Consider the following 57,671-nt stretch of genomic DNA (forward strand, 5'->3'; position numbering starts at 1 on the left):
ATGCCGCTTCAGCGATGTCCGCACTGCCGAAGGTGGATCAGCGCAGGATAGCAGCGTGAATCAAACTGCCAAAGTAGTGCTAGTGGCTGTGTCGGTATCGTCCGGGTGTTATGCCAGTAAAGCGGCGGAACATCCGCGTGAAATGCTCTTGATGGGAGAAGCCGCAAGCCAGCGCGATCTCGGCCAGACTCAGGGTCTCGTCGGCAAGCAGCGCCCTGGCGCGCTCTATGCGCAAATTGAGCACGTATTGATAAGGCGAGACGCCGTTGGTCGCCTTGAAAAGCCGCACGAAATACTCGGTGCTGCGGCCGCACAGCTCCGCCAGCTGGTCGAGACGGATATCGCTATCGATATTGGCATCAACGAATTCGCGAATGCGTGCCATCTGCCTGCCACTGAGCAGGTTCGGATGCTTGCCGGCTTCCGTGCTCGGCTTGTGGAAGTTGATCGCCACGAAACGGTTGGCGATCGCTTGCGCGATCGGATCGACGAACAGCGACGAGGCCGGCAGACCACCGGTGATGGTATCACCGATCGCCGAGGCAAGATGCTCCAGCACAGCGTCCTGATCGCCGAGCATCGGCGCGAGGCCGTTGATCACGCCGGACGACCCGTCAGGGCCGGCGAACAGGTCGGAGCGCAGATAGATGTGGGTGGATTCCAGCGGTTCGCGCAGGAGCACGTTGCATGCATGGCCCGCCGGCAGGAAGAAAACGCCACCGCGCGGGATGTGCCGGGCAACCGACTTGCCGTCCATCACATACGTGATGTCGACCGGGCCGCCCCGATGTAACACCATCAGATTGTCGGATAGTGCGTGGAAGTGCCCCTCAAACGGCCGTTCGCGCTGAACCGAGGCAAATGCGGACGACCAGCCGAGCCCTTCGCTCGAGCCGCGGAATTCGGCCTGGAAGCGGTTCAGGACGCCGTGCGTCTCCTGCACCCCAAAATTCGACGTCGCCTGCATCCGACAGACCAAGGGCTCGAGGCTTCGGTGTCGCGGAGTAAATCCCAACGGTCCTCAGTTTTCAATATAATCGACCCTACTTGGTCGAGAGCACCTCCCCGAAGCGCTCCCACTGCTTGCCGGTGAAGCGCATGAATTGCAGCTGCTCGACCGGCAGATGGTCACTCTCGCCGGTATTGACCTTGATGCCGGGCAGTAGCATCGGCAATTCCAGGTCCTTGATCGACAGCGCCTGCCGCAGGATGTTCTCGCGACTGAGGTCGTTGCCGGCGGTCTTGAGCACGTGCTCCAGCACCATGCCGTTGTTGTAACTGTTGACGTAGTTGGAATCGCGGATATCGCCGTCAGGCACGTATTTGGCCATGTAGTCGCGCCACCCCTTCACGCCGGGATCGTCCGCCCATGCCGGATCGAGCGGATCCTTGACATAGGCGCTCGAGATGATGCCTGTGCCGGCGTCGAGCCCGGCGGGCTCCATCACCGAGGACATCCATACCGACACATTGGTCAGGAACATGATCGGACGCCAGTTGATCTCGTAAGTCTTGCGGATCGCCTGCGCAGCGAATTTCGGCGTCGCGGCGATCAAAAGCGCATCCGCGCCGGTCGATTTGAGCTTCACGATCTGCGAATCGACCGTCGGCTCGGTCGTCTCGTAGGTCGCCGCCGTGACTGCCGTCTCGTAACGATCGCCGAGCACGTCCCTGAGCCCGGCGAGGTAGTCGCGACCGAAATCGTCGTTCTGCGCCAGCACCGCGAAAGTCGCGTCGGCCTTCTTCTGCAGCGCATAGCGCGCATACAGGCGGGCCTCGTTGCGGAACGGCGCCATCACCCCCATCAGCGTCAGGGGAAACTGCGCGGGATCACCGAACTTCGTGGCGCCGGAGGCGACGAACAGCTGGGGCACCTTCTTAGCCGCCAGATATTTGGCGATCGCCGTGTTGTGCGCGGTCCCCATCGTCGAGAAGATGAACGAGACGTCGTCGCTCTCGACCAGGCGGCGCGTCTGCTCGACGGTCTTGGGCGGCACGTAGCTGTCGTCGAGCGAGAGCAGGTTGACCTTGCGGCCGTTGATCCCGCCGCGGTCGTTGACCATCTTGAAATAGGCGACCTCGCCCTTGCCGAGGATGCCGAATGCGGACACTGGCCCGCTATATGGCATCGTCTGTCCGATGCGGATCTCGGTGGCGGTGACGCCGGGCGCGTCTTCGGCTACAGCCGGCGCCGCGAGAACGGACCAGACCACGTACAGCCCTGCAGCTGCGATAGCGCTTCGCATCGACACCTCCCTGATAGGCCGCGCTGAGAGCGGCTGTTTGTCCGGAGGATTGCTTCCCCCGATTCTTGCGACGTCTTTCGAATTACTCGGCTGCGAGCGGGCGTCCAATGGAGATGGGCACGGTCCTCGCGCGCCGGATCGAAGTTCTAACCAATGCTCGCAGCCAAGCGCTTGGCCTCCGTCGTCGCTTGCCGGCGCATCGCTTCGAACTGTTGCCGTTTCGGATCGACGTCTCGATCGGTAGGAAACGACTGAAGTATCTCTCCGAACGACTCTGCGACTTCGTCTTTGAATTCGCCGTGCGGAAGAATGTATGGCTGGTTCCCGACGATTCCTTCGACCACCCGTTCGCCTACGGCGAGAGGATCCATCCCGGCTTCCAACGGCGAACCGCCGGCCGCGAACGGGCCGCCCGCCGATTGAGCAGAAGCGGACGTGTTGAGGTGAAGCGTCGTGTCGACGAGATTGCTGCGAACCAGACCGGGACAAAGGAGCGAAACGCCGATGTTGTGCGGTCCGAGCGCCATACGCAACGACTCCGTCAGGCCGCGCACCGCAAATTTGGATGTCGAGTAGATGCCGCCGGGATTTGGAAGCGCGAGGATGCCGGCCATCGAGGAGGTGTTGACGATGTGACCACCTTCTCCATGCGCCCGAATCCGGGGAACGAACGTCGCGACGCCGTTGACGACGCCCCCGACGTTGATGTTCATGACAAAATCCCAATCCGCGAAGCTCGCGTCTTCCATAGCCACTATGCTCGATACGCCTGCATTGTTGCAGAGTATGTGGACCTTGCCGAATACCTTCTCGCTCTCCGTCGCGGCCCGCGCCATTGACTCGCGGTCGGTAACGTCCAGACGGATCAGATGGTAGTTCTTGTTGGAGCGATCGAGGGCGGAAGCCGCCGCATCGAGATGCGATTGACGGACGTCCGCGATAACGACCTTCACCCCATGTTGCAGGAACGCGCGGGCCATTCCGAACCCGATCCCACTCGCGCCTCCCGTGATGAACGCGACCTTGTCTTCGATATCTTTCATTCGATGGTGCTCCTGATTCCTTGCGCACGCCCCTCGACGTCATCGCGCCTTCTCGAGCATGAGCGTCTTTGACAGCGTCCGCGGCCGCCTTCCAGCATTCGACGCCGATTCAAGCGAGCCTCTTTCCGAGGCTCACACCGCCATCAATCGGAATTTGCGCACCGGTAATGTAGCTAGATGCGGGGGACGACAGGAAAAGAGCCAATCCCTTCAGGTCGTCAGCGTCTCCAATGCGGCCGATCGGGATCGTGGCTCCTATTGAATTCTGGACCTCGGGTTGCTTTAGCCACCCACCTCCTATGTTCGTGACGATGAACCCGGGCGCGACTGCGTTCACGCGGATTTTGTGTGGGGCCAGTTCGAGCGCAGCGTTGCGCGCCAGATGTGCTGCTCCCGCCTTCGCGGCCATGTAGGCCGCCCCTATCATGCCCTCATTCAAGTAGGCGGCGATCGATGTCGTGACCACGATGCTCCCGCCTCCTCCGCCTCGTTTCATGTGGCGCGCGGCAGCGCGAATGGTGGCGAAGATGCCATTGAGATTGACCTCAATGTTTCTGTTCCACCGCTCGTCCTCGTAGTTTTCGATAGCACCTGCCTCGGACGGGCTGCCGTCCGGGTTGGAAAAGCCAATTCCGGGATCGATGCCCGCGTTGGCAAAAACCACGTCGAGGCGTCCGTATTCTGCTGCGACTTCTGCGAAGACCTGATCGACCGCCTTGCGATCAGTCACATCAAGTTTGTGACCTCGAACGTCCAAACCTCTTGCGGAGAGCCGGTCCACCTGTTTACCCAGAGAGACCGAGTCCATATCAAGGATCGCGACCCGTGCACCGCTATCGGCCAGTGCTTCGACAAAAGCGAGACCGATGCCGCTGGCGCCGCCCGTGACAATCGCGCCATAGCCCTCGACAGAGAACCTCTCGAACATCATCAGCGCCCCCCTGATCGAACAGCCCGCGCCATCCCCGGGGATGTCTAGCTGTTCGCAAGCCAAAGCGAGGTCGCCTCGCCAGCATTGGACAATGCCATGCGCGTCTCCCCCAAGAATTCCGCGTCGTTCTTGCGCAGCGTTTGTCGAAGCAATTTAGGAGAGGCTGGATACCGCCGCCTGCACAAATCGATCCGGCTTGCAAAAAACTGACACAAACTGCATGTCGCAATGCGCCATCATCGTCGGAGTGCCATTCCCGCCCTACACCGGCTGCGGCAGGTTCAGCCGCTCCGCGAACCTGACGAAGTATTCGAAGCTCGCCGGGTTCGCCATGGAATCCGGGCTCGCCACCCTTTCGGCGGGAGTGCCAAGCAGCAGCTTGCGCACCGGAAGCTCCATCTTCTTGCCGGTCAGGGTGCGTGGGATCTCCTCGACCTGGAAGATCTCGCTCGGCACGTGGCGAGCGGAGCCGTAGGTGCGGATCTGCGTGGCAATCCTCGCCTTTAGTTCGTCCGTGAGCATGAGTCCTGGCTGCAGCACGACGAAGAGCGGCATGTAGGATTCTCGGCCGAGATACTCGAGATCGACAACCAGACTGTCGCGAATTTCTGCGATGTCCTCGACAACGCGGTAGATCTCCGCGGTTCCGATACGGATGCCAAACCGATTGATGGTGGTATCGGAGCGACCGTAGATCTGGCTGGTCCCGGCGGCTGAAAAACGGATCCAGTCGCCCTGTCGCCAGCGGCCGGGAAACTGCTCGAAGTAGCTCTCCCGGTAGCGTCGGCCGCCCTCATCGTTCCAGAAGAAAACCGGCATCGACGGCATCGGCTTGACGATGACGAGCTCGCCGACCTCGTCGATGACCGGTTCACCCGCCTCGTTGAAGGCGAATGCTGCGACGCCGAGTTCACGGCATTGGATTTCTCCGGCATGGACCGGCAGCACAGGACTGCAGCTCACGAAGCCCGAAGCTATGTCGGTACCGCCACTGATCGACGCAAGCCAAAGATCTGATTTGACCGCGTCGTAGACCCACCGATAGGCCTCGGCCGGCAGCGGCGAGCCGGTCGAGCTGATCGACCGCAGCTTCTCCAGCGCGACGAATTCCCGAGGGCGCAAGCCGTCCTTCATGCAGTTGGTGAGAAACGCGGCGCCGCAGCCGAAATGCGTGACGCCGTACGCATCCAGCAGCTTCCAGATCGCCCGATTGTCCGGCCAGGCCGGATTGCCGTCGTACAGTACGATCGAGGCACCCGTCAGCAGCGCGCCGACCTGCAGGTTCCACACGATCCATCCAGTGCTTGCCAGGAACATCAGGCGTTCGCCGGGACGCAGGTCGTGCTGGAGCGACATGGTTTTGAGATGGGTAACGACGATACCGCCGTGGCCGTGTACGATCCCCTTCGGCAAGCCCGTCGTTCCCGAGGAATAGACGATCCAGAGCGGGTGCGAGAACGGCACTCGATCGAACTGCAATTCGGCATCGCCGCTGACGGCATCGCCCCAGCTCATCGCGTTGCGCCATCGGATCGGCCGCTCCGCGGCGAGCGGGCCGGGGACATGGATGATGTGACCGACGCTCGGAAGCCCCTCGCGCAACTCCTCGACGATAGGCGCGCGATCGTGGGTCTTGCCGTTATAGGCGTAGCTGTCGGCGGCAAACAGAACTGTCGGTTCGATCTGGCCGAAACGATCGAGCACCATGGTTCGCCCCATCTCGGGAGAGCAACTGGACCAGATGGCGCCAATGCTGGCGCACGCCAGAAGCGCAACGACCGTCTCCGGACGATTCGGCAGGTAGGAGGCGACGCGGTCACCCCGCTTGATGCCGAGACGACGCAGTGTTGCCGCCAGTGCGGCCGTCTGTTGCCGCAGAGCTTCCCAGCTAACCTCCCGGGCCTCGCCCGTTTCACTGAGCACGACGAGCGCAGGCGATTCGGGCCGAGCAGCGCGGAAGATGTGCTCGGCATAGTTCAGGCGGGTATTCGGAAACCAATCGGCGCCGGGCATCGCGTCCGATTGCAGCACGGGGGTCGGGTCGCCGTCTGCCCGCACGTCGAAATAGTCCCAGATCGATCCCCAGAAGGTGTTCAGGTCGCTCGTCGACCAGCGCCAGAGGTCCTCGTAGTCCTCGAACTCGCGACCCTGGCGCTCATCAAGCCAACTCATGTAATCCCACAAGCGAGACCCGACGATCTTGTCCTCGGACGGGGTCCACAGCAGCTCCAAAGTCGCAGTTGCTTTCATCGTCAGTTCTTTCACTACTTGCGGCGCCCTCCGCTATCCAAGCATCGAGCGAGTAAGCCTATTCGAGCTTCGGCGAGGGGCGCACCGGCGTGCAAGGCTTTCGCTGGCATCGTCGAACACCAGCAAGCTACGACAATCCCGGGATTCCTTTGCCCAGATCCGTAGACGTCCGCCAACTTGGCCGGCTCATGGATGGCCGGTCAGACTTCCGGCCGCTGCTTCACAAGATGCGGCGGCGCGAAAAATCGCATTATGTTGGTCGTGACCTCACATATTCCGAGATCCACCTTTCCAGGAAGGCAGCGATGTCATCGCTGTTCTTTTCTTGCATCATCAGGTGGCCGTTGCCGCGCAGGCCATGGTCTTCGAGCCGCAGATGGACGGCTCGCACGCCTGCCTGAACGAGATAATCGACGGTGCCGTGGTCGTGCATGGACCAGGCCGACGCCTCCGATGTCACGACAGCAACGGGCATCGATGCGAGGTTGGGAAGACGCCTGGCCGGCTCTTTCTGAACGAAGCAGTCCGCCAGCCCCGGCTTCGGCGCCTTGCGGATTTCGCGCCGCAGTTCAGTTGGGCCTTTGACGGGCGGATCGACCGTCATCGGGATCGCAGTGAGTCCGTAAGAGAGGTCGCCCAGCCCCATTGGCAATTGGGCGAAAGGCGGCCCCATTGGCTCAACCGCGACAATGCCTTTCACCAGGTGCGGTCGACTATCGGCCACGAGCCAACCGAAGGGAGCTCCCATGGAATGGGTGAGCAGGATCGCCGGACCGATACGATCCAGCAATTCGGCACCGGCCCGCTGCATCAGCTGTTGGGACTGTGCCAAAAACACAAGGAACGGACCTTGGGTCGCGATGAATTGGTCCAGGGCTGGATCGCCGACGACGCCGGAGCCGGGCCACTGATTGTGCTTTTGCGCGTTGGGCCAGCTGTTCGGCTGCTTGCCGGGCGCGCTAAACAGCGTCATGGCAAATTCGTAGGTCAGCGGAGGTGTCATGGGACCCAGAGCCTCCGGATGCAGGGGTGAGCGACCATGCCCTGGGCGGTCGACGACATAGACCGCGTAACCCTGTTTCAGAAAGTAAGTGGCCCATCCAGGCCGTCCATCGGCAGTACCGAGAAAATCCGTTCCCTGCCCCCCACCTCCATGCACCATCACGATGGGATATGGATGCCGGATGTGCTCCGGGATCTGATATTGTACGAACATCTGGCCCGCAGCGATGGTGCCATTCGGTGTCTGCTGGCGCACCAAGCCGGTCCAAAAGAATCCCTGATCTGCCAGCACCAACGGAGCAGGTTTTGCTTTAGTTTGGGTCACGTCCCCCTCCGACTTTCTTCAGAGATCCAGAAAACCGGTCGGCAGCCCGAGATTGCTGCGACCAATGTACTTCGCGAAGGTCATGTATTGGGAGGACATGTGTCCTCGATACATCTGGGCGTCGCCAAAGTATCGAAGCATCCTTGAGCCCTTCCGCGCCGCGGTCGACCCGGCGGTCTGGAACAGGAGTTCGATGGCTTCACAGGCAAGACGTGCGCCGGTCTGCAGCATTCCCCAGAGCCGCAAGTTTTCTTCCACGGAGGCTTGCAAACCCGTCTTCGCCCACCGCTGGCAGTACTCCATGTGCTTGCGCAAGCCCTGGAGCAGCACGCCTTCGGCTGCATCGGTCAACGCTATGGCGCGGCCATAGTTGACCTGGAAATCAGTCTCGAAGGCGCGCTTGATGAAAGGTGGAACAAATGTGTTTTGCGAGAACAGGATATCGCGATATTCATCGATCGCCGCGCGCGCGGCACCGATGATAGGCGATGTCAGGGACGCGTGATAAGGACCCATGAGAACGCCGAGATACATCGGGTTGCCATGCAATCGCGTTCCGGGTGTACCCTCGGAGAGATCCTGCTTCACACCCAGCGCGTCGAAGAACGCGGTCATGTGCTCGGGCACGAAGACGTTGTCCAGCTTGACGCTGTTCGAGCCGGAGCCGCGCATGCCCAAGGTGCGGTCTCCACCCCAATCGCCCAGAATTGTGTATTGCCCCCGCGGCACAACGAAGTGGAGCATTCGTGGTGGGAACGACGTTTGAAGCAACGTCGCGCCCAGGAAGTGCGTGCTGTGCGGTATTCCCGACGAATATGGCCACACACCATTAATGATATAGCCTCCTTCGACCGGCAGGCACGTACCCCCCGGGGCAGCCCGGTGCGGTGACGCGAAATGTCCGGACGAACCGAAGATTTCGATCTGTGCAGCTTCCGACCAGTGCGAGGCTATGACGGGCGCATGAGATGCGGCCAACGTCAAGCACCACCCTGCGGACGGATGACCGCGCGATATCTCCACCATGACGCGAAAAAATGTTTCGTAATCGAACTCGTAGCCACCAAACATTTTGGGCTGCAAGATCCGATAGAAACCAGCATCGATGAACTTCTGCTGGATTTCGTCCGAATAATGTCCCCGCTCATCGGTCTCGTCTTGCGATTCCCGCAGCAGCATTCTCATCGAGGCGGCGCGGTCGACCAGATCCTGCGGAGTGAGGTGAGGCTCCGGTGCCGGCAGGCTCTTGCGGATGGCCTGAACGTTCATTTCGATCTCCTGATATTTCCGTTGAACGCGGTTGCAGCTAACCGGCGATAGGGATTCATGCCGGCGAACTCACAATCATCCTCTTGTGGCGCTCGAGCACCCGCGGCGCGGTTTCGTCCAGCATCAGGCAAAGCAAGCCTGCACAGATACAAAGCGTAGCGGCGATCCACATCGAGCTGGACGGACCGAACACGTCGGAAGCGATCCCGGCGAGGGCCGGGCCCGCGAAGCCGCCCGCGACCTCGCCCACCCCCATGATGAAGCCAAGCGCAGTAGCAACATGGGTCCGCGGGATCGTCTCGGACGGCACGGTGGCCATGAACAACGAGAAGCTGCCAACGGCGAGATGGCCGACGCCCATGAACAACACCAATAACGGCAACGGACCGTCGAACGTGACGATCGCCACCGGGGCGATCACGCCAACGAAGCCTGACAAGATGAGAATCGGACGGCGGCCAAATCGATCCGACAGCGCCGGTACGATGATCGAAGACGCGACCGTTGCAATGCCGGTCGCGGCCACGGCGACGCTCATCACGCTGGGCGACAGACCGCGGACCTGCACCAGGTAGATCGGAAGGAACGTTATCTGGATCAGGAGCCAAGACACCATCAGGCAGCTCACGATCGCGCAAACCCAGATGTTGCGATGTTTCAGCATCGTCGAAAGCGGGATCGTGTTGCGCGCAGACGCAGCCGATATCGGAGCGGCACCCGACGAAGGTTCACGGATAAATGCGACGATCAGCGCCGCCACCACGAAGCCAGGCACCGCCGCAATGTAGAAAGCACTTCTCCAGCCGTAGATCTGCCCAAGTGCGACGAGCACCAGGGGAGCGGCAAAATTACTCAGAAGCGCGCTGAAGAAATTCTGCAGAACGCCCATGTTGAAGCCGCGACGGTGCTCCGACGATTCCGCAGCCATGATCGATTGCGCGATCGGGAGGACAGGTCCTTCCGCAAATCCCATAACGAGGCGCGCGGCAAGCAACGTCAGAAACGAATTGGCCAGACCGGATCCTACCGAGCAGATCGAGAAGATCACTATCGCGCAGACCAGAAGCGTTTTGCGATTTTGAAAATAGTCCGAAAGAGTGCCGACGGCATAGCCGGCGATTGCCCAGGTCAGCGCCAGGCCACCCGCGAGGGCACCCAGCTGGGTGTTGTTCAGATGGAGCTCAGGCACCAGAAATGGTGCTAGAAAATTCAGCGCCAGACGGTCGAAAAATACGAAGCCAAACGCCGCTCCCATCAACACGACAACGAGATTTTCATAACTAAAGATGCGATTCTTGCTCATGACCCCTCCCTAGTGTTTCCCGTTCTGCTTGTTTACGGCCGCGTTCTATGCGCATTGCGCCGACGCGGCTTCTGATGTTTGAGGCGCGAGCCCATTGCGCCGGCTCTCATATAGCCGCCGCATTCTCGCGAACTCGACGACCTGCTCGGCCACGAATGCGAGCTGTTGCGCTATGATTGGATCACTGCACGCACCATCTGCGGAAAATGGCCTCTGCGCGGCGTTAATCACCGCTGAGAATGGAGTCGGCCAACCGCGCAGCGCGTGAACAATCGTCCGCAGAGTCCCCAGCGTCGCTCCCATGGCTTGGGCTCCGCCCGCGCATACGATTGCGCCGACGGCGCGTCCGGCAAGATAGCTGCGCGCATCGGCACGGAGATCCTCAGTGTAGTCTATTGCGTTCTTCACCAGGCCGGAGATCGAGCCATGATAGCTTGGGGTGGCTATGATGACGCCGTCTGCGGTGCGCAGCGCTTCGACCAGCGACATCGCACGCTCCGTACGTTCAATGGCGTCGTAGTGAGGGAGATTCAACGATTGCCCGGCGAAGATCTGCGTTTTCGCACCGAGCCGTGCGGCTTCCGTCAAAGCCAGGCGGAGCGCCCTCTCCGAGGTTGATCCGTCGCGCAACGTGCCGCCGATCCCGACGACGAGCGGAGACCAGTCCTTCATCGCAGCGGCCCACTTTCCTGCGCAACATGACCACCCGAGGTGCAAGGCGCCTCAAGCGAATGCTGGCCAATTTGGATATGCGAGCACCCTCGCCCGGCATCGAACAATGCCATGCGCGTCTCTCCCCATCATCGGCGCCGTGATTGCGTCTGGCGCCTCTTCGTGAGGTGAAAGTAGGACATGCCGGGTGGCCAAGCCTGCACAAACCGGACCGGTTTGCAGGAAACTGACACAAACTGCCCGCTTCGTTTACGGGAAACGAGCCAGCGTTCAGATCGGAAAGGCAGATCGTGGAGTTCTTAATTCATTGCCCGTCGATAAGCGCCCGGCGACAAGCCCGTCATCCGACGGAACGTGTTCGTGAAATGTTGCTGGTGCGCAAACCCGCATTGCCGCGCGACATCCGCAAGGCCAATGTTTGTGTCCGTCAGGAGTCGTTTCGCATGATGAATTCGCACCCCCACAACGTAGCGGTGAGGAGACACGCCCAGCGAAGACTTGAACACCCGTATGAAATACTCGGGACTTACGCCGCAGATCGCAGCCAAATCGTCCAGCTTGATGCAATCCGCGATATTAGCTTCGACAAAATCACGAATCGAGCGGACGCTACGTGTACTCAGCTGGCGTTCCACAGCACCCGGCGCTTTCCGCTCCCGTGCATTGAGCACGACAAGGCGATTGGCTAATGCATGCGCAATCGAATCGGCCAGGAGGGAGCACGAGTTATCACCCTCGCGCACCATTTCCTCCACCACTGCCAGGAGATTGCTGGTGAGGGGCTCCGGCTCACCCAACACAGGCAAGAGGCCAAAATCGGAGTTCTGCACTTTACCTTCAGAGCCGGAAAACAGTTCAGGACGCAGGTACACATGGATCGAGTTCAACGGCGTATTTAGCGTCACCTCACAGTCGCGGCGCGGCGGTAGGAAAAAGATCCCCTTCTCCTGCAAGTGCCTGGATACGACACGTCCATCGATCCGATAGGTAACATCGACTGGCCCACTAGCCGCAGTCACCAGCAGGGCGTTGGCATTGGCTTCGAAGCGGCCCCTGAACGGCTCTTCCCGCTGAACCGATGCGAACATAGTCGACCAGCCCAGCCCCGCACTGGATGCCTCGCCTTTCACGGCGAACTGTTGCAGCACGGAATGGACCTCGCCTCCGTCAAAAGGCCGCACGGTATGCTCGTTTTGCGCTGCGGCTGGCGATGGTAGATCGGAGCGTTTCTGCATTGGCCCTGGCTGCTTGTTCAGTTGACGCTGCGACGGTATCGACCGGGCGTTTGACCCGTCAGCCTGCGGAAGGCACGCGTCAAGTGTTCCTGATGGGAGAAGCCACAGCGCAGTGCTATCTCAGCGAGGCCTTCCTGGTCTTGCTCGATCAATCGCTTGGCCCGTTCGACACGTGCCGCGATCACATATTGGTATGGTGACTTGCCGGTCGTTGCCGCAAAAGCCCGAACGAACGACTTCGTGCCGATGCCGCACGCGCTTGCCATCGCAGCAAGAGTGATCTCACCCTCGAGATTTGCCTCGATGAAATCCTTGACGCGCCGGAGTTCGTTGTCCGGCAGCCCAGCGGTCTGAACCCGCCACGGTTCGCTACTCCTGCTGATCGCGGAGACCCTATTCGCAAGTGCCCGCGCGATCGGATCGATGAAGAGATCTGAATTCGAGACGTTCTCGCAAACCGCCTGCTCAACCGCCTGCGCCAGATGCTGTATAACCACATCCCGTTCGACCAGCAGCGGCGTAACATTGTGGACAGGAATTAAGTTTGCGCGGAGATAAATATGGAGAGTATCCAGCGCTCCATGCAATCCCACCTCGCACGCTTGACCTGCCGGCAAGAAAAAGATGCTTCCTTTCGGAATGCAACGTGAAGTGACGTGCCCGCCGGATGCAAAGGTCGTCTGCACGGGGCCGCTGCGGTGCAACACAATAAGGTCGTCAGCAATCGCGTCGAACCGCCCCTCGAAGGGATTCTCCCGTTGGATCGACGCGTAAATCGAAGACCATCCATGCCCCTCACTCGTTGCACGGATGTCCGCACCAAACCGCTGCAGAACACCGTGGGTATCGGAGCCTCTAAACTCGCGCTTGGCTTCCATCTCGTGCTCCGCGTGTAGTCAACTGACGGGGCCCGCTGCAGCGCAATATGCGCCTCGTGGTGATGAACGATAGTTCCTTATAACCACGATGCTGTAAGCACGCCAGCGCCTTCCTTCGTCTGACCGAGCCTCCGCAAGGGAGAGGTAAGGGGCTGGAGCTAATCAGTTCTGTCGCCAAGATATTCGACAGGTCGCCGATAAGGATGATGCGCTGACTTAGCGCATGGGATCTTTGGTAACGCCGATATCGAAGGTCACGACGAGATTGTTCCATGGATCAAAGCGAAAGATCTTTCCATAGACTGGCTAGATCAGTTTCATTCGGGCCAAAACAGGATCGAGCACGAGTAAATCAGACGGGCTGGCGCAGAAACACCGAGCTTTGGCGCACACGGCGAATGCACTGTCGCAAGTTCGTGATAGACGCGCACGGACATAGGGGTTCGGCATAAATCTCCTGGTGACACAAATACGTATCGACGAATGGAAAGAACACTGCGTTGACATCAGCGAATGCGCCATCGCAGTTTTCGAGACGACGGAAGTGAAGATTACGCCAAAGGGATTTTCTGACGCGTCATTCCTTGCACTGACGCTGCTAGCTAGGACCGCATCGAACCTGAGGGCCGCTCTGATCTTGCTCGATGCCAAACAGATTGTAGAGGCTCGCACTATTGCGCGCTGCTGTCTGGAAAACCTTTATTGGATTGTTGGCCTAGCTGAAGACGGCGATGAACGAACTCAGTCACAAGCGAGCCATAGGACAGGCAATCTTTGCAGGTGACTACACGCTCGACCAGCAGATCGAGCAGCCGTTGCGCAACCAAATGCGAGATCTAAACCGCCGCGGCTCTATAATGAGAACGCTGAATCCCCAAGGCTGTGGCTGGTATTCGCGATGACTTCAAGCAAACCTACATCTTCTGCTCCCAGCTTTCCTCGGACTCTGCCCACCCGTCCGTTTCGGCGCTCAATCGCTATGTCGTGAGCAACCACCCCGAGGGGCCAGGCTTCGATACCAACCCTTTGGTTCGGCCTGCAGAGATCGAGGAAACCTTCGAATATCTTTCGATGGCCGCTCTGGGTGTCTGTATAGGGCCAATCAAATAGTCGTCGGCACTTCGGCCAGTGAGCGTGCCAAGCGGCGTGTGGAGCCCATCTTTCGAGAATGGCAGTGGATGGCACCGAGCCAACAGCGGAAGGCCCACGGAAGGAGCCGCCTAGTCGCTTGGTAAAAGGAGATTGGGAACAATTGGTAGCGGGGGTCCGATACATCGCGAAACCCACTACTGTGGAAGCGCTATTTTCTTACCGGCGGGCAGCTTAGCTTGCTCAAAACGACTTTATCGGCAAGCCGCCAGTGCTGTTGACGTGCTGTTGGCTGGCCAGCGGGCAGCTCTCGCCGTTCTGATTGTGAATCGGCGCTGAAGCATAAGCAAACGCTTGGGGCTCGCGGTTGCACAATTCGCTTGCGAAAACCTTTAGGTTGAGACATCATATCGGCAGAAACTATGCCTATTTCAAAATGCAGGGTGCACCTGTTCCTGCGGTGCAACAATACAAAATTCTGCCTTCCGTTCCGTGCCCCTCGGCAAAGCGCGGATTAGTGCGGTCTGGCAGGGCCTGCCACGCGATGTTTGACTACCCCTAGCGACGTGAGGGTCCGCTATGGACACCACTAGATACGCCCCGCTGATTGTAAATTCCAAGCTCGCGCGAGACCTTCACGGCATCCAGACGGCGTCAATTCGGGATGAAGCTGCCCGTCAAAAACTTGGAGCGTTGTTGCAGAGTGCCTTGCAACTCGAATTTGCAACGATACCGACATATCTCTCGGCGGCGTTTAGTCTGACCGGAAACAGCGAGATCTATGAACTGATCCTGCGGACCGCGATCGAAGAGATGCTTCACTTCACTGCGGTGGCCAACCTCATGAACGCCATCGGTATAGCTCCCGATATCGTGGCTGCGGTGCCCCAATATCCCTGCAAGCTCGACGTCATCGATCCTCCGCTAACGCTCGACCTTCGTTCGTTTTCATTCGATCTCATCGAAAAGCTCTTTATGGCCGTTGAAGCGCCGGAGCGACACGTCGAATTCCCGACTGTGGCGATGGTAGAGGCACCGCCTCGCACGATCGGCCAGTTTTATGCGGGAATCATCGACATCATCAAACAAGACAAAATCCCCGGCCTCTTCGAAAACGCCGCGCGCGACGCCTACAAACAACGCGAGGCCAAGCCCAATTTTCATGAGATTGCTTACGTCAATGATCAGGACAGCAGCAAGTATCCACTCAAACAGGAAATAAATTTCAAGATCACCGACAAGGACACCGCCGCCGCGCATTTGCGCTGGGTGGTGAGCGAGGGCGAAGGCGAGGCGCCCTACAATCCACTCGATGCGGAAGGCCTGCCCGGTCATCATTATCGCTTTCAGTCCATTCTCAAGTCGCGATATCTCGTTCCAAACAAGAATGTTGAGTTGAAGTATTCCTTTTCCGGAGGGAGCCTTCCTTTCGATCAATCGGGCGTGCATGAATTCGACCGCAACGCGAAGGCCGGCGACTATCAAGCGTTTCCCGCAGTCGCGGCCCAGATGAAGGCTTTCAATGAGAAGTACAGCAAAATGATCAATCTGCTTCACAGCGCCTTCAACTGCCCAAGCCCAGCGCAGCAGGACGGGGCTGTGGCTGCTTACCAAGACGCGCTGCGCATCATGCGGAGCATAGGCAATGCGGCCAGTCTCATCGTTCAAGAGGCTGACAACAACCACATAAAGGCCGGCGTGCCTTTCGAATATGCCGGACCAGACATCGCTTGATCGCAATCATCGACATGCACCAGCAACCGGAGGGCTCGACCCATGGCGTTCCCGAACGATCTCACAAACGTGGCGGTCTTCAAGATCCATCCGGCAATTGGATGCGCACGCCTTGCCAACAACGACGATTACTATGAATTTTTCGAATACGAAGAGAAGCGCAAGGCAGAACAAGGGGAAAGCCTGAAATTCATGTCCGTGCGCAACGGCAAGCACCGGATGATGCGGCAGGCCGTGCGGTTCAGAATATTCGCCTACGGCGCCAACGGCAGCGAGATCGGAGAACTGACCGCGGCGATCATGGGCCAACTCGGAATCACGCCGACCTGGACCGCCAGCGTGGCGAACCGAAAGCTTAATGTGTGGTCACAAGGAAACACACCGGTGGTCGAAGCGCAGGCCTCGGCCACGGGAGGTGAAACAAAGCGATTGGAAGGCAACAATCCCTGGCATGCGGACAAGAAAGTCTGGCTCGGCGAAATCGCCGGCAATGGCCTTTTCGTGCCTCCGAAGGGAGGCGTTTATCGGAAGACTGAAAACACCCCGATTCCGGGCTACGAGGACCACGACAAGGACAACGGCATTTTGGATACGACCTGCGATGGCTCAATAAGTGTCAGCCTGGCGGGCGCCGGAAACCTGGCTGTCGTTCCTGCCAGCGTCATCGTCGCTCCACAGGACCACTCGCCCGACGTGGGACCTGGACAGCTCAATCCGCAGGATAGCGACGCAGATCACAACAAGGATTTTATCAAACGGACACGGAAATTACTGAATATTCCTGCGAATGCGATTTTGACCGGAGCAGGGTACGCAATGGATGTTGCAATGATGAATACCCTGAACGCCGATTATAATCCCGGGATGGAAATATGCCTGAGAAAAAACGGTACTGCGCTGCCCAATCCCGCCAGCGCGTTCTATCCACGAGGGCAACAGAACATCGACGCCAGCGAAATCCGGCCCAGCTACGAGGCTGGCCGTGCAAAACCGGGCCAGTTGACAGGCGGGCTGTGCTCAGCCTGGCAAACGGATCTGAGCGCATGCCTAGATTATTGGACCTCGACCTATCCGGATTCGGTCACCTTCAGCCAGGATCCCAAACAACGGTCACTCGCGCGAAAGAAGTTCGCGTCGAACGGGCCAGTGGTGTACGAACCGGAATGGCTGAATGCCTACATCGACATGATGGAGGTCGGACGCGACCTCGAAGGTAGTCCCCGATCCCTGGATGGGACCGAGCGAGACGGCAACGATGATGTTGGCGATGCTCCCACCGCTCCGTTTCCGCTGGAGCCATCGTAGCGACAATGCTCGACACCGGCGAGGAGCACGATCGGCACAGGCATACGCGGCCGCGCTCGGCAGCGTTCCATCGCTTCGACAGCGCGGCCGGGCATTTTGCCCTGGATGTCGAGAGTGGGAGGATTCACCACCTAGCCGCCATGCGCGCCAACACTCTGGACGCGATATTACGGTTGGGCGATGTGGGCCGCGCCGAGATGACAGCTCTGGCATTTGGAATCGCGACACCGTGCGCAGAGGCAGCCGCGCCGCCGCGTAGCGTTCCTGTCAAAGCGATATCGCTTGCCGTCGCGCAGTCATGCAATCTCGGCTGCACCTATTGCTATGCGCAGCAGGGAACGTTCGGCGAGAAGGAAGACAACATGGCTCCGGCTGTGGCAAAAGCCGCGATCGACCAACTCATTGAAGCCGCTCAGCCTGGCGAAGCTCTCACCTTGGCGTTCATGGGCGGAGAGCCACTCGTCAATCGCAAGACGCTGCATGCCTCGACTCGATATGCCGCGGGCAAGGCGACCGCACGCGGTATCCGAATCGGCTTCTCCATGACGACCAACGCCACCTTGCTGCGCGACGAGGACTTCGCGCTTTTCCAGGAATACGACTTTACGCTGACAATCAGCCTTGACGGCCTGCATGCAACGCATGACCGGCTGAGACCATATCGGTCGGGCAGCGGCAGCTTCGAAAAGGTGGCGAAGAATGTGCGTGCTCTCCTGGCGGCCGACGATCGGCGTTACCGAGTCCTCGCGCGCGTTACAGTGACGCCGAAAAACCTCGACCTTCCAGAGATCATGACGGGCGTGTTAGGCATGGGTTTCGACGCCGTCATGTTTTCACCCATGCTCAGCGCACCGTCCGGCAAGGACGAGATGCTCGCGCCCGATCTGGACCGGTTGCTCGATCAGCTGATCAGGTGCGGAGAGAGCTTTCGCGAGGCGTTGCGGCAGGGCCGTATCCTGCCGCTCTCGAATGTCATCAAGACTCTGCAGCGTATTCATCACTACCAGCGGGAGAACTACCCTTGCGGTGCCGGGGGCGGTTACATGGGCGTGGCGGCGGACGGTGGATTGTATGCCTGTCACCGTTTCGTCAACGATGACGAAGGACTCATGGGTGACGTCTTCGGCGGCGTCGACCCGGACAGGCAATCGAGCTGGCTTGATCGTCGTCATCTTGAGAAACAGGCTCCCTGCGGCGGTTGCTGGGCGCGCTACCTCTGCTCCGGAGGTTGCCACTACGAAGCGATCAAGCGCGGCCGCCCGGCCTGCGACTACATCCGTGGGTGGACGGCGTATTGCCTTGGCCTCTACACCGAACTGATGCACACACAGCCTGACGCTTTGCAAAAGATTCTCATTAGCCATTGATTTCCTCGCTGCGGACAAGGACATGGAATTTGCCACCGAGCATGATGTCGTCGTCCTCGGTGCAGGACCGGGAGGAAGCTCGGCCGCGATCCGATTGTCCCAACTGGGGCTGAACGTCGGCGTCGTCGAACGGCGCCGGTTTCCGCGCAGCCACGTCGGCATTTGCGTGTCGGATCACACGATCCCGTTGATCGAATACCTCGGCCTTGGCCATGAATTCGGCCGCGCACAATTCTGGCGGCGCCATCTCACGGCCGTCAGGTGGGGAGACTCGGAGACAAGGCTCGTCCCGCAGGCAGGATATCATGTGGATCGGGGGGTCTTCGACCAACTCATGTTGCGCGGATCGCGCTCGGCGGGAGCGAAAATCTGCCAGCCAGCCGAGGTGATCGAGGTCAAACGCCTGGAGGGGCCGGGCTGGGCGATAACGATCGCTGCCGAAGAACGGCGCCAACTATTGAAGACGCGGTTTATCATCGATGCCGCCGGGAGGCGTCCGGCGATTGGAGGAGCGCGCATCAAGGATGGGCCCCCGCTGATATCGGTCCATGCGAATTGGGCGCTCAAGCAAGCGGCCGAGTTCGACGGTCTGATCGAGGCCGGGGAGGACGCTTGGCTATGGTATGCCCAGACTGCGCGCGACCGCGCCGTCGTCTCGGTCTTCTGTGACCCGCGCCGCCTCAGAGTGGGCGAGAAGGGCGGCATGCAGGCGAAATACTCGGGGCTGCTTTGCCAATTCCGGACGCTCGACCTGGGGCGAATGGGGCGGCAATGTTCCGATCCGGAGGTATGCGATGCCAGCAGTCATCACGCTGAGCATCCCATGGGAGACGATTACATTCGACTTGGGGATTCCTGTTTCAGCGTGGATCCGCTGTCCTCGCAGGGCGTGCACTTAGCACTGCAATCCGGCCTGCAAGGCGCAATTGTCGTCAACACCATGCTGAGAAAGCCGGAAAACAGAAAAGCCGCACAGCAGTTCTTTCGAATGCGCGTCGCTGAACGGATCGATCGCTATGCTGGCAGGACCAGTCAAGAGTATTGGCGTATGTCGACCGCATGCTCGAACGCATTTTGGCGCGAGCGCGGAAGCGACACCTCTGAGTCCGCAAGCGACGTGCCGCATCCCCGCGCGGAATCGTCGCTGACTCACCCAACGGATCAAGTCGCCTTATCGCCAAGGCTCACGTTCGAACTGACGCCAGCGATCAATGGAGCCTTCGTGGACGTTCGTTGCGCTCTCAGACATCCCAACATCGACGGTGCCATTGCATATGTTGACGGCGTGGATTTGGTTCAACTGGTTCGTGCTCTTCCAAACAAATTCGCCTATCGCGACGCTCCGAAGATATGGGAAGGTCATGTCCCGTTGGCTGCCGGCACCAACATAGCCTCATGGCTATGGACCAGAGGCATCTTGGTGCCGGCGACGTGAGAATTGGCGTATGCTGCCCGTGGCTTGCCGAGCCGAAGCTCGCGTGCCCGGAGGGCCGCTTCGCCTTCGCCATTCTCGATGACAGTGCCATCAAGCAACCAGCAAAAGGCAAATTGCAGTCTGCGGCGTGCCTCATTCTGAGCCATGATCGGCATGTTTGAGACTGCCGCTTGCATCTCTTGCGATCTAAACTTTTTGTCTTCAGGCGTCGGGTCGACGACACGCCCAATTCATTGGGCTCTTGTACATCATGCTCATAACCTGTTTCCACAGCGGCACATGCCTTGGAAGCTCGCGCACCAGCAAAAGTCAAACCCGAAACAAACCGGCTGCTGTTGCTCAATCTCTTCCTCAGCACCTGCCTGCGTCAGCTAAACCAAAAACGTCGACGGACCGCTCATGCGTCAACCGCGCGGGCAACCGAACAGGTTGTTTTGCCTGTTGCAATCAAACAACAGTAGAGAAGGAAGCGCAGCTAGCTTAGGTTGAGGAGCTGGCGTCGTGTAACTTATCGGCATTTGATCAACGTGTTTCTGAGTGCCTGCTGTGTTATTGTGTTGATTTTTCGGAGTTGCCATGCGTACCTCCCGGATTGTTGTGCCCATTTTGGGCGGTGTTTTCCTTAGTGCCTGTGGCACGTATGTCCCGGATACGCAGGACTTTCCGGGCAATCAGAACGATCAGCAGCTGCTGGTGAGCGCGGTCGTTCAAAGCATCCACTGCGAAGTTGGGAATGCAATTTCGGATTTATACGAAAAAGCGAAGCAGTACCCGGACATGCTTCCGATGACTAAGGCCCTAGAGACCTGGGGGATGCAGTTAACGCTATCTCTTAAGACAGAAGAAAAGGGGGCACTCAGTCCAGCGGTGGTGTGGACACCCCCGTCACCCGCAACAGCGTTGTTTTCGTTGAGTGGCGGATTGACGGCTAGCGCTGACGCGATAAGGACCGACAAAATTTACTTCTACTACTTGATAAAAGATCTCAAGCAATATCGCTGTCCGACAGGGGTTCAACCAAGAGGGCCTGTGTCGTCACCGCTCATACAGAACAGCTTAAAATTCCACGACTATCTTTTTGACGTGCTGCTACCTGTCGGCAATGGTGAAATTAACCTGCCTACAAATCCTGCCGAGGCTCTCAGTACGAATGTGCTCTATTACGAGGTGAGCTTTGAGATCATCAATTCTGGAAATCTAACGCCAGCATGGACATTCACTCGAGTAGTAGTAAATCCTGCAGGGACAACGTTTGCATCCGCCTTAAGGGATAGAACGCACGACCTTCAAATAACTATGGGGCCGGGCAACACCATAGGTTTGACCGGCCCGGCACAGACCGCGCAATTGTCAGGGGACATTGGATTGTCAGTTGCAAATAGCGTCAGGACGCTAACGGGGCGCTAGGCGGTTGAGAGGGAAACGTAGATGGCGAAAGCAAAGAAGGCGAAAAAGGCAGCGAAAGCAAAAAAGACAGTAAAAAAAGCTGCTGCGTCATTTGAATTGGCAGCCAATCATCCGGAAAAGCGATACCCGGGAAGTGACGGCATTCACGACATACTGTGCCGATGGACACCTGGCCAGGGAACGGTGTGCAAGCAAGTGCCTAAAGGTGGAAGCTGGAATGATGCTTAGACGTAACTCATCACCTTCAGCGCGACCTTCCAACTACCGGCGTACCGAGGCTATTTTCGTTGAGCAAACGGTCAACACCGTCTTGGTGACGAATGGGAGCTTTGCGGCTCCTTGCTCGACCGGAAAGACGGTCTGGATACCCGTCTGACGTGCCACCAACTTTCATCCAGCAGCGATTTAGCGCCTCACGGCATTGGTAGTTTGAGCAATCGGCTGGCCGAAGCGCCAGGCTACGAAGATGCGCGAGTGACATGGCGAGACCGCGACAATACACAACTAGCTTAATGATAGGCTATTGCGATGAGAAATCTGCTTTTCTTGCTGATCGCGTTCGCTGGAGCGACTTCACCTGTCTTCGCAGGGATGCCTAACCCACATGTCGAGAACTGGGCTGATCGTCGGCACATGATAGTCGGCTCTGACCTAGAGCCTCAGCATTACGCGACGGCAGACATTTCGACACCGGACAGCAATGGCGTGGTCAACGTATTGATCACATGCGAAAACGGCACGCCGGGCTCCAGTTGGAACGGATATTTCAGCGTTCTTTTCCGCAAAGGAGAAAATGTGCTGGCCTCCGCCGTCGAGCGCTGCCAAATCACCAGGAGCCCCTTCGAACCACATAAAAAGTACCGCAAGATGGTCCCGGTAGACCTTTCCAAAGTCATTTGCCGCGTCGATAACGTTCGAACGAGCATCACTGCGAGTCCTCTTGCAATCAAACCATCCCCCAAAGACGCGCCTTTGTGCGAAGCGAGCGCAAGTCTCGGTCAGAGGATGACTTTGATGCAGAACCACGAGAAATAAACTGTGCTTCAGGGCGGTGGTAGCACGCCCGGCGCGCGAGGCATTCCACTACCGACGTCGGACCACTGACACGTCGCGAATTCCTTGAAGTGGTCTTCGGCGCTCCTGACCATCATCATTTGGACGCGCTCCGCCGTCGCCTTCGGCCCACCAGAACGCGCGAATTGCCAATATAAAGCCGCAAGGCCGGCAATATGTGGACAGGCCATACTGGTTCCGCTCAAGACAGCCAATTCCTCGTTGATGCCCGCGGAGATCACGTCAACGCCAGGGCCTACCAAGGTGGGCTCCGTATTCGAGAACCGTGCGACCGCGAGAGCCGCGTTGACAGCGCCGACGGCGACCACGCTATCGGCCGCCGATGGACTGGCTTTTCCCACCACGAAGGTGGGACGGCCGCTTTCGTTCCCTGTGGCCGCGACGATGAGCGGATCGGCCCCCTCCTTCTCCTTCCTTCTCGCCCTCAACTCATTCATCCAGGCGTCAAATATCCGTATGTTGTCGCGAAACGCATTCAGCGCCATCGAGGTAGCCGCGTCCGGATGCGTGCTCGCGGCGTCCAAGGACGCCCGATATCCGACGAAATCGAAGCCAAGCGACATCGAAATGACGTCGGCCCGTATCGTATAAGCGGCCCAGTTTAGAGCGTCGAGCAAGGCAGCGGCACCGCGCGTTCCGCCGATCGCCTTGGCGACGAACAACCGTTCGATGTTCGGCGCGACGCCGATCCGAACCCCATCTACGATACCGCCGCAGATCGTTCCCGCACAATGCGTTCCGTGGCCGTCGTCATCGAAGGCGACCCCTTCGCCGAAGTTGCCCCCCGGCTTCGAGGTGAAATCGGCTTCATCTATGGCGCCCTTCAATTGGGCAAACGCCGGATGATCTCGCTTTATTCCCGTGTCGATGATCGCGACCTTCACGCCTTTGCCATTGTAGCGTTTCGGGTCCACGCCCAAAGAAATCAGGCCCCACGCGGCGCCAGCGGCCTTGGAACCGCGTAGTATCGCGTCTGCCATCTTGGCTTCGACCTCGATCGGCTTGATCAGGGACACGGGCATCGGCCCAGCAGCCATTCCGATCTCTTTCGGGTTCGGAAGCGCGTCTCGGGTTGGCGCGTGCTCGAGAGCTACCCGACTCGAGACTTCGGGCGGTGCCGCAGTGGATGCAGTCTTCGCGTAGGGCGCCGCACCTCTTCGATCGCTGAGGGCAGGCTGAACGCGTCTAACAACCAGCCATTCCTTCATCGTCGTTATTGTCCTATATATCAACCAGGGGTCGTGGGCGCATATTACCCGAAATCATGTTTTAGAAAATGGACACGATTAAAATCGACAGAGCAATGGGAATCATCGAGGTCAAGCGCCGCGATCCTATCGATCCGAAGTCGTTTGAGCATTGCGGCATGGGAATCCTGATATCGCCCCGCGTGGCTATCACCTGTGCGCACGTGGTCAACGCGGCGGTCCCTCGGATGGTCGAAGTGGCGGAGGCTCCAGACGAGCATACGCGCATCACCGTTCTTTTTCCGATGGTGGAAGGGCAGCAGACACGTCAGTGCCGCGTCACGAAATGGCGGAAAATGGGAAAGAGCCCCCTCGACGACATCGCCATCTTGGAGTTGGACCAGCCGGCCCCTACCGCGGCTGGCGTCAACGTGCTCGCCGAGATCGTGCAGCAGCGCGACGAAACTGGGGATCTAAGCCTGTTCGGCGTCCGTGGCGATCGGGAGCTCGGCGAGCATGTGTCGGCGAGGTTGCTCGGACAATCCAGTCCGGCCTGGCGACAGATCGTGTCCGACCACGAAGAGGGCATAGAGCCCGGATTCAGCGGTGCCGGCGTATGGGACGAGACACACCAAGCCACGATCGGCATGGCGGTACGCGGCTACGATAGCAAGGTGGCTTTCTTTCTGCCAGCCAAGGCGCTTATCCGTTTCGCTGAAGATATACCGTACGAGCGGCGAGACTTGTCAGCGGTCTTTTCCCGCAACTTCACAGTTCTAGGTACGGCGTTCTTCTTCGCAGCTCTCTTTCATCTCCTCGCGGACCGCATCAGAGAGTTTCCAAAATTTTTATCCCTCGGACTGGGCAACGAGATCTTGGCCGCCTTCTGGGGATTACATCTCATCGTGGTGTTCATGCCCTTCCTACTACGGATGCTTCTTTCGTTCGCGAAGGCATACCGCGAACATCCTTGGTGGATGCGGATTCCGCAGTTCGGCTACCTAGGTGATCCTGCCCGACCGGCCGCCAGCCGCTTCGCGGCGATCGCCACGCTGGTCCTCCTCGTCGCAGGCCCGCTCTATCTAAGCGGCCATTTCATGCGTCGACTGCACAGCAACGAGATGAAGGTATATATCGACGCCAAAGCGTTCGGATACGATCCCTCGAAGCTCGTAGCCGCGGGCCAGAGTTGCGGACCCGGGCTTTCGGCGGGGTACTGTACACACCCGTGCGCGACTCTTTATTCATTGGTTCCGCCGGCGGAGCCAGGAAAGAGCGGTTACGTCAACAACTACTATCAAATCGGCGGTCTCGATCGGCACGTTCCGGAATCGGTAACTTTCTATCCTATCGTTCAACCGATCGCCCTGTGGGTGCTGACGGCGGCCTGCTTTATCCTTTCGGCTCTGCTCGTTTGGCGCGTCGCGAAGCCGGCGCGCAGACTGCTCGACGCGCCGGCGCCAAACGACTATTTGCTGCAGTAGACCTTGATCTGCTTGGCGGCCGCATCGCGAAGCTTGTCCTTTAGATTGGCGATCTGAATTCCGGTCTGATTCTCGAACTTTCCCGCCGAAACATCCGCATCGAGAGCCTCGCAAGTGTCGCGATTCGCCGACACGCTCGCAGTCAAGTCATCCTCAAGGTCGGCCGAGATCAAGGCCTGGTCGGATGTGGCGCACCGGACGTGTACCGTGATGGTGGCGGCGACGACCGGACCCGTCTCGCACAGAGAGAACGAGCGCAATTCGAGCGCCTTTGTCTTGTCAATGCCGAACGGGCCTTTTTTCAAGCCCGCACATGCGTCGTCGCGATGATCCGCGACTGCCTTTTCCGCGGCCTTTTTGGCGATCCGCGTGAGAGCAGTATTGCAGTTCTCCTCCGTCTGCGCCGTCGCCGGCGACCCCAAAAGGGTGGCGACGATGATCGTTAGGATCCTTGGCCACCCCGTGCTTCGAGGACCAGCCTCGAAGGCAATCGCGACGGCCCGGGAAAATACACAATAAGTCATTGGTCGCCAACAGCTGATCGGTCTTGAAATCGTCCACCACGAACGCTTTGCCAGCTGCTCTGCAAACAAGATTGTTCTGCTTGCAGTAAACCGGCCCCTCGATCTTGGATACGCTCCACGCGGTCGCTCTCATGATCTCCGCGGCGCCGGTGTAGTCGGCGCGGAATTCCGGGCTAAAACATCACCATGGCGCTTTCTTGCCGCCCTGAGTCACGCCTGGCGTACCGAGATTCGCGGCCGAGATTTGGTATGCGATTTGGGTGATATTATACGCGTCCAGCGCCATGCACTGGACTAGCCAGGTGCTGAACGTATCCGGGCCGTTGGCCGCTGAGTTGCCGCAAAACCAACCGTTCGTTAGCACCGCGTTCCAATCCGCGACCGTAAGATTCGTGAGCGGCGCCAGGCGGCCTGTTGCGTCCGACCCGTCAATCTTCATCGCAGCGATATTGGCGCGCGCGGTGTCTGCGTTCCCGATGCCGGAGAGATTGCCGGCCTTCGACAAATAGTTCGACAAGTTGACAGACCCGGCCGAAGCTGCGGCCGCTGCCGCGCTTGCAGCAGCGTTCGTAGCGCTCGTACCTGCGGCGCTTGCGCTCCCGCTCGCTGCCGCCGCTGCGGCCTGCGCAACAGCAATCGCCGCTGCCACGGCGTCACCATTCGTCGGATCGAACGTGAGCTGAAGCGACTTCGACAAGCTATCGTAAGTGACAACATTGTTCTTCAGCGCGCCATCTGATCGCCGGACATCTTCGATCGCTGCCGCGTGACCGGTGATCGCTTCCGAGATGTTGGCGAACTCCGCGTCAATCTTCGTCGCTGGCAGCGGCGTAGCCGGGTTGCTCGCCTGAAAGCCGCTGAAGTTATAACCAGGTGTGTAATCGGTTGGGTCTGCCACTGCGGCATTCAAGCGTAAGGGTCGATGGTTTCCCCGTAAGTCAGGAGCGGCGAAGCAACGGCCGAAAAGCGCTCGCGCGGCGCTATCGGCCACGGTTGACCGCCTCTCCTGGCGTTTCGAGCAACTGTCGCAATACCGCGTCACCAATCGGCGTCTCGGCGGCTCTGGTTGTCAGGCCACGCATCTGCTCAACGCTGTCGGGCGCGAGGAACATGTCCGCGAGTCGCCCGGTACCGCGACCCAGCCAAGCCCGCCGCATGCGGTCGCGCACACCAGTCGAGATCGACAGGCCGCCCGACTTCACCGCGGCCGCTGCCTCGGCGCTAAGCGGCGCCATCTCCAAATCGTGGGTGATCTGTTGGTTGAACGCCGTCGCGCTGCCCTGCGGCTTGCGCATGCCGGTCGCGCGCAGCACGTCTACGAGATCCTGCATGGACGACGGCGGTGGTCCGCCTGGCTGCCAGGGCCCGACACTAAGCGCGTCGATAACGGCGTTCAGGTTCGTCTCAGTCTGCGGCGTGCCAGCAACCTCTTTCGCGAAACGAGCTCCCCCGTATTGATTCTCTCCGCCCACAAGGCGGCCAGCGCTCGTGTCGTACTGATCAGCCAGGCGCTGGCGCACCAAGGCTCCGCCGAGCCCCGGGTCCTGGCGCTCGATACGGGTGATCGCGTCGACGATCTCGCCCTCGCCACCCGACAAGGGCTTCGCCGGCAACACGGCGTTCGCCGCCGCCCGCGTATCGGTGGTCGCAGCAAGGCGGCCTAGCGGCCCTTGCTCGAGCGGCTGAAGATTCTGGCGCCTGGCCTGCTCCTGCAAAGCCCCTACCCGCCCGGAAGCTATCGGACGCTGATGCGGCAGCGCTGAAAGCCAATTCGGAGGGGTGATCACCCCCTACCTTGAGGGTGCTTCGGCTCGGCTGTGCATATTTTTCCCGGGTTGTGGATACATACGCGCGCAAGCTATTGATCTCGCGCGCTGGTTGTTGTTTGATATGCCTACTTTTTAGGCTTGGGGGCTGTTTCACATGCGTAAAATTGCGATTGCGGCGCTTTGCGTCGCCTTAGGCGGCTGTGCCGCCGCGCCGAAAATGGGATGGGTCCGCGTCGACGGTCAGTCCTCCCGCGACAACCCGGTTCTGCAAACCCAGTTCGAAGTGGACAGGACTGCCTGTCTCGGCGAGCGCAACAAGGCGGCCCTGTCAGGCGTGACTGTTGCAGGCGGCGGACTGGCGGCCGCTATGGCTGCTCAAGATCGGTCCAATGCTGCTGATACAGTCGCTCAAGGATGCATGGCGGAGAAGGGTTATTTGCTCGTCCGAGAGGAAGAAGCCGATGCAAAGCGCGCCGAGTTGGCGAGGGTCGCCGAGCTGAAAAAGCAACAGGAGGCTGCGGCTGCCGCGCCTGCTCCGAAGCAAAAGAAGCCGACATCTAAACCCACAATCGCGCCGGGTACGTGAATGAAATCTATTAGATCCGTCGCAATCATACTTACATTCGGCGTTCTGACCTCTCCTTGCGACGTGCAGGCTCGCGAATTTGGCGGCTACGAGTGCTCCGATGATTGTTCGGGTCATGCCGCTGGGTATCGGTGGGCGGAAGCGCACAATGTAACTTCCGACTCGGGTTGTCCGCTGCGAGGCAACGCAATCTCTTTCTACGAGGGGTGCTTAGCGTATGTCGAGGATCCCAATCGGGGAGCCGACGAAGACGACGACGGCGACGATATCGATTGATGAGGTCGAGCCCGGCATTTGCTTCGCGTGGGTCGAGGCCCGGCCAATCTTCAAAATAAACGCGTGAGCTACTGAGACCAAGGAGGAAGAAGATGAAGGCGCTGATGATCGTTGCGGGGCTGCTGGTGACATTTAGCTGCAGTGAGGCGTTGGCTCGTGGCGGCGGTCGCGTTAGTTACGGCGGCGGACATCACACGAGCAGCCACGGTGGAAGCTTTGCTGGGGGCTCTGGTTCGTCTCACCGTGGCGGGACGTACGTGAATTCGAACACCGGCAATCGGTACGGCACCCACCAATAGGAGCGCGTGAAATGGCAAAGTCGACTCGAAATACCGGCAAGCAGTGGACGCCAGGCGAAGTGAGCCAGCTCAAACAACTCGTGAAAGGCAATACGCCAACGCGAGTGATCGGTCTGAAGCTGGGCCGGACCGAGAACGCGATCTATAATAAAGCATCAGAGGAAGGTATTTCGCTAGCTCCGACCAACCAGCGACCCTACGGCACAAAGAAGTAGGACTGCGCGCGATGGGGCTGTTTTCGCGCAAGGAGCAGTGGGAACGCACATTCCGACTCAAAAGTCACCATGGCATCGCAAGGGGCTTCCTTGTCGTGCTTTTTTGGTTCTGGGGTGGTGTCGGCCTGCTGTTCAACGCGGGAACGCTATTCGGTCTCACCGGCAGCATCGGCGTCGGGACGTCCGCCTATCTGACAGCAACGTGCCTTGTATGGATCGGCGGCATGGTGCTGTTCGGCATCGGCGCCTACTCGCTCACACGGATTTTGATGGTGAACGGCCGATGCCGCTAGGCGCCGGCGACGTCAGGATCACGGAATAACGCAGCCCTTCCTCTGTCACTGAAAACTGCAACAACCGAAGAAACGGTGGAATATGCGACTGAAATCATTCCGAGTAAGGGAATTCCAGAGTGTTCGAGATTCCGGTGTGATCGAGGTCGATGATATCGCCTGTCTCGTTGGAAAAAACGAGGCCGGGAAGAGCGCACTACTGAAAGCGCTGTATCGATTGAATCCGGTCGTACCCGCTGAAGGAAAATTTAGCGTAACCATCGATTACCCGCGCATGGACGTCGAGGACTACCGCCACGCGGTTGAGGCGAACAAGCGCGATAAAGCAATGCCCATCTGGGCGCAGTACACGTTAGAGGAAAACGAAGTTGCCGACATCGAGGACATGTTCGGTCCTGATTGTCTCGTCGCGAAAACGATGTCGCTGTATAAGCACTATGACGATGATAGATGTTTCACATTGGAGGTAAACCAAGACAAGGCGCTCCAATACCTATTTGCAAATGCGGATCTTCCGGAGCCTACCCGCGGCGCCATTGCCGCAGCCGGATCAAAGCCTGCAGATATTCTGACCGCATTGAATGGTCAGGAACAAACAACCGAAACGAAGCGGCTGGCTGGCATAATCGCGCCAATCGCAAAGGATAGCCTTCGGAAGTTTATTTACAATCACTTCCTCGTTAAGGTTGTGCCTAAGTTTCTGTACTTCGACGAGTACTACCAATTGTCTGGACATGAAAATATCCAGGCCCTGATCGATCGATCTAACTCGGAGACCTTGAAGCCCTCCGACCACCCAATGCTTGGCTTGATCAGGCTTGCTCGGCTCAGCCTCAAGGAGATGGTCGAGGCGAAAAGCACGATCGATCTCAAGGGGAAGCTTGAGGGTGCGAGCAATTATCTATCGAAGCAAATATTAAAATATTGGTCTCAGAACAAACATCTCCGCATGACGTTTGACGTCCGACCTGGTCTGCCTGAAGATCCGCCGGGCATGCAGTCCGGCACTAACATATGGGGTGGCGTCTTCGACAGCCGACACCTAGTAACAACCGAACTCGGCAGCAGATCAAGAGGATTCGTTTGGTTCTTCTCGTTCCTGGCATGGTATTCCGACGTAAAGCGCAATGATGATAGGGTCATCCTGTTGCTCGATGAGCCAGGATTGACGCTTCACGCAAAAGCACAGGAAGATTTGCTTCGCTATTTTGAGACGGAATTAAAGGGCGAGCACCAGCTAGTTTACTCCACACATTCACCGTTCATGATCGACCCACGTCATTTCGAGCGCGTCCGCATTGTCCAAGATCTCAGCATCGAGAAGGACGGCGATTCAGATGGTGAAAAATCCGCAGCAGGAACCACCGTCCTACCCGACGTCTTCGCTGCGAGCGACGACAGCCTATTCCCTTTGCAGGGCGCACTTGGTTACGAAATTCACCAGACCTTATTCGTCGGCCCATATTCCATTGTCGTCGAAGGTGCGGCAGACCTCCTCTTCATGCAAGCAATTTCGGGCATACTGGAAGCGTCTGGACGAACAGGGCTCGATCCGAGATGGACGATAACGCCTGTCGGCGGCGCGTCCAAAGTACCGACGTTCGTTGCCCTGCTCGGGGCCCAGCGCGGAATGAATATAGTCACTCTGCTGGATACCCAGAAGGCAGATGAAGCATCGATCGAAGCGATTTACAAAGAAAAGCTACTGAAGAAGTCCAACGTTCTGACGTTCGCTGACTTCCTTGAAGGCGCATCTGAGGCTGACATCGAGGACATGTTTGGACTCGATTTCTATTTGCAACTGGTAAACGCCGAGTTTGCGAAGCAGTTGGACACTCCGATAAAGCCAACGGCTATAAAATCGAAGCACCCCCGCGTCCTAAGGCGACTCGAGGATCATTTCGAAAATCATCCACTAAAGAGCGGCAAGTTCGGTCATTTCAGACCTGCCCGTTACTTTGCGGAACATGCGTCGTCTCTAGTCAAGTCGATACCGAAGGAAGCACTTGATCGGTTTGAGAAGGCCTTCATCGCGATTAACAAGCTTATTGATTGAACTCCAGCATCGCCTATCCAGCATGATGGTGTGGACCCTGCGGACCACACCACGCCGCCACCCGCCCCTCCACACGTACTACGCTGCCCCTCACCCCAACACCCGTCTCGCCTTCGCATCTTTCACCGCAGCCACAACGCGCATTGGCAATTCCGCGTTCTGCCGCGTCATCGCGGCCTTAATCAATGCAATCGTCTTCTCGCTAGCGTCGCCCTGGATAACGACCGACCCACCGTGAACAGTGACACCTCCACCTCCTACCCCACCACCGCGCAGAACATCATTAGGAATGATCTGAGCGCCCCGCGGGACGTTCATAATCTCTGGGCCGTTTTCGCCGACCAGGGACAGACCGCCCGGCGCAGAATCAGTACCGGACGCGAATTGCCCAACGAGTGGGGCACCACCAACCGACGTCGGGCCGACAGCGCCAGCAATAGAGCCGTTCGCGTTGATGCCGCCACCGCCGATGCCAAGCAGGCCGAGGAGCCCGCCTCCACCTGAGCCGCCGAACGCCGACGACCAGAGATTATCCGCAGCCATCTGCGCCAGCTTGTCAGCAATTTTGCCCAGCGCGTTAAGCCCGGCCTCCTTGAGCGCGTCCATTGCGGACGCGCCGTTGCGGATCTTGGTCTCGAAGTGTACCAAGAATCCGCTGTTTATCTGCTGCCCGAGGTTGGCAAGCTCTTTGATAGTGGCGTTGAAGCGGAGGCCAGCGGCCTCGCTGCTGGCCAGAGCAGCTGGGATATCGTTCCCATAAATGCCCCTCAGTTGTTGGGCAATTGCCAAATCCTGCGGCGTCAGAAATGCAGACTTGGCGCCGAATTGGATATCAGACGCAACTTTAGCCTTTGCCAATGCATCAGCGGCAAGACCTGCGTCCTGCGCGAGGTCTTGAATTTGGTCCACAGCTTTTCGGTGATTGGAATGTCGGCCAACTGCGCAGCGTTCAGAAGCTGCGCTTCCGCCTTGGCTTCCTCTGTCGCGGCAGCGCCCTTGCCCTGCGTTTCCGCTAATGCGTTGGTCGTGACGACATATTTGTTTAGGGATTCCGTGACGCGATCGTATGCGTCAGCCGCCTCTTCGCCATCCTTGCGCTTAGGTAGTTTGGCTGCGTTCGGGTCCGCGTGATTAGCAGATGCAGGGCGTGCTGCAGGCGTCGGTACGCCCCGGGGGAATTCTACCTTGGACTGCTGCTCAGCAGCCGCAGCCGCCTTCAGCATGTCCCGAGCGAGGTGCGCCTTAGCGCGGCTAAGTTCTAGGCCGGCCGCGATTTGCATATTCTCTGGCTTGCCAGAGGCCTGCAAATTCTCAATCGCGCGGGTAACCTGGTCAACGTCCTGAGGCAGACCGCGCAAGTCCTTCTGCAGGATGTCCGCCGCATCGGCCCACCTGTTGAATGTTTCCTGCCCGCTGCCAGTTTGAATGTTCTGTGAGGCAAGCGCGGTCTTCACCAGTTCGTTGGCTTTTTCGATAAGACCGTCCAGCCAGCCAGCAATGTCCGCTGCTGTCGATTTAAATTGTGCAGCGAGTTGGGCCAATGACTGCTTCCACGCGCGATCAAACTCGGCGGCCTTGGCAACAGTGGCGCCGTCAATCACGGCGCCTGCAGCGTTCGCGCCCTGTGCGATATCCTCAAAGGACTTGCTGCCATTGCGAAGCGCTTCAACCGAGCTCTCAGACAGGCCAAGCATCTGCGCGGCTTTTGTCTTTTCTGGAATTGAGTCGAATTTATTGATCAGACCGCCAGCTATCGTAAGAAGCTGATTTAGAGTAATGACCTGACCGTTGCGGTCCTTGTACTTGATGTTGTTGGCATCAAGCAGCCGCGTCAGAGAGTTTTCGTTCTCCTTGGCGTCCGCCAAAAGGCTGGCGACCTTACGCAAATCGGCGACAGACTCCTCCGATGAAACACCGCCCTGCCCGGCAGCGAACTGAATCTGCTGGAAGCGCTCGGTGGTTAGTCCCGTATATTCCGCATTCTTCTGCAGATCGGCCAGTCGGCCGTTAACTTCTGTCAACGCGGCAAGAAGTCCGCCTACCAATCCAGTCACGCCAGCGGCAGCAGTGCCAAGAGACGCGAACCCACCCAGTCCAGGATTGAGGCTCGCAAACGATTGCTCAATGCGCGCGATCGCACTATCTGCGATATCGCCGGCCTGATTCATGTCGCTTTGGAATTGGTCCAGCTTTGCGCCGAGTTGTACTACGAGGTCGTTGCTCAATTTAGTTCCTTAGTAATACGGGGTGGTTGCGCACACCGCGCCGTGTGCTAAAGCGCGCTCCTATCAATGAAGGAGCGCCAAGTTGGCCAGGAACAAAAACGTAGTTCGCCGCGAGTGGACGAAGGACGATATAAAAACTCTGAAGGCACACTCTAAAGCGCGGACGCCGGTCGCGAAGATTGCGAAGGAGACGAAGCGTACTGTTGGCGCGCTGCGTCAGAAAGCACTGCACCTGGGAATTGGTCTGGGGCATCAGCGATGACCGCGCCAGAATTTAATATTGGCTGACACGAAACTGACGCGATCTGGTGCAGACTATTGGTCGTGCAGCTAAGGCCTGGGGAACTCATCGCCCAGCGCGTGAGGTTGAGGGCTCGTCATAGCCAGCCCCGGCGGGCCCTCCCTCTCTTCCGTCAATAACACTGACGTACGGAAACACTTTCCAGAGTGTGACATTATCGACATTGCACCCCGGCAGCGTCGCGTTAGGCTAGTTCTGCCGGGGCTGGATCCCATATTTCACTTACAAATTTTAACCCGGCAGGCCGCAGTGGTTCGCCGCTGCGGCCATTTTGTTGAAAAGCGCGTTGGGTGCGTCACCCGATCCGCAGATTCTCAGCGGAGTCCTTGCCACGATTATTCACGACATCGAAGCTGACCTTGGCTCCCTCTGCGAGCGAGCTGAAACCAGCCTTCTCAACCGCCGAGATATGCACGAACACATCCTTGCCGCCGTTGTCCGGGGCAATAAATCCATAACCCTTGGTCGGGTTGAACCATTTCACAGTACCAATAGCCACTTTGAATTCTCCGTTTTCAAACCAAAAGCTAGGATGCGCGGTCGCTCCTAGTGGCGCGCCAACGCCCATGGCTTCAACAAGCTATAGCCGGGCGGCATGGTCGTCCAGCCTGCAGGCAAGCATCGGCTCGAAGCAACTGCGCCCGCAGTTCGACCACAACTTCCACCGGCTTCGGGTCACATCCGATCAACGATCGTGGCTCCTGATCCAACGGACTGGCCGCGAACTTGCTGCGCCCAAGCGCTGCGGCGAGCTCAGTCCTGTCGGCATTGGTCGGCCCTTTGTGCGCGCGCCTGAATAGCTCAACCGCCTCGGGGGTGATGTGCACGCGATGACGGCGCCTGTCCCGCCGCGATCTTATCGGCATGGCGGCTCTCCGAACTGTTCGAATCCCCAACAAATGTACCTGGATCCATTCGGATGTTCGGCGTGCCAGCGTGCCATGATCTCGGCACCGAACCGCTGCCAAGCGTCGTCGCGCCGCCTCTCGGTCGGGGTGTCCGTGCTCGTCTAGTTCGCAGATGCCGTCTAGGTCCCCCGTGCACGGCCAGCCCAGTTCGAGCGGCCATTCCCAATCGTCCATGGTACCGGCAGCCTGCTTGCGCCTATCTCTCCGCTTGCGGACCGGCATTTATCGTCGGCTCCCGTAATCTGGCGTACGGGGCATGCGGGGCGCCTCCGGAGCGCTGGCGCCGTCAAGCCCAAGCTCCCTGACCAGACGGGCAAACCCTATGCGACTATCCCGCTCGATAGCGACTTCCGGGCGCGGCTTGGTTCCAAAACGGTCGATGAAGGTCAGGCCATCGGCCTCAATGATTTCACGGGCCTGGACTCCACGGTCCCACGCCTCGCACGCTAGCGTGAGGAGCCTGACATGGTGCTCGTCCAAATCGAAATCGGCTAGCACGCTGCGAAACCATTTTGCGGTGGTCTGTCGCAGGTGCCGAGGTGGTTTAGGGGTGGTCATATGCAGGTCATCCAAATTTTTGATTCAACCGGGCTAAAATGCGCGTTCGAGGAGGCCGCCGGTCTTTTCCGCTGAAGGTGTGAGAGATCGGACCCAGCCCTCCCACCCGGGGGCCTCCCCTTAGCCCGCACTCACGGTCAGCACGCCGCTGTTAGCCCACAATGCGCCAACCACATGCGGATCCGCGGTGGGCAGAGCTGACACAATCAACTTGCCGGCCGCACTCACGGAGAAGGTCACGCCGTTGAAATTGATAGAACCGCCGAGATCGACGGTAAGCCTATCGCCGCCAACCTCATGATCAACTTTTGTCGTGTAGCTGCCCATAGTGCCTCACCAAACCCGCAGAACATCAGTTACGCCGCCGTCGTCACTCACGACAAACTCAGCACGATCTCCACCGTGCAATTGGAACGGACCTTTCCACTCAAGGTGACGCCGCTCGGCAGCGAGGTCGCTTGCATAAATCTGCACGGTCCTGCCATCGTCCAATACGGCGATGCCGCGGCGCCTGTGGCGATCCCAGCTATGTATCAGGCCATTGATCGTTGTCATTTCAGGATACCTCTTGCACGCTGCTTTTCTCGAATTCGTTGGAGTGCAGCAGCGTTGTTGGTGACTGCGATGGATCGAAACTTCATCTCCATCTCAGCCCGCCGCGCAGCTAACGACTTCGGCAGTGATGCCGCCCGATCGGGAGGCGGAGGCGATACGCAGTTGGCGCTCGTATCTTGGTACGCAGGCCACGTCACAAGCGACAATTCTCTAATCTCGGCTTTCGTGATCACGCGCAGTGGCATCTCCTCATCTGCCCACGACCAATTCTCTTCATCAGGCCAAAAGCCTATCGAGACTTGATGCACCAAACCTGACCGTACTGACGCGATTGCCTCCTGCCCAAGTGGAGACGTCGGATCGGGAAAAAGCGTGTATCGCAATCCGGTCGTATCAGCTTTAACCCGAAGCGTTCTGTTGCTCACTCGACCGAGCGGTCGGTCGTCCTGGTGGCTCCAGAGTGCAACAACGTCGGGACTGGCGGCAAGGAAAGCGTCGAAAGTCTGAAGCATCGAATCTCTCAAGAAAAAGTCCCCCGATATTCGCGGTGTCCGACCATCGAATGGCGTACCCAGAGATTATTCATTCCTTACTCACCGCGCTTCTTTTGGCGCTCTTTGAGCATTCGCGTTGCGATCTCCACTGCGGATTCATCAGTCGTGCAGCGTCTTTCTCGCCGACCAACTTCACTCGCCGCGAGACGGACCCGCGCTTGCTTTCATCTCCGGAATAGACGTTGGTCTTAGACATAGCCCGCCTCCTTCCATTCGCGCAGATAGCGCGTAAGATGTCCGTCTTGACGATCTCCACAGAACGTCGGCTGCAGCGGCACAAGCGAAGTCCACGCAACGTCGTTAGCGTTTAGTTCGTCGATTAACATGTCGTACTCGTCGCGCGCAATCTGAAGCGCTTTCACCGCGGCAACGATCGCCTTTACGCGACGCGCGTACTCTGGCTTCACAGCAGCGCATACAGGCCCGACTTATCGGCGCACCATGAACCTGAACCAATCATCGAAATTGCGTCAGACCCAATATTGCAAGCCGAATGACACTCGAACGTGGCGAGCCTGGGCCTGATAGATTTCCTGCGACATGGAAGGATTGGCATCGAAATGCCGCGACCGGCCCTACGATGCTGGAAGTTGTCGTTACCGGATCAAAGTGAAGAACCGCACGCATCCGAGGCTGGCGGCATGAGCCTGAACACGACCGCGGTCCGGATCAAGGTGACCCTCAAGGACGTGAAGCCCGAAGTGATGCGTCGCCTTGTCGTACCCGTCACCCTGCGCCTTGATCGGCCGCATCTGACGCTTCAGGAGGCATTCGGCTGGACGAACAGTCACCTCTTCGAGTTCTTCGCTGGTGAGGTCCATTGGGGTATTCCCTCTCCGACAATGATTACGGCCACCAGCCCAGGGATGCCAGCAACACGCGGCTTTGCGATATCGTTCGCGAGACCGGCGCCAAGACGATCCACTATCTCCATGACTTCGGCGAAAGCTGGGACCATGTGATCAAGCTCGAAAAATGGTTCGAGAACACCACGTCGGAGGGACTTCCCCTCTTGCTCGAGGCCGCCGGTCGTTGCCCTCCGGAAGACGTCGGCGGTGCGCCAGGCTATGCCGAATACCTCGACGCCATCAGCGACCCCGCCCATCCCGAGCACGAACACATGCGCCTCTGGGGCCCGGATCGGTTCGATCCCAACGTCATCGATAGGAAGGCGCTTGAGGCCGTAGTCAACGCCTTATCCGACGTATGGAAGCCGCGGCGACGCATTACGCGCTCAAAATAGGCGTCAAGCGTCAATCAAAAGGGCCGCAGAGCTACGCTTACGCAAAAGATTGAGCACGCTGAGTTGCTGAGGCTTAGGATCAAGCTGCTGCATTCGATGCTAGCCAACTTACGCAATGGGCAGCTCACCAACCTTTCTCCAGGTTGCCTCACGTCACGGGCTCGGCGGCTCGCATCAGATGTTTGAGTTTGACGAAGACCTGCTCGATCGGATTGAGGTCAGGGCTATATGGCGGCAAGAAGATGCGATGGGCGCCTCTGGCACACCTTCTCAACGTACAGGGTGAAGAGCTCACCATTGATGGGGCCATCAATCACCCAAGGTGCGCTGATCCTATCGTGAGGCAGCGCTGCGATGAAGGTCATTGTCTTCCAATGACCGAAAGGTGCAGAGGCTTGGAGGCGCTGCCCACAAGGTCCCCAGCCGCGCAACGGTGCCATATTGGTTTTGATCCACGTCTCGTCGATAAACACCAACCGCGCGACGTCGATCTTGCCTTGATGTGCTTTCCAGCGGGTCCGCTTACGGGCGACGTCGGGACAATCCTGCTCGGCTGGTAGAAGCGTTTTTTTGAAGCTGAGCCCTTCGGTGTGAACAAAAGTCCACACCGCCCGCACGTCTGATCCCGCGTGCAGCCAGTTCCTGCGTCAGTTTGCGCAAAGTGAATGGCCCCGAGCGAATGCGTTTGCGCAGCCAGTCGGCGTTGGCATCCGACAGAACACGTTTCTTATGGCCGCCGATTTGGCCAGGTGACAGGCCTCCGGTATCCCGTCTCAGATTCTTCCACTTCGTCACGCAGGAGGGGCTGATCTGGAGCGCCTCGGCAATCGAACGAACCGTGTCAGCTCGCGCCAAAGCCCGTTCCCGGATGTCTTCCGAATAGGGTCGCGTCATCCATGCTGGCCTCCGTCCTCCAGCATGGAGGTTGAATCAGAAATCGCTCCCGCTGGGAATCCCGATTCCAGTCAAAAACAACATGCTCTAATGCAGGACATCAAGTCAAAACGGGACTGAGCCCTGTCTGTGATTGGTTGGCTATCGGCACACTGGCGCGCTGGAAACTCCGAGAATGCCTAGACGGTCGCTTCTGAAACATGATGCTCGATGCCTTCGGCGTCCACCTCTGCGGTCTCACGGGGCACGCCAAGCACGAGCAGCATTTCAAGGACCAGACGATGGCGGGCGTGCACCCGCCTGGCGAGCGCTTCTCCCTTGTCGGTCAGAAAAATACCGCGGTAGGGACGGCCCACCGCCAGGCCTTCCCTCTTCCGCCGCGAGATCGTGTTGATCGCCTTCGGATGCGAAACCCCGAGCCTTCGCGCAATGCCGGTGGCGCGGGCCTCACCCGTCGAACAATCAGGTCGGCAATCAGCTCGACATAATCTTCGAGGATGGCGGTCGAGCGCGCCGAACGGGCCTTGTAAAGCGTAGCGCCTGCGCCTGTTCGGTGGGAAGCTCATCGAGCGATGGCGCGACATCCGTGGAAGCCTTCGGGCGCATGTGAGAATCCGGTCTCTTGGCATCTGACCATGGGCGCCGGGCCATGGCTGCGGTGGCTAACGTCCATGCTGGCGTCGCTGACGCCATCTCGCGGCACAGATCGGCGACCGAAAGGCCGGCCTCATGCTCCTTCAAGATTCCGATGATCTGCCGTCTGAAAAGCGACTATGCTTCAGGCTCTGGTCCTCGTCTGGGCCAGAGCAACTGCGAGCTTGATTAAGCCGGCGGGGCGAGGTCACCAGCGGAATTGCCGGATTGAGACACCCGTCGCCGATTGCTTAGTCTATTGCAGGGAGGCTCTCAACTGGAACAGCAAAGCCAGCTTTTACCCGATCCAGTACGACCATCGTCTTGAAGCCTTTGATGTCCGGGTGCTTATGGAAGAAGCGTCTAGTGAACTCCTCATAATCCTCCATGCTGCGTGTGGTAACGTATAAGATAAAGTCAGCATCGCCAGTAACGTAGAAGCCGTTGACGACTTCAGCTGATGATTTGATGGCCTTCTTAAGCCTATCAATTATATCCGAACGTTCCCGCTCCAGTGTAACCAACACAAGCATTTGTATTGGCCTTCCAACTGCCTTCGGCGAAACGATTGAGACATCGGCCTCGATGATGCCTTCCGAACGGAGTCTCTTTAGTCTTCGTTGGCATGCCGTGGCCGAAAGCCCCGCCAATGCACCGATTGCATCGGACGTTAGACGGTTGTTCTTTTGCACGATCTCGAGGATACGCGCGTCTACCCGATCGTATCGCATAATCCACTCCCGCCTTGAGGTGAATTTCACCGCCAGATTCAATGCGCCCGGCGCAGGAAATCGTTCCACAGCAGTGCCGCCGTCGGGCCAGAACCGCTCGAAGACAAAGGCAGCGCATTTACGCACCCTCGATTGCACGGCAGAGGAGAGAGCGGGCAACGCCGCCTTGTCTGTGCGAAAACAGTCCAACTTCGCCGAAGGACTAAGCTCCTGTTTAGAGAAGGTCTCTGAAGTAGGACTACGAGCCAGAGCACCCCTGCAAAGGGAAAGTCGTCTGAGCGAGCGATAGTGAATTACAGTACGCTGCACGTCTCACCGTCGTAGAGCACTATCAATCTCACACCGCCCTTGTGTTAGCCGTCAGCAACGCGCGAAGCTCACTTCTGGTACGCCTCTCGGCGCGCTTTGAAGCGGTCGACGCATTTTTTGGAGCAAAGGGCCGTCCGCCACCAATAGTAGCGGATCAGGCCGAACTTTCCGCCGCACATCGCGCAGCACTTTGCTGAACCGTGCTGAGAACCATCGAAGCTGTTGCGCATGCGTCGCCTCTTCTCGCATAGGCTGGACAGCCTCCATTTCTTCGCCGATGGCGCGTGCAATCAAATCCGCTGTTCGAATTTCTGATGAGGTCTGATCGCATAATGCGCTGTTAGGCGCCCCCGGAATCGCAGACGTTTTGCAGAGGCGAACCACCGAACGGAACTTCATTTCCACAGGTGCAAACACAGGATCAGATCCGCCCCATGGTCACGAGACCAGTGAGGATCGCCAGAGCTTCAAATAGGAAATAACTGCCAAATATCAGTTCTGCGTCGTGCGCCGTGTCGATGTCCCGCGCCGACACTTTTCGGGTAAAACATCCCCCCGTGAGCATTCCAGGTGGCCGCTCGTCGGAAGGGACGACGGGCGTCAAATATGCCGAGACCAGTTTGGCGACTGTCCGCTCCGCAAAGTCTCGGTACTTGGCGCCCGCAGTGGCGCCCAGTGCGGACGCAAGTCTCAAGGATGCTGCCGCGGCGATAGCGGTGGCGGCGGTATCCCGGCTCGTGTTTGGAATTGCTGGATCGTCAAAGTCCCAATACGCGACCAGATCCGTGGGCACGTGATCGATCCACCAGTCCAGCACGCGCACCGCATACTCGCGCCACAGCGGCTCCTTTGGACGAACCATTGCCGCATGAGCGGTATAAAGAATCGCCCACCCCTGCGCACGTCCCCAAGTGCTCACATCGCTGTATCCCTTATGCGTGTGCGTCCTGAGCACCTTACCTGTTTGCGGGTCGAGTGTGGATGATTGGATCACCGAATTATCGGGCCGAACATGAATCTCCAAGACCCTCCGCATGTGGGCATTGGCGATCTCGTCCATGCGCTGATCCCCCAACTGGTCCGAGGCCCAGTAAAGCAATCCCGTGGCCTGGAGAGAGTCGATGCTGCTTTCAGCAGTACCGACAGCATTGGCTTCCTCGGCATCCTGGCCGAGCGGGATCAAGCCAAGCTTAGGATCGAACATCTGCTCCAGCGACCTGGCTGCCGTGAGCGCGGCATCGCCTGCCATGTCATCTGCGAAGAGGATGCTTCCAAGCGCCGCACCGTGGTAGAAGCCAAACCCCTTAAAAGCGGTCCGGAGCCGGGCGCGAGGCAGCATTCTGCTCAGGGCGGCACGCGCGTCAGAAATCGGAAAGCGCTGTGGATCGGCCAGATGTGCAAGCCAAAGCTGACCAACAAAGGCGCCGCCGGTCCAATCACCGTCGGGCGTGAACGTCCATCTTCCATCAGTGGTGCGAGCCCAGTGCGGCAGGCCAGTTTTGGCAGTCTCCCGCGTTTGCGTGATGCGCGCCAGCATCCGTTCGCGTGCGGACAAGTAATTGCTTCCGGACATGTTTTCTCCAACAAAGCGTCGGCTCCAACGGAGCCCTGATTAGAAGGCCGAAGCGGCAAATTCAGTCGCCGATGTAGACGAGCCCGCGCCTTTTTGCTGCGTGATAGACGACGACGCTGAGCACCGCGACCACAGATCCATAAACCGGGAACATCCATGCCATATTTGCGTGCTGCAACCAGACCAGCAAATAGGGAGAGGTACCCCCAAAGAGTGATACGCCAAGCGCATACCCGACAGCGATGCCCGTCGTGCGCACCGCGCGTGGCATCAAGGTGGTCGCAATAAAGTTGTAGAGAGCCATGTTGAAGCCGACGATTGCGCCGCCGAACACCATTACAAAGAAGAACGTCGAAATACTCTTCTCCGAATAGAGCAACGTCAGGAAGAAGCACGCCACGAGCAAGAGCCGCAGGAGTGTGAACGCTCGCGAAGCCCGAACTTTGTCGGCGAAGGCGCCCACAAACGGCGCCGTAACGATCCAGATCACGCCCATCAGCGTCGTGATCCCGTACACCCAGGTGCTGTTCTCCTTGAACACGCCATTCGCCAGGTTGGGCAAGCCGGCATTCCACGCGTAGTTCGCGATCTGCACCGCCCCGACGACCAGGATGACCGCGAGCAGCGAAAGCCGCACGCTCCAGAGCGTCTTCCAGACGCCACCGGTTGTCTCCTGCGTACGTGATAATTCATCCCGATGCATGACGTGTTTGATCAAGGTCTCTGGCAGCTTGCTGCGCAGATAGATGATCAGCAGGCCGAGGGCTCCGCCGACGGCAAAAGGTAGCCGCCAAGCCCATTCGTGCATTGTCTCGGACGCCACCGAGGCGCTCACGAGAAAGGCGACCAAACTGGAGCCGAAGACACCGAGCTGAATGAACGTGCCGCTGATCAGGCCAAGGTAGCGCCCTTCTTGGCCTTGTGGAGCAAGTTCAATCGCTATGGCATTTGCGACTCCGGCCTCGGCGCCGGTAGCAAGTCCCTGAACAAGCCGGATGATCAACAATATGATCGCCGCTGCGACGCCGAGCTCCCTGTAACTGGGCAAGACCGAAATGAGCAGCGAGCACAAGGCCATCGCGGTGACGGAAATCATCATCACGCGCTTGTGGCTGATGCGATCTGCTATCGGACCGAGGATCGCAGCTCCGACCGGTCGCGCGAAGAAGCCCGCGCCGTAAACGGCGAGTGCGGCGAGCAGCGATGTTGTCGGATCACTGGAGGGAAAGAAAAGTGGCGACAGAAAAGAAGCCATCATTCCGTAGACAGTCCAGTCGTACCACTCCAGGGCCACGCCACCGCCCAAAGCAATGGTCATGCTCCTCGTGGCAACTCGTTTTTGGGGCGACACTGCCCGCGCCGAGCTTTGCGGATTGGCTGTGGGGATGGGTTCAACGATGGTAGTCATTTGTTTCCTCGCATTTATTATAATGAAAACGTTTACATTTCTTCACGGCAGCGCAGTGTGGAGCATTGTCGCATCGCGGACGACTTGCTTGATCAGGAACGGATTTGGGCGCTTCCCTCAGCGTCCGGAGAATATTGGCTGCCGCTTTTCGACGAAGGCAGCCACGCCCTCCCTTTGGTCATCGGTTGTGAATGCGTAACGGATAGCGCGTCGCTCAATCGCTAAGCCAGCCGACAGCGCGGTTTCGTAACCTGCCTGAATCGACTCCTTGGCCAAGTGGGCAGCAATCGGCGCGCGCTTCGAGTTGACGCGTGCTATCGCGAGCGCGCGTTCGACTAACTCAGACGACGGCAGCATTTCGGATGCGAGGCCAGCAGCCAATGCCCTTTCCGCGCTGATTGGCTCACCTGTCAGCACCATCTGCATGGCAAGGGATTTGCCGATGCTCCGCGTCAACCGCTGGGTCGCGCCATCTCCGGGCATGATCCCGATCGTGATTTCCGGCTGCGCAAGCACGCTGTCTTCCGCGGCAAGCAGGATGTCGGCTAGCATCGCGAGCTCGAGGCCGCCGCCGAGGCAGACGCCTCGAACCGCTGCAATGAGCGGCTTGGGGAAGCCGGCGATGGAATCCCATGCATGCTGCCGTGCAGGATCGCTCAGCGCCTCAAAACCGTGCTGCTGCATCTCCTTGATATCGGCTCCAGCGGAAAAGCCCTGCTCATCACCCGTCAAAACCACGCACCGCACGGCCTCGTCAGAGCGAGCCGCACGAAGCACATCCGCAAGCTCGCCCAAGAGCGCCGCACGCAGGGCATTCCCTTGCTTTGGGCGATTGAGCCGCAGCAGGAGTACGGCCGGGTCAGGCCGCTCGGCGATGACAAGAGGAGGGACAGCTTGATTCATATCATTCCTTCAAATCAAACTCTGCGAAGGGCTAGGCGCCGGCGGCTTTCTTCGGAAGGAAGCGTTGCATGTTCGCTTGCGCGGTCTCATGCAGAATGTCTTGAACGAAGTAGCGGTTGGCCAAGTCATCCATGACTTCTGCCCTTGGGGTTACCGAGGTGGTGAAAAACTGCTTTGTGGTGAGCACGGCGTGGGGCGGCATTGCCGCCAGGCCCTTGGCGTAGCGGAGCGCCGCCTCGCGAGCGGTTTCAGCCGGCGAGGACAGAATGTCAGCCAGGCCCAACCGATGTGCCTCCACTCCGTCGATCCCAGTCGGGCTCCAGCTCAAGGACCGAGCCGCAAACGGGCCGACGCGCGCGGCCAAAGTGTCCAGCCCGAAGCCCGGCAGCCAGCCCAGAGACACTTCCGGCAGATGCCAGCGCGCTTGCCGAGCGGTTACGACAACATCGCATGCCGCTGCGAACATGAGGCCGCCGCCCAAGGCAAACCCATCCACCGCGCAGACGACAGGCTTTCTGGCAAGGGCGAGGGAGCGCACAAATGCACCCAGCCGGCGATTCAGGTCGAAAGTGTCGTCGATGTCGCCCGCCGAGAAATCCTTCAGGTCTGCGCCGGCCGAGAAACCGGGGCCATTCCCAGCGATCAGGATGACGTTCACAGCCGCGTCGCCGGCTGCCTTGCCCACCGACTCAGTTAGATCCTTCAGCATGTCTTCGCCGAGCGCGTTGCGTCGCTCCGGCCTATTCATCGCCAGGATCTGGACTTTGTCTTCGCATTCCATCGAGACGAACTTCACGTCAGCCGCTCCTTACGCCGGTCCTGCCCTATCATGAAACTGCACCGCCAAATTCATTGGCTCGTCCTTGAATATCCTCGCGTCCATCAGCTTCAGATTGGGCGAGACAATTACGTCGAACTCAATGTTCGCCAGCACATGCTTTTGGACAGATATGCCAGGTGCGACTTCGGTGAGCATGACCCCGTTTGGCGTAAGCTTGAACACGGCACGCTCGGTGATGAAAACGACCTCTTGCTGGCGCTCCTTTGCAAAAGCGCCACTGAAGGTGATCTGGTAGACGTCCTTCACCCACTTCTTGACCGTTCCCTCGTTAGCGATGACGAGAGTCCCGTTGTCCGGGATCGCATTCAATCCCGATGCCGTTAGGGTACCGGAGAAAACGACTTTTTGGGCACCCTGGCTGATGTTGATGAAGCCGCCTGGCCCTATGATCTTGTCGCCGAAGCGGCTCACATTGACGTTGCCGTGTCGATCGACTTCAGCAGAAGACAAGAATGCGATGTCCAACCCGCCACCGTCGTAAAAGTCGAATTGATCCGGCTGCGGCGCAATCATGTCGTAATTCGTACCTGCGCCAGCGTCCTGTCCGGGGGCAGGAATACCGCCGATGACCCCCTGCTCGGCCGTCAATGTGACTGAACGGTAGATCCCCTCTTCTGCGGCCACAACCGCAATTCCGTTCGAGATCCCATAGCCGATGTTGACGGTAGCTCCCGGGTACAATTCAAGGGCCGCTCGTCGCGCGATCACCTTTCTCACATCGAACGGCAGCGATGCGATCTTCCCGTCGGGGACACGCATCTTTCCGGCATAGGCTGGGCTATACTCCGTCGCATAGGTTTGTCGCTGATGGGGATCGACGACGAGGTAATCGACCAGAACCCCAGGGATTCTCACTTCTCGCTGGTTCAGCGTATTGGATGCTGCGACCCGCTTGACCTGGACAATGACTATCCCGCCAGAGCGGCGCGTGGCAGCGGCAATCGACATGCTTTCGCCGACATATGCCTCGTCTTCGAGCGAGATATTTCCCTTCTCGTCCGCAATACTGCCTCGCAGAATCGCGACCTGGATGGGGAAAGTCTTGTAGAGCAGGTGCTCTTCTCCTTCGATGTCGACAACAGCAACCATCTCCTCTCTGCTGCACTCGCTCTGCTTGCAGCCGCCGATACGAGGGTCAGCGAAAGTTCTGAGGCCCACTTTCGTGATCACGCCGGGGCGTCCCGCCGCGCTTTCGCGGGTGAGCTGCGCCAGGACTCCCTGAGGGAGGGTGTAGGCTTCAATTTCATTGGCGAGCGCACGCCGCCCAAGCGCCGGACAATTGTTCAAGCCGCTGGCTACCACTCGACGCACCAGGCCTGGGGCTGCGAGCTTGTTGAATCCTGTCGTTGCCCAATCGCCGATGGCGACCGTTCCCACCAGCATCAAGTTCTTGGGAGACCCCTGCTCGGAATGAACGTCGCGAAGGGCGTCAATGACGAGCTCAGGGATCGCAACTCCGGCAGAGCCGCCGAAATAGACGCAATCGCCATCGGAGATCAGCGATACGGCTTGCCGAGCCGTGATGATTGGCACTTCGCCGGTTCGCTTATTCTTTTTCAATTGCATGCCTTCACCACTTTGATGCGCCTGATCCCTGTGGGGCAGCCTTGTGCCCCGGCCCGCTTCTGCATACGCGGGAAGCGTCGTTTTGAAAAGGTTTACATTGCCATTGGTAATCCGACAAGTGAAAAAGACGGAGATCCGCAAAACTCAAGCAAAACAGACTCTAATAGGCCCTTGCCAACGTCATTTTGCCCAATATGATCAATTGTATCGACGCTGGCGGTATGATAACGATTTCAATAGTATGGTCTGAGGGGGCCGCCTTTTAGGGCTGGCTGGTGGAAAAGAAGTAGGCTCATGGCGTTAGAAAAAGCGGCCCGGATTGACCGAGGCAGGCAATCACCCACTGTGGTGGAAATAGCGAAACGGGCCGGTTGTTCTATCGCGACAGTTTCGCGCGTATTGAATCGGCCCGAAACCGTCGCAATTGACTTAAGAGAGCGCATTCTTCGGCTCGTTGATGAGCTCGGCTATGTTCCCAACGGATCAGCACGCGCGCTGCGATCTTCGCGGTCTCGACTGATTGGCTTGATAGTTCCGACGCTGGATGCAGCGATCTTCACGCGAATGCTCGAAGGTCTGGAGAGCCGGCTGGCACCGGCCGGCGCTTCGCTGGTCTACTCTGCAACGGGTTACGATCTGGATCGGGAAACACGCGTCGTGCGCAACCTGATCGAAAAGGGCGTCGACGGTGTTGTTCTCGTGGGTTCTTGCCACAGGAAGGAAACATTAAAACTGCTGCGTGAGCACAAGGTGCGATATGCTGTAACCTACGCCCTCTCGGACGACGTTTCGATCCCCAGCATGGGTTTTGACAACCGCAGCGGCGGGGCTTTGGCGGCAAACTACCTTGCAGATCTCGGCCATCGGCACCTTGCAGTTATTGCTGGCGTAACGCGCGATAACGACCGAGCATCCGGTCGCCTCGAGGGCTTCCTCGCCATGGCTGAGCGTCGCGGAATAAGCCGCTCCAGTATTGTCGTTGTGGAATCGCCCTACGAGTTCAGCAGGGGTCGAGCAGCCGCCAAAATTATTCTGAACCAAAACAAAAATGTGACTGCGATATTCTGCGGCAGCGACGTGCTGGCTGTCGGAGCGATGCGCGCATGCCAAGAGGCAGGATTAAGCGTGCCCAAGGACATTTCGATGATCGGGTTCGACAATCTCGACATCGCAGAGTATCTCACTCCGGGGCTGACGACAGTTGATGTCCCGGCTCGCCTGATGGGCGAACAGGCCGCCAACTATTTTCTGGCGGATCAAAATTCCCTGGACATCCATGCAAGGGTCGAGCTCGAAACGCGTCTGATCGTTCGAGACTCAACTGCACCCGCGAAGGATCGCTAATAACACGCAGCCTGCGCGCATTGTCTTGTCAGGCTCAATTTTCTGCTCCCCAGCCGCAACACAAGTGTCAGCGAACCTCACAGGTCAAACCACGCCGTTAGCGGCGTTCCGAGAAATTCCGAACCATGTTCGTAGCAAGGTGTTTGCCGGCGAAGACAAGGGTCAGTTCTCGTAACATTGTTCAAGGCGAGCGACATTGGCGATCCCGATCGATGCACCACACCAGTCGCACTTCCGATGCCCCTCAATCCCTCCCCAGAGAGATTCTAACTCATGCAAGATCACACAAGCCAGACCTATGGAGGTCTGTTTCCAGTCGCGCCAACGCCATTCACGGACTCTGGAGATCTCGATCTGGAGGGGCAACGGCGTGTTTTGGATTGCATGATCGATCAGAAGGTCGACGGAATTTGTATGCTTGCCAACTATTCCGAGCAGTTCCTATTGTCGGACGAGGAGCGCAGATTGCTAGTTGACCTCTGTCTGTCACACGTCGCCGGCCGCAGACCGGTCATGGTGACTTGCAGTCATTTTAGCACTCGGATTGCGGTGGAACGCGCACGCTATGCCGCCGAACGAGGCGCAAGCCTACTGATGCTGATGCCGCCCTACCACGGTGCCGGTCTCAAGGCGGATGAAAATCATATGATCGAGCATTTCGCTCGTGTCGCCGATGCGGCGGGAATTCCGATCATGGTTCAGGACGCGCCGCTCAGCGGCGTAACGCTTTCGGTACCCTTTCTCGTTCGGCTCGCACGGGAGGTGCCGCTTGTTAACTATTTCAAGATCGAAGTCCCGTTTGCCGCCGCGAAGCTGCGCAATCTGATCGAGGCGGGCAATGCTGCCATAGTCGGTCCGTTTGATGGAGAGGAGGCCATCACCATGATGGCAGATCTGCAGGCTGGAGCGACCGGGACGATGTCGAGCGCGCTATGTCCGGATTTGTTGCGGCCGGTTTTCGATTATCATGTGGCGGGTCGCAGCGGGGAAGCGGCCGCTGCCTATGCAAAGGTGCTGCCCTTGATCAATTACGAGAACCGTCAATGTGGCCTGCGGGCAGCCAAGACCGTGATGATGGAGGGTAAAGTCATCAGATCTGACGCGGTGCGGCATCCGCTCGAGCAAATTCATCCCCATACGAAAGCCGGCCTGATTGAACTGGCGCGCGAAGTCAACCCTTTGGCGCTCCGCTGGGGCCATTGAAATGGTTCTGCCTGAATTAAGTTGGTCGGCGAACTGACGTGCGAGGCCGAAAGCTCATGCACCTCCGGAATTTAGTCAAGTTCAGAGCTTATCGATGACAAACAACTATATTGCTGGCGAATGGCTTCCGAGCTAATCCATGCTCGGTGCCTCGCGCAATGTGGCGCTTGGGGACCCAGTCCTGGCTGACGCCGGCTCGAGTGGCCTCCTGGCTTGGGAGGTGCGACTGGCGCAACCTGTTTCCGACGTTCGGGAATGGTCCGGTACGCCGGTTCATCCATCCCACTCCTCGAGCTGTGCAGCTCATCATCCTGGCCGGCAAATGCGCCGAGGAGATCGTGCTCCTGCATCAATCAGTGGGGTTCGCCGGAGAGAACTAGCACCGGGCTACCTTTAGTAGCTGCATCAGTTCAATCTCTCGAAGATGACGTTTAGATCGGTGACGGCAGCAAGACGGTACGCTCTGCTCTCCATCAGATCTATGATGCGAGCCGTGTTGCCACCGAGAAAATGCTCACTTGGCTCGCACTGGATTATGGCAGGCTTGATGCGCTCGTGGTCAATGGCCTTGACGAGATCGTAATCTAATCCTTCGCAATCAATCGACAAGAAATCGATCTTGTTTGCATAGGGCGTCAATAGCTCGTTGATGTCTATAGCGCTCACCTCGATATGCTCTCGCACACCTCCTAGGCCGTCGAAGTCTCCGAAGCTCTCGATATGCGCTTCATTCAAAGAAGACAACTCATGAGCGTTTCCGATGAAGAGCGTGGCAGACGCGCGTGAAGTTGGCAGGACAACGGACGGCACGAGAACGTCTCTCGGACGCACTGTCCGGATCAGCGATCCCAATTCAGGATTGGGTTCGACTAGAACACCTTGCGCTCCTCTTTGATACATAAGATAGGTATTCGAGGTGGAGATGGGGTGATTAGCGCCGATCTCGACGTAGAACACGCTCTCCCAAGATCTTTGGCTCTTGGAGAGTCTTGCAGCCAACATTCCTTCCAAAATAACGTCTTCTCCGGCTTGTGCGTAGCTAACTGGGGCGAAGCGCTTGATCCGAGAGTTGGGAAGATTAAGCCTTTCGACTTCCCGGTTTATGCACTCGTTCTCAAGCTCGGAAAACAACGACTTGCCCTTCACATGTAAGCCGTTAAAGATAGCTCTCGCATGGTGGTCATCCCGGGGGCAACTGACTATGCTGGTAGTTGACGACTCTTGACGGAGCCGCCTGCTTTTATCAAAAAGCTCTTCTGGGTCGTGGTCGCGGATCTGTGAGGGCAAAGCCAAATGGCCGAGCTAAAACTGCAGAACACCGAGGCGTCTTGCGAGTTCTTTGCCCGTCGGGGCCGGAAGCAATAGCCAAGGAAGTCAAACTTGACGTTCGCATAGCTTCCTTTCCGCCGGCTGTCCTTACAGTAGATTGATCCTGGTTTTGGTGGGGTGCATCTCAAGTCCGCATTCCGCCAGGCGAGTTTGTAGCTCGGCCTTTAGGGCTTCCGCTTCTTGCTCGCTCCGGCAGTGCACTAGACCATCGTCTGCATACCTACACCATGGGAGGTCAGGGTGCGTCCGCCCCATCCAGAGGTCGAACGTGTAGTGCAGGAAAAGGTTGGATAATATAGGGCTGATCACGCCACCTTGAGGGGTGCCGCGGGTTCGCTCGATAATTATTCCATCCTTGTCCATAGGTGCCGTCAGCCATCGTTCGATGTAGAGCAGCGCCCATTTGCACGTCACGTGCTTCCGGACAGCCCGTAGCAAAAGTTCGTGGTCGATGTTGTCGAACAGACCTTTGATGTCGAACTCGAGAACCCAGTCGTATTTCCAGCACCGCTTGCGCGTGACACCGATGGCATCGAGTGCCGATTTTCTCGGCCGATAGCCATAGGAGTCTGCCAAAAATATTGGGTCCAAGTCCGGCTCAATGAGTTGTTTGACAACCATCTGGGCCACGCGATCCGCTACGGCTGGCGCTGGCCTCCAGCCTTTTTGGGAATGGAGACGGCGCGCACCGGTCGTGGAAAGTAGCTTCCTGAGCTCATCCGATTCCAAAGCTTGTAGAGATTGTTCTGCAAGTCGGAGTCGAACTGCTCGATCGTCTGTCCATCCACACCGGCCGAACCCGCATTGGATTTGACCGCTTTGTAAGCCTCGTACACACGTTTCTTATCGATATGAAACGGCTTGTTTGTCGTGATCGTCGTCGTCATCCTGTTTCCAGTTGCTACGTCAATACGATTGTCCTGACCCGACCCCTTTGCTCCGGCCCGATTACGGGGCCTTCACCGCTCGTACGGGTCGGTCCGCCCCAGGCCCTGGCTTCGGTACTCTCGCCTCGCAGTTTTGGCCGCTTCAGCTTCTCCCTTGGCATCCAGGGACTGGTTCCTGCAGTTCCGCACGAAAGCCTGCATCCGCTTCACGCCCCCTATACGCCGACTGCTATCTGCCCAGTACTCAGGTAACCGACAGATTTATCCCAGAGGATGCGAGCGCCTCCGGTTTTGGCAGTGTCTAAAGCCTTTCGGCGCGTCACCGAGGGTTTGCTCACGCTCGTCTCTCGAATGCTCACCTGCCCGAATTTCATTCGAACTTTTGATCCAACGCTCACCACCACGCCTTTTGAACGCAGCAGCTTGGACTGGTTTGGGACCTGCTCCTGAAAGCCGATCCCGAGGGGCCCGCCCTCATCTTTCGCGCAGCTTATCCCCACGGTCAGTTGTTCATTGCAAACCCCCTTCCGTGTGCATCTGCAGCACACCCCGCACCCGGCTCTTCCCGAGGGTAATCCGCGTCATATCCGCGCCTGCGCCCATGTGCGAGTGATTCGTGGAGTTGGCAGGCGGAGGCGTGCCGTCAGGGTCTCGAACTCCGGCCAGCCCATGCGCCGACTTTTCTGGCTGCGTCTCAGCCCCGCTTCTAAGCCGCGCTATTGCACCCAAAATCGAGTCACTTCAATCTTGCAAAGCGACTTTCAGTGCGTTTTTGAGAGCAACGCACCCGTGATCACAAGCAATGGCCAGTATGCGTTCTAAACGCGCGCCTCTCGTCTTAGTCGGCCATTCGTTCCTCCATCAACCAATGATCTAGGTGAAGCTTGTGCGAAACTTGGTGCGTGCGAAGCATTGCGGATAGTTCGTGCGACGCGTCCAAACTTGCGTCCCTCGGTGGCGTCATCTCGGAGCCAGCGTCCGATTGCCGTTTGAGACTGCGATGCCGATTTCCTGCGCTTGATGCGAAGCCAATGCGACATTGGCGGTGCCCGGCTTAAAGGCCGCTCCGAATGTTATCAGGAGATCGTGCGTCCGCGTTCGCCCAAGCGATGCGAGCGTCGAGCCGTCGCCGGCCGAAAACCGGACGAGCTTCCAGACCGGATTCGCAGTACCGGAGGTGATCACCACGAATTTGACGTGGTAGCTCAACACATCTTGTTTGAACGTATCCCCGGCATCTCTAGGTATCGAAGACGACGGAAGTGCAAGCTCGGACTGGAGCCTATCCCGCAACCACTCCGAGATTCCTAGATGACTCTCCAACAGGAACGACGAACCGTGGAACGAAGGTCTGTCTTGATCACAAGTACCGCCGGAGAATTTGCGAAGCTTATCAAGATTCCAATAATTGCCGAACTTGTCCTCGCGCGTACCTTGGGATGAGAGCGTTCCGCCGAGGCCGAGCGAGCGCGCCTGGCCGTCGGCTAGAGGATCGATGAACGATACGCCGGGATTCAATGCCCCCGTCTCGTCGACCTGAAGGTCGACGGTGGTCTGTACTCCCCATCGAGTCGGCAGCAAGGCGTCGTTGTCATGCACGGCCTGAACGATGTCGCAATAGATCTTTTCCCGGATCTTGAATTCAAGATCGCCGCCTGCTGTCAGTACCGGAGTGCGGGACGTCTCCCACGCCTCCTGCATCTGCGGAACGTAGGTCCCGCATCCGGAAAGGGCTACGCATATTCCGGCCGCCGCTGCGGCCGACGTGATCGCTCGCTTCATCGTGCCCACTCCACGTCACTGCTGCTGTTGCGTCTTCTTGAGAGCGTCGAGCAGCGATTGGAGCGGAACACCGTTAATACTGAAGTTTTCGAAGTGCGCAGCACACGTCCAAAGGCAAGACGTGCGACCGCCCTCCGAGTTCTTTGCGACGTTGCAAGCGGCGCGATCACAGTTGATTTCCTGGGCCGGGAGAATGTCCTGGCAGGCCGGCTCCTTCTGCTTGGGGCAGAGGATCGTTTCACTGCGGACGGAATTTGCAGCGCAGCACATTAGAAGGGTAGCGATGAGAAAAGAACGAAACATTTTTGCCCCCATAGAAATACAATTGCAAATTGCCGCATAACGAGGTAACAATCAAGTCATCGATATCAGCGATTTTCGTCGGGACGTTATGCAAGACGCCGTTTGACTAGGCCTGCGTAGGGCCAGGTCGGGTTCTATTTTCTGCTTTAACTTTCGACCCGTCCTCAAGATTCGAGCAGCACGATTAATTCAACTTCGCGGAGGTTTTCCGTGAGCCCTTTTTCATTTCGAATAGATTGCGTTCGCGTCCTCGCAACTCTCGCTTTTGCCGTTCTTCCTGCCGTGAGTTATGCGGAGTGCACGGCAGACCCTCAGTGGCTACCGAGGACCCCGACACCTACCTTCGACCGACCGCCGCCGCATCCGGCACCGGATTGTGTTTTCTACAAACCTGCCTGGCACAACTTCTTGTTCGCCGCCCAACCTGTGAACGGAAATCCGGCCTTCCTCTCCTATCCGACGATTGGTGATGTTTTCGGAGCTGCAATCGGATCGAAATTCGCGTCAAAGAGGCTGAACCTGTTGGCTGTGGCGCCCCGCGCGTTAAAAGGGTCGAACAACTTCACCGCTGATACGATGAGATTCCCGGGACCGAGCACCCCCGGCTCCATAAACGCAGGGGTGCGTCAAGCGGGATTTGCAGGCCTTCTGATCGATCAGAGCGGCCAACCGATCTTCTATGCCATACATATGAACCAGAGGTTCGTCGACTTCGTTCGAGCAAAGAAGCTGACCACCAAGGCGGAGATCGAGAGCGCCGACCCCAACCTCGAACTTCCAACGGGATCGGTCGAACTTAAATCTGCCTGGCGCGTCGTTCCCAAGGGTAGCATTCCGTCGAATTATATCACGGTTACCGAAGCCAGCGTTCCAACGCTAAAGCGTAATGGCCAGCATCTGGAAATCGATGAATCCGCGCCGCCTCGGACTGAGACCGTCGCGCTACTCGCTCTTCACGTAGTGTTCAGACCCGAAGGCCATCCCGAATTCGTCTGGGCGACCTTCGAACATGTGAATGAAAACGGCGTACGCGATCTGGCACCGGCTGCTGCAGCTCGACCCTCCGTCGACAATGGGCTGCCGGGCGGCGTCGACGGACCGATCAGTGCACAGGACTTCACGCTTTACAAAAATGGTACCCTCGCGTCGGCAGCGAACCATTTTCTGAAGGACGATGCGATGGTGACCTCGTTTGACGAGAAATCCCAAACATTTCTCAGCGGTGGGAAGCCGGTTGAAACGTCTATCTATCGGTTGTTCGCTGGATCAAAGTCGGTTGGAACGGGTATAGGCGAAGATGGTGATGTCACCGATCTCAACACGTCTATGACGTCACTGTTTGCGCAGAGCGCTCCGAACGACCCGCGTCGCAATTATCGGCTCGTGGGGGCGATCTGGATGGATAAACCGCAACTCCTCACGGTGGACATGCCTATCGTAAATCCGGCCGGTATGGATACAGACGATCCGGCTGCGATCGTCGCCGGCGAAGATGGTCTCTCGAGCATGGCGATGGAGTCCTTCACCCAGAATAGCTTCGTCAACTGCTTCAGCTGTCACGATACGCAGGCAGTGACGGACAGCAACGCCAACGTCGTATTGAGCGCCAGGAAGCTGAACGTCAGCCACATTTTCTCGAAGTTCGTCATCGACTCGAAATAGCGAGGAGACCGAAATGGGTTTCGATCAAGTCAAAGGCATCCTCGATCAAGGTATGACGACATGGGTCCAAGCCAAGGGGAGGCCGGCCAACTTGCAGGGCCACGGCGCGACGTTCAAATGGGACACCAAGGCCGATCTCCTCGCGGCGTCGGGCCATGGAAAGCGCCTCATTCAACCGGACGTCATTGGCCAAAACGGCGCCGCCGCCAACCTAGTGATCGATCTCCGGGCGGGTATAGACAGCCCTCTGCTGCGCATGCCGAAGGGCGGCCCATTTATACCGGATGATCAGATCAAGATTATCGAGGACTGGATCACGCAAGGGTGCCCGGACTGACGTCCCGACTCGCAGGAGAACCAAAATGACACTCACGCGAAGAGCGATACTGTCGTACGCCGCGCTTATCGGCCTACCTCAGGTCGTCGTTCAGACGGCGGTCGAGGCGCAAACCGGCCCCGTAAGAACCCGCCAAAACGCCAAAACATTCTCGCAGGACCCTCAGAAGGTGGCCGCCTTGCGTGCCGGTGTCGGCAAGATGAAGGCCAGGACCAAAGCAAATCAGGATGATCCACTCGGATGGTATTACTGGTCGGCTGTTCACGGCACGACCGACGACCCTGGCAGTCTGGGCAAGATCTATAATCAGTGTGAGCACACGCGCTTTAGGCCAAATCCCTTGCGCCCAACGGCCGTGGCTGAACATTTCATCTCGTGGCACCGTCCGTTTCTATTCTTCTTCGAGGCAACACTCAAACGCGCCGCCCAAGAGGCCGGAGCGACGACCCAGTTCGATCTACCTTACTGGAATTGGTATGAAGACGAGGACGTGCCGAAGATTTTCACTGAAGGCAACGATGCGACTAATCCGTTGTGGCACGCCAGAGTGAACGAAAGCGTCAATAGCGGCGCATTATCGCGGTCGCCGCTGGACCAGAAAGCCCTGTTGCCGCCCTCTGTGTCCGACTGGCGTAAGTGCTTTTCGATCCCGTTTGAGCTGGATCCGCACGGTGCCGTTCATAATCTGATTGGCGGAGATATGGGAAACATCTTGGCTTCGGCGAGAGATCCGGTTTTTTGGGTTCATCATGCGAATATCGATCGGCTCTGGACGGTCTGGACGAAGATGGCCGGCCATACGAACCCGAACGACACGGCTTGGAAGCAAACGACCTTCACGTACGACCAGGCTGGCGACATGAAGCAGACGGCTGGCGCGGTGGTAGATAGTCAAGGCTCGCTCGGATACCGTTATGATGACGAGGCACCACTTCCGGCATTTCAGCCGGCTGTGATTGCCGCAGCCACCATCCAAAGCGACACACCGATGCCTCTGCCTGGTCCCACAGCCAATTCAGCTATGGCTACTGTCGCCGCGGCGAAGCCAGTGGCACTCGGCGCAAGTTCTGTGGCGGTCGACCTCAAGCTACCGCAATCGGCCCAAACGCAGCTCCATAGTCTCACCACCGCTGGCACTCCGCCCGGTCCTGGCGCAATCACCGCAGCATGGCTTGTCCTCGAAGACGTCGAGATCGGAACCGACGGCAAGAACGGCGGTTTCAGCTTCAACATTCTGGCGACGTTACCGGACGGGCAGCAAGGCACCCGGCAAGTCAAGGTAGGTCAGCTCGGTACGTTCACTTGGCCTACCGATGACGGGGGCCACGGCGCCCACGCGGGACATTTGGCGCCTGTATCGCTGACCATTCCGCTGAAGGATGTACTTTCGGAGCTTGGTTTGTCCAATCCTGGAGATCTCGCCAACGGGCTACGTGTGGTGTTTCAGGCCCAGCATAAGGAGAAGCCTGGTGAACCTCCAAAGGAATTCGTGAGGGTGGGGTCTATTTCGATCAAGACATCGACCGCGCCATTGCAATGAAGGCCGACGTCGCCAGCATCAAGGAGGCGGCGTTCTGTTGTCGGCACAGTCGTTCGAGGGCTTGATTTTGATCCGGCCCCTCGCCAGGGTCGTTTATGATTTGAACTCTGCTGTAGCGGCATTTCTGTCGACGGGACGGCCGAGCCGTTGCGGCCTACGCCCTGCTCAAAAGCGGGCGGGCCTCACTTCAGATCCGGCCGGATGAAATTCTTGTAGAGCTGGTTTTCAATTCTCTCCACTCGTGGGGTGGCTTGTCGTTCGTGTTTGAATGCAACGATCCACATGCTGGCCGCGAACACGAGCGGCGGCAGATTTGTTGCGACGGCGATTGCCGCCATCACGACGAAGAACGTCTCGGAGGTGACGTCTGCCGCGAGAGAAACGACGAAAAGACCCAAGAAAGCCAGAAGTCCATCTATCAGGACCAGTGTCCGTGCCAACGACCCTTCCCATAATCTTCGGCCCAACTGCAGAATACAGAGCTAAAGGGCCAGCTCGCTGTAAGACTGCGTTATCTGGAACGATTTCGCCGCAGCATTGGCGTCTGAGCCCAGACGTCCGTTAATTTCTTCCAGATGCTCGTCGATGACGGATAGAGATCTTTCAGTTTTGACGCTCAGCGGTTCGTAGAACGAATCGAGCGCTCCGAACCCAAGATTTGCTCCGACAGCTAGTTGCAGGAGGCTTGACAAGTCGCTGAGCGGCATAGCGCTACTCGCGTCCTAGGCTGGGGGCGCACCAAGGCGACCTTGCCGGCCGGGCAACAAAGCAGGACGGCGACTTGTTGTGTCCTCGCGAGCTATCTCTCTTCAGAAGTGTCGGCGCTGG

52 protein-coding genes and 4 pseudogenes are annotated in these 57,671 nt (G+C 58.3%); 19 read left to right on the plus strand and 37 right to left on the minus strand.

What is annotated here, in order from left to right; translation table 11 throughout:
• Positions 1-79: 79 nt before the first annotated feature.
• The 11 genes from XH80_RS07500 to XH80_RS07550 all read right to left on the minus strand — a co-directional run bounded on the left by XH80_RS07500 (position 80) and on the right by XH80_RS07550 (position 13,154).
• Positions 80-967, minus strand: a complete 888-nt coding sequence (locus tag XH80_RS07500) for a helix-turn-helix domain-containing protein (RefSeq protein ID WP_271598031.1) — start codon at positions 965-967, stop codon at positions 80-82.
• A gap of 76 nt (positions 968-1,043) precedes the next feature.
• Positions 1,044-2,246, minus strand: a complete 1,203-nt coding sequence (locus XH80_RS07505; protein WP_271598032.1) for an ABC transporter substrate-binding protein — start codon at positions 2,244-2,246, stop codon at positions 1,044-1,046.
• Between the two features lie 146 nt (positions 2,247-2,392).
• Positions 2,393-3,289: an SDR family oxidoreductase gene (locus tag XH80_RS07510; RefSeq protein ID WP_271598033.1), complete on the minus strand. Its 897-nt coding sequence runs from the start codon at positions 3,287-3,289 to the stop codon at positions 2,393-2,395.
• A 109-nt stretch (positions 3,290-3,398) separates the two neighbouring features.
• Positions 3,399-4,220: an SDR family NAD(P)-dependent oxidoreductase gene (locus XH80_RS07515; RefSeq protein ID WP_271598034.1), complete on the minus strand. Its 822-nt coding sequence runs from the start codon at positions 4,218-4,220 to the stop codon at positions 3,399-3,401.
• Positions 4,221-4,481: 261 nt separating this feature from the next.
• Positions 4,482-6,470 (minus strand): acetoacetate--CoA ligase, encoded by a 1,989-nt coding sequence (locus XH80_RS07520; protein WP_271598035.1) that lies wholly within the window; start codon positions 6,468-6,470, stop codon positions 4,482-4,484.
• 250 nt (positions 6,471-6,720) lie between these two features.
• Positions 6,721-7,797 carry an alpha/beta hydrolase gene (locus XH80_RS07525; RefSeq protein WP_271598036.1) on the minus strand — a complete coding sequence of 359 codons (1,077 nt, stop codon included), beginning with the start codon at positions 7,795-7,797 and terminating at the stop codon, positions 6,721-6,723.
• An 18-nt stretch (positions 7,798-7,815) separates the two neighbouring features.
• Complete coding sequence (locus XH80_RS07530) at positions 7,816-9,066, minus strand: acyl-CoA dehydrogenase family protein (protein ID WP_271598037.1); 1,251 nt, start codon at positions 9,064-9,066, stop codon at positions 7,816-7,818.
• Positions 9,067-9,121: 55 nt separating this feature from the next.
• Positions 9,122-10,369, minus strand: coding sequence for an MFS transporter (locus tag XH80_RS07535; RefSeq protein WP_271598038.1), 1,248 nt, complete (start codon positions 10,367-10,369; stop codon positions 9,122-9,124).
• A gap of 45 nt (positions 10,370-10,414) precedes the next feature.
• On the minus strand, positions 10,415-11,041 hold the full coding sequence (locus tag XH80_RS07540; RefSeq protein WP_271598039.1) for an NADPH-dependent FMN reductase: 627 nt from the start codon (positions 11,039-11,041) through the stop codon (positions 10,415-10,417).
• 299 nt (positions 11,042-11,340) lie between these two features.
• Positions 11,341-12,276, minus strand: coding sequence for a helix-turn-helix domain-containing protein (locus XH80_RS07545; protein ID WP_271598040.1), 936 nt, complete (start codon positions 12,274-12,276; stop codon positions 11,341-11,343).
• A 17-nt stretch (positions 12,277-12,293) separates the two neighbouring features.
• Positions 12,294-13,154 carry a helix-turn-helix domain-containing protein gene (locus XH80_RS07550; RefSeq protein ID WP_271598041.1) on the minus strand — a complete coding sequence of 287 codons (861 nt, stop codon included), beginning with the start codon at positions 13,152-13,154 and terminating at the stop codon, positions 12,294-12,296.
• 1,668 nt (positions 13,155-14,822) lie between these two features.
• On the opposite strand from XH80_RS07550, the gene XH80_RS07555 reads away from it, so the two are divergent.
• From XH80_RS07555 to XH80_RS07585, 7 genes are all read left to right on the plus strand, one after another.
• A complete protein-coding gene (locus XH80_RS07555) occupies positions 14,823-15,977 on the plus strand; it encodes a ferritin-like domain-containing protein (protein WP_271598042.1) in 1,155 nt (384 codons plus the stop codon).
• Between the two features lie 42 nt (positions 15,978-16,019).
• Positions 16,020-17,282 carry a LodA/GoxA family CTQ-dependent oxidase gene (locus XH80_RS07560; RefSeq protein ID WP_271598043.1) on the plus strand — a complete coding sequence of 421 codons (1,263 nt, stop codon included), beginning with the start codon at positions 16,020-16,022 and terminating at the stop codon, positions 17,280-17,282.
• A gap of 5 nt (positions 17,283-17,287) precedes the next feature.
• Complete coding sequence (locus XH80_RS07565) at positions 17,288-18,649, plus strand: radical SAM/SPASM domain-containing protein (RefSeq protein ID WP_271598044.1); 1,362 nt, start codon at positions 17,288-17,290, stop codon at positions 18,647-18,649.
• 22 nt (positions 18,650-18,671) lie between these two features.
• Positions 18,672-20,084 (plus strand): flavin-dependent monooxygenase QhpG, encoded by a 1,413-nt coding sequence (gene qhpG, locus XH80_RS07570; protein ID WP_271598045.1) that lies wholly within the window; start codon positions 18,672-18,674, stop codon positions 20,082-20,084.
• A gap of 576 nt (positions 20,085-20,660) precedes the next feature.
• Entirely contained in the window at positions 20,661-21,491 is an 831-nt protein-coding gene (locus XH80_RS07575) for a hypothetical protein (RefSeq protein WP_271598046.1), read from the plus strand.
• A 21-nt stretch (positions 21,492-21,512) separates the two neighbouring features.
• Complete coding sequence (locus XH80_RS07580) at positions 21,513-21,719, plus strand: hypothetical protein (RefSeq protein WP_271598047.1); 207 nt, start codon at positions 21,513-21,515, stop codon at positions 21,717-21,719.
• A 300-nt stretch (positions 21,720-22,019) separates the two neighbouring features.
• Positions 22,020-22,526, plus strand: coding sequence for a hypothetical protein (locus XH80_RS07585; RefSeq protein WP_271598048.1), 507 nt, complete (start codon positions 22,020-22,022; stop codon positions 22,524-22,526).
• 8 nt (positions 22,527-22,534) lie between these two features.
• Here the strand turns inward: XH80_RS07585 and XH80_RS07590 are convergent, their stop codons facing one another.
• Positions 22,535-23,602 carry a S8 family serine peptidase gene (locus tag XH80_RS07590; RefSeq protein WP_271598049.1) on the minus strand — a complete coding sequence of 356 codons (1,068 nt, stop codon included), beginning with the start codon at positions 23,600-23,602 and terminating at the stop codon, positions 22,535-22,537.
• 239 nt (positions 23,603-23,841) lie between these two features.
• Between XH80_RS07590 and XH80_RS07595 the strand changes: the two genes are divergently transcribed.
• Positions 23,842-25,236, plus strand: coding sequence for a trypsin-like peptidase domain-containing protein (locus XH80_RS07595; RefSeq protein WP_271598050.1), 1,395 nt, complete (start codon positions 23,842-23,844; stop codon positions 25,234-25,236).
• Here XH80_RS07595 and XH80_RS07600 read toward each other — a convergent pair.
• The 3 genes from XH80_RS07600 to XH80_RS07610 form a co-directional block, all read right to left on the minus strand.
• Complete coding sequence (locus XH80_RS07600) at positions 25,221-25,829, minus strand: hypothetical protein (RefSeq protein ID WP_271598051.1); 609 nt, start codon at positions 25,827-25,829, stop codon at positions 25,221-25,223. The two genes, XH80_RS07595 and XH80_RS07600, sit on opposite strands and share 16 nt — an antisense overlap.
• Before the next feature lie 112 nt (positions 25,830-25,941).
• Positions 25,942-26,658, minus strand: a complete 717-nt coding sequence (locus tag XH80_RS07605; protein WP_271598052.1) for a hypothetical protein — start codon at positions 26,656-26,658, stop codon at positions 25,942-25,944.
• Positions 26,659-26,740: 82 nt separating this feature from the next.
• A complete protein-coding gene (locus XH80_RS07610; protein WP_271598053.1) occupies positions 26,741-27,475 on the minus strand; it encodes a hypothetical protein in 735 nt (244 codons plus the stop codon).
• A gap of 208 nt (positions 27,476-27,683) precedes the next feature.
• Between XH80_RS07610 and XH80_RS07615 the strand changes: the two genes are divergently transcribed.
• The 4 genes from XH80_RS07615 to XH80_RS07630 all read left to right on the plus strand — a co-directional run bounded on the left by XH80_RS07615 (position 27,684) and on the right by XH80_RS07630 (position 31,254).
• The gene (locus tag XH80_RS07615) at positions 27,684-28,115 is read left to right on the plus strand and encodes a hypothetical protein (protein WP_271598054.1); all 432 of its coding nucleotides are present in this window, start codon (positions 27,684-27,686) and stop codon (positions 28,113-28,115) included.
• A 586-nt stretch (positions 28,116-28,701) separates the two neighbouring features.
• A complete protein-coding gene (locus tag XH80_RS07620; RefSeq protein WP_271598055.1) occupies positions 28,702-28,905 on the plus strand; it encodes a hypothetical protein in 204 nt (67 codons plus the stop codon).
• An 11-nt stretch (positions 28,906-28,916) separates the two neighbouring features.
• Positions 28,917-29,198: a hypothetical protein gene (locus tag XH80_RS07625; protein ID WP_271598056.1), complete on the plus strand. Its 282-nt coding sequence runs from the start codon at positions 28,917-28,919 to the stop codon at positions 29,196-29,198.
• An 82-nt stretch (positions 29,199-29,280) separates the two neighbouring features.
• Complete coding sequence (locus XH80_RS07630) at positions 29,281-31,254, plus strand: AAA family ATPase (RefSeq protein ID WP_442868669.1); 1,974 nt, start codon at positions 29,281-29,283, stop codon at positions 31,252-31,254.
• 90 nt (positions 31,255-31,344) lie between these two features.
• Here the strand turns inward: XH80_RS07630 and XH80_RS07635 are convergent, their stop codons facing one another.
• From XH80_RS07635 to XH80_RS07670, 7 genes are all read right to left on the minus strand, one after another.
• Positions 31,345-32,112: a hypothetical protein gene (locus tag XH80_RS07635; RefSeq protein ID WP_271598058.1), complete on the minus strand. Its 768-nt coding sequence runs from the start codon at positions 32,110-32,112 to the stop codon at positions 31,345-31,347.
• Complete coding sequence (locus tag XH80_RS07640) at positions 32,055-33,479, minus strand: hypothetical protein (RefSeq protein ID WP_271598059.1); 1,425 nt, start codon at positions 33,477-33,479, stop codon at positions 32,055-32,057. Before XH80_RS07640 ends, XH80_RS07635 begins: the two co-directional genes overlap by 58 nt.
• A gap of 596 nt (positions 33,480-34,075) precedes the next feature.
• Positions 34,076-34,279, minus strand: a complete 204-nt coding sequence (locus XH80_RS07650; protein WP_271598061.1) for a cold-shock protein — start codon at positions 34,277-34,279, stop codon at positions 34,076-34,078.
• A 631-nt stretch (positions 34,280-34,910) separates the two neighbouring features.
• Positions 34,911-35,246, minus strand: coding sequence for a P27 family phage terminase small subunit (locus tag XH80_RS07655; protein ID WP_271598062.1), 336 nt, complete (start codon positions 35,244-35,246; stop codon positions 34,911-34,913).
• 120 nt (positions 35,247-35,366) lie between these two features.
• Positions 35,367-35,573, minus strand: a complete 207-nt coding sequence (locus XH80_RS07660) for a hypothetical protein (RefSeq protein WP_271598063.1) — start codon at positions 35,571-35,573, stop codon at positions 35,367-35,369.
• A gap of 6 nt (positions 35,574-35,579) precedes the next feature.
• Positions 35,580-35,801, minus strand: a complete 222-nt coding sequence (locus XH80_RS07665) for a hypothetical protein (RefSeq protein WP_271598064.1) — start codon at positions 35,799-35,801, stop codon at positions 35,580-35,582.
• The gene (locus XH80_RS07670; RefSeq protein ID WP_271598065.1) at positions 35,798-36,313 is read right to left on the minus strand and encodes an HK97 family phage prohead protease; all 516 of its coding nucleotides are present in this window, start codon (positions 36,311-36,313) and stop codon (positions 35,798-35,800) included. The genes XH80_RS07665 and XH80_RS07670 overlap by 4 nt, the downstream gene beginning before the upstream one ends.
• 746 nt (positions 36,314-37,059) lie before the next feature.
• Here XH80_RS07670 and XH80_RS07675 point away from each other — a divergent pair.
• Positions 37,060-37,128 (plus strand): annotated as a pseudogene (locus tag XH80_RS07675) (plasmid pRiA4b ORF-3 family protein); the annotation flags it as partial.
• Positions 37,129-37,175: 47 nt separating this feature from the next.
• A complete protein-coding gene (locus XH80_RS07680) occupies positions 37,176-37,598 on the plus strand; it encodes a plasmid pRiA4b ORF-3 family protein (protein WP_271598066.1) in 423 nt (140 codons plus the stop codon).
• 163 nt (positions 37,599-37,761) lie between these two features.
• Here the strand turns inward: XH80_RS07680 and XH80_RS07685 are convergent.
• The 10 genes and pseudogenes from XH80_RS07685 to XH80_RS07730 all read right to left on the minus strand — a co-directional run.
• Positions 37,762-38,492, minus strand: a pseudogene (locus XH80_RS07685) (IS630 family transposase); the annotation flags it as partial.
• A gap of 179 nt (positions 38,493-38,671) precedes the next feature.
• Entirely contained in the window at positions 38,672-39,076 is a 405-nt protein-coding gene (locus XH80_RS07690) for an iron dependent repressor, metal binding and dimerization domain protein (protein WP_271598067.1), read from the minus strand.
• Positions 39,077-39,162: 86 nt separating this feature from the next.
• Positions 39,163-39,274: pseudogene (locus XH80_RS07695) on the minus strand (transposase); the annotation flags it as partial.
• 102 nt (positions 39,275-39,376) lie between these two features.
• A complete protein-coding gene (locus XH80_RS07700) occupies positions 39,377-39,856 on the minus strand; it encodes an Lrp/AsnC family transcriptional regulator (RefSeq protein ID WP_271598096.1) in 480 nt (159 codons plus the stop codon).
• A gap of 377 nt (positions 39,857-40,233) precedes the next feature.
• Positions 40,234-40,395, minus strand: coding sequence for a hypothetical protein (locus XH80_RS07705; protein WP_271598068.1), 162 nt, complete (start codon positions 40,393-40,395; stop codon positions 40,234-40,236).
• 191 nt (positions 40,396-40,586) lie between these two features.
• Positions 40,587-41,738: a glycoside hydrolase family 88 protein gene (locus tag XH80_RS07710; RefSeq protein ID WP_271598069.1), complete on the minus strand. Its 1,152-nt coding sequence runs from the start codon at positions 41,736-41,738 to the stop codon at positions 40,587-40,589.
• Between the two features lie 61 nt (positions 41,739-41,799).
• Positions 41,800-43,146 (minus strand): MFS transporter, encoded by a 1,347-nt coding sequence (locus tag XH80_RS07715; RefSeq protein WP_271598070.1) that lies wholly within the window; start codon positions 43,144-43,146, stop codon positions 41,800-41,802.
• A 117-nt stretch (positions 43,147-43,263) separates the two neighbouring features.
• A complete protein-coding gene (locus tag XH80_RS07720; protein WP_271598071.1) occupies positions 43,264-44,049 on the minus strand; it encodes an enoyl-CoA hydratase-related protein in 786 nt (261 codons plus the stop codon).
• Between the two features lie 31 nt (positions 44,050-44,080).
• Positions 44,081-44,845: an enoyl-CoA hydratase/isomerase family protein gene (locus XH80_RS07725; protein ID WP_271598072.1), complete on the minus strand. Its 765-nt coding sequence runs from the start codon at positions 44,843-44,845 to the stop codon at positions 44,081-44,083.
• Between the two features lie 12 nt (positions 44,846-44,857).
• Complete coding sequence (locus XH80_RS07730) at positions 44,858-46,456, minus strand: acyl CoA:acetate/3-ketoacid CoA transferase (protein ID WP_271598073.1); 1,599 nt, start codon at positions 46,454-46,456, stop codon at positions 44,858-44,860.
• A gap of 294 nt (positions 46,457-46,750) precedes the next feature.
• Between XH80_RS07730 and XH80_RS07735 the strand changes: the two genes are divergently transcribed.
• Together XH80_RS07735 and XH80_RS07740 are read left to right on the plus strand one after the other, a co-directional pair.
• Positions 46,751-47,800: a LacI family DNA-binding transcriptional regulator gene (locus XH80_RS07735; RefSeq protein WP_271598074.1), complete on the plus strand. Its 1,050-nt coding sequence runs from the start codon at positions 46,751-46,753 to the stop codon at positions 47,798-47,800.
• A 273-nt stretch (positions 47,801-48,073) separates the two neighbouring features.
• Positions 48,074-49,003, plus strand: a complete 930-nt coding sequence (locus XH80_RS07740) for a dihydrodipicolinate synthase family protein (protein WP_271598075.1) — start codon at positions 48,074-48,076, stop codon at positions 49,001-49,003.
• Positions 49,004-49,408: 405 nt separating this feature from the next.
• On the opposite strand, the gene XH80_RS07745 is transcribed toward XH80_RS07740, so the two are convergent.
• The 3 genes and pseudogenes from XH80_RS07745 to XH80_RS07755 form a co-directional block, all read right to left on the minus strand.
• Positions 49,409-50,134, minus strand: a complete 726-nt coding sequence (locus XH80_RS07745) for an FkbM family methyltransferase (protein ID WP_271598076.1) — start codon at positions 50,132-50,134, stop codon at positions 49,409-49,411.
• 202 nt (positions 50,135-50,336) lie between these two features.
• Positions 50,337-51,219: pseudogene (gene ltrA, locus XH80_RS07750) on the minus strand (group II intron reverse transcriptase/maturase); the annotation flags it as partial.
• Between the two features lie 960 nt (positions 51,220-52,179).
• Positions 52,180-53,001 carry a hypothetical protein gene (locus tag XH80_RS07755; protein ID WP_271598077.1) on the minus strand — a complete coding sequence of 274 codons (822 nt, stop codon included), beginning with the start codon at positions 52,999-53,001 and terminating at the stop codon, positions 52,180-52,182.
• Positions 53,002-53,712: 711 nt separating this feature from the next.
• Here XH80_RS07755 and XH80_RS07760 point away from each other — a divergent pair.
• Genes XH80_RS07760 through XH80_RS07770 form a run of 3 tightly spaced genes read left to right on the plus strand, consistent with a single transcriptional unit; the run spans position 53,713 to position 56,843 of the window.
• Positions 53,713-54,966: a hypothetical protein gene (locus XH80_RS07760; RefSeq protein WP_271598078.1), complete on the plus strand. Its 1,254-nt coding sequence runs from the start codon at positions 53,713-53,715 to the stop codon at positions 54,964-54,966.
• A gap of 13 nt (positions 54,967-54,979) precedes the next feature.
• A complete protein-coding gene (locus XH80_RS07765) occupies positions 54,980-55,303 on the plus strand; it encodes a hypothetical protein (RefSeq protein WP_271598079.1) in 324 nt (107 codons plus the stop codon).
• Positions 55,304-55,328: 25 nt separating this feature from the next.
• Positions 55,329-56,843, plus strand: a complete 1,515-nt coding sequence (locus XH80_RS07770) for a tyrosinase family protein (RefSeq protein ID WP_271598080.1) — start codon at positions 55,329-55,331, stop codon at positions 56,841-56,843.
• Positions 56,844-57,025: 182 nt separating this feature from the next.
• Here XH80_RS07770 and XH80_RS07775 read toward each other — a convergent pair whose 3' ends face one another.
• On the minus strand, positions 57,026-57,283 hold the full coding sequence (locus tag XH80_RS07775; protein WP_271598081.1) for a hypothetical protein: 258 nt from the start codon (positions 57,281-57,283) through the stop codon (positions 57,026-57,028).
• A gap of 42 nt (positions 57,284-57,325) precedes the next feature.
• Entirely contained in the window at positions 57,326-57,550 is a 225-nt protein-coding gene (locus tag XH80_RS07780) for a hypothetical protein (protein WP_271598082.1), read from the minus strand.
• Between the last annotated feature and the right edge of the window lie 121 nt (positions 57,551-57,671).

It is taken from the genome of Bradyrhizobium sp. CCBAU 45384, from assembly GCF_028128665.1.
Classification (GTDB): domain Bacteria; phylum Pseudomonadota; class Alphaproteobacteria; order Rhizobiales; family Xanthobacteraceae; genus Bradyrhizobium; species Bradyrhizobium manausense.

What these genes read in the sequence shown, in the direction of transcription:
- XH80_RS07500 (WP_271598031.1), bottom strand. Translation starts at nt 967, where the DNA reads ATGCAGGCGACGTCGAATTTTGGGGTGCAGGAGACGCACGGCGTCCTG.
- XH80_RS07505 (WP_271598032.1), bottom strand. Translation starts at nt 2,246, where the DNA reads ATGCGAAGCGCTATCGCAGCTGCAGGGCTGTACGTGGTCTGGTCCGTT.
- XH80_RS07510 (WP_271598033.1), bottom strand. Translation starts at nt 3,289, where the DNA reads ATGAAAGATATCGAAGACAAGGTCGCGTTCATCACGGGAGGCGCGAGT.
- XH80_RS07515 (WP_271598034.1), bottom strand. Translation starts at nt 4,220, where the DNA reads ATGATGTTCGAGAGGTTCTCTGTCGAGGGCTATGGCGCGATTGTCACG.
- XH80_RS07520 (WP_271598035.1), bottom strand. Translation starts at nt 6,470, where the DNA reads ATGAAAGCAACTGCGACTTTGGAGCTGCTGTGGACCCCGTCCGAGGAC.
- XH80_RS07530 (WP_271598037.1), bottom strand. Translation starts at nt 9,066, where the DNA reads ATGAACGTTCAGGCCATCCGCAAGAGCCTGCCGGCACCGGAGCCTCAC.
- XH80_RS07535 (WP_271598038.1), bottom strand. Translation starts at nt 10,369, where the DNA reads ATGAGCAAGAATCGCATCTTTAGTTATGAAAATCTCGTTGTCGTGTTG.
- XH80_RS07540 (WP_271598039.1), bottom strand. Translation starts at nt 11,041, where the DNA reads ATGAAGGACTGGTCTCCGCTCGTCGTCGGGATCGGCGGCACGTTGCGC.
- XH80_RS07545 (WP_271598040.1), bottom strand. Translation starts at nt 12,276, where the DNA reads ATGCAGAAACGCTCCGATCTACCATCGCCAGCCGCAGCGCAAAACGAG.
- XH80_RS07550 (WP_271598041.1), bottom strand. Translation starts at nt 13,154, where the DNA reads ATGGAAGCCAAGCGCGAGTTTAGAGGCTCCGATACCCACGGTGTTCTG.
- XH80_RS07555 (WP_271598042.1), top strand. Translation starts at nt 14,823, where the DNA reads ATGGACACCACTAGATACGCCCCGCTGATTGTAAATTCCAAGCTCGCG.
- XH80_RS07560 (WP_271598043.1), top strand. Translation starts at nt 16,020, where the DNA reads ATGGCGTTCCCGAACGATCTCACAAACGTGGCGGTCTTCAAGATCCAT.
- XH80_RS07565 (WP_271598044.1), top strand. Translation starts at nt 17,288, where the DNA reads ATGCTCGACACCGGCGAGGAGCACGATCGGCACAGGCATACGCGGCCG.
- qhpG (WP_271598045.1), top strand. Translation starts at nt 18,672, where the DNA reads ATGGAATTTGCCACCGAGCATGATGTCGTCGTCCTCGGTGCAGGACCG.
- XH80_RS07575 (WP_271598046.1), top strand. Translation starts at nt 20,661, where the DNA reads ATGCGTACCTCCCGGATTGTTGTGCCCATTTTGGGCGGTGTTTTCCTT.
- XH80_RS07580 (WP_271598047.1), top strand. Translation starts at nt 21,513, where the DNA reads ATGGCGAAAGCAAAGAAGGCGAAAAAGGCAGCGAAAGCAAAAAAGACA.
- XH80_RS07585 (WP_271598048.1), top strand. Translation starts at nt 22,020, where the DNA reads ATGAGAAATCTGCTTTTCTTGCTGATCGCGTTCGCTGGAGCGACTTCA.
- XH80_RS07590 (WP_271598049.1), bottom strand. Translation starts at nt 23,602, where the DNA reads ATGGCTGCTGGGCCGATGCCCGTGTCCCTGATCAAGCCGATCGAGGTC.
- XH80_RS07595 (WP_271598050.1), top strand. Translation starts at nt 23,842, where the DNA reads ATGGACACGATTAAAATCGACAGAGCAATGGGAATCATCGAGGTCAAG.
- XH80_RS07615 (WP_271598054.1), top strand. Translation starts at nt 27,684, where the DNA reads ATGCGTAAAATTGCGATTGCGGCGCTTTGCGTCGCCTTAGGCGGCTGT.
- XH80_RS07620 (WP_271598055.1), top strand. Translation starts at nt 28,702, where the DNA reads ATGGCAAAGTCGACTCGAAATACCGGCAAGCAGTGGACGCCAGGCGAA.
- XH80_RS07625 (WP_271598056.1), top strand. Translation starts at nt 28,917, where the DNA reads ATGGGGCTGTTTTCGCGCAAGGAGCAGTGGGAACGCACATTCCGACTC.
- XH80_RS07630 (WP_442868669.1), top strand. Translation starts at nt 29,281, where the DNA reads ATGCGACTGAAATCATTCCGAGTAAGGGAATTCCAGAGTGTTCGAGAT.
- XH80_RS07655 (WP_271598062.1), bottom strand. Translation starts at nt 35,246, where the DNA reads ATGACCACCCCTAAACCACCTCGGCACCTGCGACAGACCACCGCAAAA.
- XH80_RS07660 (WP_271598063.1), bottom strand. Translation starts at nt 35,573, where the DNA reads ATGGGCAGCTACACGACAAAAGTTGATCATGAGGTTGGCGGCGATAGG.
- XH80_RS07665 (WP_271598064.1), bottom strand. Translation starts at nt 35,801, where the DNA reads ATGACAACGATCAATGGCCTGATACATAGCTGGGATCGCCACAGGCGC.
- XH80_RS07670 (WP_271598065.1), bottom strand. Translation starts at nt 36,313, where the DNA reads ATGCTTCAGACTTTCGACGCTTTCCTTGCCGCCAGTCCCGACGTTGTT.
- XH80_RS07690 (WP_271598067.1), bottom strand. Translation starts at nt 39,076, where the DNA reads ATGTCGCGCCATCGCTCGATGAGCTTCCCACCGAACAGGCGCAGGCGC.
- XH80_RS07700 (WP_271598096.1), bottom strand. Translation starts at nt 39,856, where the DNA reads ATGCGATACGATCGGGTAGACGCGCGTATCCTCGAGATCGTGCAAAAG.
- XH80_RS07705 (WP_271598068.1), bottom strand. Translation starts at nt 40,395, where the DNA reads ATGCGCAACAGCTTCGATGGTTCTCAGCACGGTTCAGCAAAGTGCTGC.
- XH80_RS07710 (WP_271598069.1), bottom strand. Translation starts at nt 41,738, where the DNA reads ATGTCCGGAAGCAATTACTTGTCCGCACGCGAACGGATGCTGGCGCGC.
- XH80_RS07715 (WP_271598070.1), bottom strand. Translation starts at nt 43,146, where the DNA reads ATGACTACCATCGTTGAACCCATCCCCACAGCCAATCCGCAAAGCTCG.
- XH80_RS07720 (WP_271598071.1), bottom strand. Translation starts at nt 44,049, where the DNA reads ATGAATCAAGCTGTCCCTCCTCTTGTCATCGCCGAGCGGCCTGACCCG.
- XH80_RS07730 (WP_271598073.1), bottom strand. Translation starts at nt 46,456, where the DNA reads ATGCAATTGAAAAAGAATAAGCGAACCGGCGAAGTGCCAATCATCACG.
- XH80_RS07735 (WP_271598074.1), top strand. Translation starts at nt 46,751, where the DNA reads ATGGCGTTAGAAAAAGCGGCCCGGATTGACCGAGGCAGGCAATCACCC.
- XH80_RS07740 (WP_271598075.1), top strand. Translation starts at nt 48,074, where the DNA reads ATGCAAGATCACACAAGCCAGACCTATGGAGGTCTGTTTCCAGTCGCG.
- XH80_RS07755 (WP_271598077.1), bottom strand. Translation starts at nt 53,001, where the DNA reads ATGAAGCGAGCGATCACGTCGGCCGCAGCGGCGGCCGGAATATGCGTA.
- XH80_RS07765 (WP_271598079.1), top strand. Translation starts at nt 54,980, where the DNA reads ATGGGTTTCGATCAAGTCAAAGGCATCCTCGATCAAGGTATGACGACA.
- XH80_RS07770 (WP_271598080.1), top strand. Translation starts at nt 55,329, where the DNA reads ATGACACTCACGCGAAGAGCGATACTGTCGTACGCCGCGCTTATCGGC.
- XH80_RS07780 (WP_271598082.1), bottom strand. Translation starts at nt 57,550, where the DNA reads ATGCCGCTCAGCGACTTGTCAAGCCTCCTGCAACTAGCTGTCGGAGCA.